58 protein-coding genes (1 of these 58 running past the window's edge) are annotated in these 55,628 nt (G+C 74.9%); 34 read left to right on the forward strand and 24 right to left on the reverse strand.

The genetic code is table 11. The features are described from left to right. Positions 1-85: 85 nt before the first annotated feature. A complete protein-coding gene (locus BMW62_RS05760; RefSeq protein WP_091929652.1) occupies positions 86-1,318 on the reverse strand; it encodes an IS110 family RNA-guided transposase in 1,233 nt (410 codons plus the stop codon). Positions 1,319-1,646: 328 nt separating this feature from the next. Here BMW62_RS05760 and BMW62_RS05765 point away from each other — a divergent pair, with 328 nt between their 5' ends. Next, positions 1,647-2,255, forward strand: a complete 609-nt coding sequence (locus tag BMW62_RS05765; RefSeq protein ID WP_091930079.1) for a sulfite oxidase-like oxidoreductase — start codon at positions 1,647-1,649, stop codon at positions 2,253-2,255. After that, a complete protein-coding gene (locus tag BMW62_RS05770) occupies positions 2,248-2,970 on the forward strand; it encodes an FAD-binding oxidoreductase (protein WP_244523862.1) in 723 nt (240 codons plus the stop codon). Before BMW62_RS05765 ends, BMW62_RS05770 begins: the two co-directional genes overlap by 8 nt. Before the next feature lie 33 nt (positions 2,971-3,003). Here BMW62_RS05770 and BMW62_RS05775 read toward each other — a convergent pair whose 3' ends face one another. Next, positions 3,004-4,452, reverse strand: a complete 1,449-nt coding sequence (locus BMW62_RS05775) for a M1 family metallopeptidase (protein ID WP_091929910.1) — start codon at positions 4,450-4,452, stop codon at positions 3,004-3,006. A 246-nt stretch (positions 4,453-4,698) separates the two neighbouring features. Here BMW62_RS05775 and BMW62_RS05780 point away from each other — a divergent pair, with 246 nt between their 5' ends. Genes BMW62_RS05780 through BMW62_RS05790 form a run of 3 tightly spaced genes read left to right on the forward strand, consistent with a single transcriptional unit; the run spans position 4,699 to position 7,227 of the window. Further along, positions 4,699-5,529, forward strand: coding sequence for a formate/nitrite transporter family protein (locus BMW62_RS05780; RefSeq protein ID WP_091929911.1), 831 nt, complete (start codon positions 4,699-4,701; stop codon positions 5,527-5,529). 49 nt (positions 5,530-5,578) lie between these two features. Further along, positions 5,579-6,481 carry an ATP-binding cassette domain-containing protein gene (locus BMW62_RS05785; protein ID WP_091929912.1) on the forward strand — a complete coding sequence of 301 codons (903 nt, stop codon included), beginning with the start codon at positions 5,579-5,581 and terminating at the stop codon, positions 6,479-6,481. An 8-nt stretch (positions 6,482-6,489) separates the two neighbouring features. Further along, positions 6,490-7,227, forward strand: coding sequence for an ABC transporter permease (locus tag BMW62_RS05790; RefSeq protein ID WP_091929913.1), 738 nt, complete (start codon positions 6,490-6,492; stop codon positions 7,225-7,227). Here the strand turns inward: BMW62_RS05790 and BMW62_RS05795 are convergent. After that, the gene (locus BMW62_RS05795; protein ID WP_091929914.1) at positions 7,224-7,769 is read right to left on the reverse strand and encodes a DUF1990 family protein; all 546 of its coding nucleotides are present in this window, start codon (positions 7,767-7,769) and stop codon (positions 7,224-7,226) included. The two genes, BMW62_RS05790 and BMW62_RS05795, sit on opposite strands and share 4 nt — an antisense overlap. Positions 7,770-7,806: 37 nt before the next feature. Next, on the reverse strand, positions 7,807-8,178 hold the full coding sequence (locus BMW62_RS05800) for a GGDEF domain-containing protein (protein WP_091929915.1): 372 nt from the start codon (positions 8,176-8,178) through the stop codon (positions 7,807-7,809). Positions 8,179-8,318: 140 nt separating this feature from the next. On the opposite strand from BMW62_RS05800, the gene BMW62_RS05805 reads away from it, so the two are divergent. From BMW62_RS05805 to BMW62_RS05815, 3 genes are all read left to right on the forward strand, one after another. Beyond that, positions 8,319-9,176, forward strand: coding sequence for a HipA family kinase (locus tag BMW62_RS05805; RefSeq protein ID WP_091929916.1), 858 nt, complete (start codon positions 8,319-8,321; stop codon positions 9,174-9,176). Then, entirely contained in the window at positions 9,173-9,577 is a 405-nt protein-coding gene (locus tag BMW62_RS05810; RefSeq protein WP_091929917.1) for a DUF3037 domain-containing protein, read from the forward strand. Before BMW62_RS05805 ends, BMW62_RS05810 begins: the two co-directional genes overlap by 4 nt. A gap of 110 nt (positions 9,578-9,687) precedes the next feature. Continuing rightward, complete coding sequence (locus tag BMW62_RS05815; RefSeq protein WP_091929918.1) at positions 9,688-11,961, forward strand: PhoX family protein; 2,274 nt, start codon at positions 9,688-9,690, stop codon at positions 11,959-11,961. A gap of 77 nt (positions 11,962-12,038) precedes the next feature. On the opposite strand, the gene BMW62_RS05820 is transcribed toward BMW62_RS05815, so the two are convergent. From BMW62_RS05820 to BMW62_RS05835, 5 genes are all read right to left on the reverse strand, one after another. Further along, complete coding sequence (locus BMW62_RS05820; protein WP_091929919.1) at positions 12,039-12,338, reverse strand: 4a-hydroxytetrahydrobiopterin dehydratase; 300 nt, start codon at positions 12,336-12,338, stop codon at positions 12,039-12,041. Between the two features lie 103 nt (positions 12,339-12,441). Beyond that, positions 12,442-13,152 carry a phosphoadenylyl-sulfate reductase gene (locus BMW62_RS05825; RefSeq protein ID WP_091929920.1) on the reverse strand — a complete coding sequence of 237 codons (711 nt, stop codon included), beginning with the start codon at positions 13,150-13,152 and terminating at the stop codon, positions 12,442-12,444. After that, positions 13,149-13,310 (reverse strand): Insertion element protein, encoded by a 162-nt coding sequence (locus BMW62_RS22100; RefSeq protein WP_139206208.1) that lies wholly within the window; start codon positions 13,308-13,310, stop codon positions 13,149-13,151. Before BMW62_RS22100 ends, BMW62_RS05825 begins: the two co-directional genes overlap by 4 nt. Continuing rightward, entirely contained in the window at positions 13,307-14,980 is a 1,674-nt protein-coding gene (locus BMW62_RS05830; protein WP_091929921.1) for a nitrite/sulfite reductase, read from the reverse strand. Before BMW62_RS05830 ends, BMW62_RS22100 begins: the two co-directional genes overlap by 4 nt. Before the next feature lie 260 nt (positions 14,981-15,240). Then, entirely contained in the window at positions 15,241-15,723 is a 483-nt protein-coding gene (locus tag BMW62_RS05835) for an RrF2 family transcriptional regulator (protein WP_244523863.1), read from the reverse strand. A 27-nt stretch (positions 15,724-15,750) separates the two neighbouring features. On the opposite strand from BMW62_RS05835, the gene BMW62_RS22475 reads away from it, so the two are divergent. Continuing rightward, a complete protein-coding gene (locus BMW62_RS22475) occupies positions 15,751-16,509 on the forward strand; it encodes a (deoxy)nucleoside triphosphate pyrophosphohydrolase (protein WP_170852228.1) in 759 nt (252 codons plus the stop codon). 114 nt (positions 16,510-16,623) lie between these two features. Here the strand turns inward: BMW62_RS22475 and BMW62_RS05845 are convergent, their stop codons facing one another. Next, the gene (locus BMW62_RS05845) at positions 16,624-16,797 is read right to left on the reverse strand and encodes a CsbD family protein (protein WP_091929922.1); all 174 of its coding nucleotides are present in this window, start codon (positions 16,795-16,797) and stop codon (positions 16,624-16,626) included. A gap of 360 nt (positions 16,798-17,157) precedes the next feature. Here BMW62_RS05845 and BMW62_RS05850 point away from each other — a divergent pair, with 360 nt between their 5' ends. From BMW62_RS05850 to BMW62_RS05880, 7 genes are all read left to right on the forward strand, one after another. Further along, complete coding sequence (locus BMW62_RS05850; RefSeq protein ID WP_211435001.1) at positions 17,158-18,813, forward strand: peptide ABC transporter substrate-binding protein; 1,656 nt, start codon at positions 17,158-17,160, stop codon at positions 18,811-18,813. A gap of 148 nt (positions 18,814-18,961) precedes the next feature. After that, positions 18,962-19,885, forward strand: a complete 924-nt coding sequence (locus BMW62_RS05855; protein WP_091929924.1) for an ABC transporter permease — start codon at positions 18,962-18,964, stop codon at positions 19,883-19,885. Next, positions 19,878-20,819: an ABC transporter permease gene (locus tag BMW62_RS05860; protein WP_091929925.1), complete on the forward strand. Its 942-nt coding sequence runs from the start codon at positions 19,878-19,880 to the stop codon at positions 20,817-20,819. The genes BMW62_RS05855 and BMW62_RS05860 overlap by 8 nt, the downstream gene beginning before the upstream one ends. After that, complete coding sequence (locus tag BMW62_RS05865; RefSeq protein ID WP_091929926.1) at positions 20,816-21,871, forward strand: ABC transporter ATP-binding protein; 1,056 nt, start codon at positions 20,816-20,818, stop codon at positions 21,869-21,871. Before BMW62_RS05860 ends, BMW62_RS05865 begins: the two co-directional genes overlap by 4 nt. A 79-nt stretch (positions 21,872-21,950) precedes the next feature. Continuing rightward, positions 21,951-22,964, forward strand: a complete 1,014-nt coding sequence (locus tag BMW62_RS05870; protein ID WP_348271453.1) for an ABC transporter ATP-binding protein — start codon at positions 21,951-21,953, stop codon at positions 22,962-22,964. Positions 22,965-23,126: 162 nt separating this feature from the next. Next, complete coding sequence (gene mshB / locus BMW62_RS05875) at positions 23,127-24,020, forward strand: N-acetyl-1-D-myo-inositol-2-amino-2-deoxy-alpha-D-glucopyranoside deacetylase (RefSeq protein ID WP_091929928.1); 894 nt, start codon at positions 23,127-23,129, stop codon at positions 24,018-24,020. Continuing rightward, positions 24,017-24,445, forward strand: coding sequence for a hypothetical protein (locus tag BMW62_RS05880; RefSeq protein ID WP_091929929.1), 429 nt, complete (start codon positions 24,017-24,019; stop codon positions 24,443-24,445). Before mshB ends, BMW62_RS05880 begins: the two co-directional genes overlap by 4 nt. Here BMW62_RS05880 and BMW62_RS05885 read toward each other — a convergent pair. Then, positions 24,399-25,151, reverse strand: a complete 753-nt coding sequence (locus tag BMW62_RS05885; protein WP_244523864.1) for a GNAT family N-acetyltransferase — start codon at positions 25,149-25,151, stop codon at positions 24,399-24,401. The two genes, BMW62_RS05880 and BMW62_RS05885, sit on opposite strands and share 47 nt — an antisense overlap. A gap of 47 nt (positions 25,152-25,198) precedes the next feature. Beyond that, the gene (locus BMW62_RS05890; RefSeq protein ID WP_170852230.1) at positions 25,199-28,045 is read right to left on the reverse strand and encodes a bifunctional diguanylate cyclase/phosphodiesterase; all 2,847 of its coding nucleotides are present in this window, start codon (positions 28,043-28,045) and stop codon (positions 25,199-25,201) included. A 230-nt stretch (positions 28,046-28,275) separates the two neighbouring features. On the opposite strand from BMW62_RS05890, the gene fdxA reads away from it, so the two are divergent. Then, positions 28,276-28,602, forward strand: coding sequence for a ferredoxin (fdxA, locus tag BMW62_RS05895; protein WP_091929931.1), 327 nt, complete (start codon positions 28,276-28,278; stop codon positions 28,600-28,602). 29 nt (positions 28,603-28,631) lie between these two features. Further along, entirely contained in the window at positions 28,632-29,720 is a 1,089-nt protein-coding gene (dapC, locus tag BMW62_RS05900) for a succinyldiaminopimelate transaminase (protein ID WP_280138622.1), read from the forward strand. 108 nt (positions 29,721-29,828) lie between these two features. Here dapC and BMW62_RS05905 read toward each other — a convergent pair whose 3' ends face one another. Next, complete coding sequence (locus BMW62_RS05905) at positions 29,829-30,347, reverse strand: hypothetical protein (protein ID WP_211435002.1); 519 nt, start codon at positions 30,345-30,347, stop codon at positions 29,829-29,831. A 275-nt stretch (positions 30,348-30,622) separates the two neighbouring features. Between BMW62_RS05905 and BMW62_RS05910 the strand changes: the two genes are divergently transcribed. Beyond that, positions 30,623-31,747, forward strand: a complete 1,125-nt coding sequence (locus BMW62_RS05910; protein ID WP_091929932.1) for an alpha/beta fold hydrolase — start codon at positions 30,623-30,625, stop codon at positions 31,745-31,747. 64 nt (positions 31,748-31,811) lie between these two features. Here the strand turns inward: BMW62_RS05910 and dapD are convergent, their stop codons facing one another. Beyond that, positions 31,812-32,792 (reverse strand): 2,3,4,5-tetrahydropyridine-2,6-dicarboxylate N-succinyltransferase, encoded by a 981-nt coding sequence (gene dapD / locus BMW62_RS05915; protein WP_091929933.1) that lies wholly within the window; start codon positions 32,790-32,792, stop codon positions 31,812-31,814. A gap of 152 nt (positions 32,793-32,944) precedes the next feature. Here dapD and dapE point away from each other — a divergent pair, with 152 nt between their 5' ends. Genes dapE through BMW62_RS05935 form a run of 4 tightly spaced genes read left to right on the forward strand, consistent with a single transcriptional unit; the run spans position 32,945 to position 35,708 of the window. Further along, positions 32,945-34,057 carry a succinyl-diaminopimelate desuccinylase gene (gene dapE, locus BMW62_RS05920; RefSeq protein WP_091929934.1) on the forward strand — a complete coding sequence of 371 codons (1,113 nt, stop codon included), beginning with the start codon at positions 32,945-32,947 and terminating at the stop codon, positions 34,055-34,057. After that, entirely contained in the window at positions 34,054-34,884 is an 831-nt protein-coding gene (locus tag BMW62_RS05925) for an LOG family protein (RefSeq protein ID WP_091929935.1), read from the forward strand. The genes dapE and BMW62_RS05925 overlap by 4 nt, the downstream gene beginning before the upstream one ends. A 1-nt stretch (position 34,885) precedes the next feature. Further along, the gene (locus BMW62_RS05930; RefSeq protein WP_091929936.1) at positions 34,886-35,254 is read left to right on the forward strand and encodes a DivIVA domain-containing protein; all 369 of its coding nucleotides are present in this window, start codon (positions 34,886-34,888) and stop codon (positions 35,252-35,254) included. Next, the gene (locus BMW62_RS05935; protein WP_091929937.1) at positions 35,247-35,708 is read left to right on the forward strand and encodes an SRPBCC family protein; all 462 of its coding nucleotides are present in this window, start codon (positions 35,247-35,249) and stop codon (positions 35,706-35,708) included. The genes BMW62_RS05930 and BMW62_RS05935 overlap by 8 nt, the downstream gene beginning before the upstream one ends. Here the strand turns inward: BMW62_RS05935 and BMW62_RS05940 are convergent, their stop codons facing one another. Both BMW62_RS05940 and BMW62_RS05945 read right to left on the reverse strand, forming a co-directional pair. Then, the gene (locus BMW62_RS05940) at positions 35,709-36,383 is read right to left on the reverse strand and encodes a TIGR04282 family arsenosugar biosynthesis glycosyltransferase (RefSeq protein ID WP_091929938.1); all 675 of its coding nucleotides are present in this window, start codon (positions 36,381-36,383) and stop codon (positions 35,709-35,711) included. Next, positions 36,380-37,033, reverse strand: a complete 654-nt coding sequence (locus tag BMW62_RS05945; protein WP_091930085.1) for a glycosyltransferase family 2 protein — start codon at positions 37,031-37,033, stop codon at positions 36,380-36,382. Before BMW62_RS05945 ends, BMW62_RS05940 begins: the two co-directional genes overlap by 4 nt. 106 nt (positions 37,034-37,139) lie before the next feature. On the opposite strand from BMW62_RS05945, the gene BMW62_RS05950 reads away from it, so the two are divergent. From BMW62_RS05950 to BMW62_RS22480, 4 genes are all read left to right on the forward strand, one after another. Continuing rightward, a complete protein-coding gene (locus BMW62_RS05950; RefSeq protein ID WP_091929939.1) occupies positions 37,140-38,498 on the forward strand; it encodes a hypothetical protein in 1,359 nt (452 codons plus the stop codon). A 75-nt stretch (positions 38,499-38,573) separates the two neighbouring features. After that, the gene (locus BMW62_RS05955) at positions 38,574-39,473 is read left to right on the forward strand and encodes a DMT family transporter (protein ID WP_091929940.1); all 900 of its coding nucleotides are present in this window, start codon (positions 38,574-38,576) and stop codon (positions 39,471-39,473) included. A 218-nt stretch (positions 39,474-39,691) separates the two neighbouring features. Beyond that, positions 39,692-40,966, forward strand: coding sequence for a molybdopterin-dependent oxidoreductase (locus BMW62_RS05960; RefSeq protein WP_211435004.1), 1,275 nt, complete (start codon positions 39,692-39,694; stop codon positions 40,964-40,966). Beyond that, positions 40,966-41,472, forward strand: a complete 507-nt coding sequence (locus tag BMW62_RS22480; protein WP_091929942.1) for a hypothetical protein — start codon at positions 40,966-40,968, stop codon at positions 41,470-41,472. The genes BMW62_RS05960 and BMW62_RS22480 overlap by 1 nt, the downstream gene beginning before the upstream one ends. 83 nt (positions 41,473-41,555) lie before the next feature. Here the strand turns inward: BMW62_RS22480 and BMW62_RS05970 are convergent, their stop codons facing one another. Beyond that, positions 41,556-42,620, reverse strand: a complete 1,065-nt coding sequence (locus tag BMW62_RS05970; protein ID WP_091929943.1) for an NAD-dependent epimerase/dehydratase family protein — start codon at positions 42,618-42,620, stop codon at positions 41,556-41,558. 77 nt (positions 42,621-42,697) lie between these two features. On the opposite strand from BMW62_RS05970, the gene BMW62_RS05975 reads away from it, so the two are divergent. Continuing rightward, positions 42,698-43,264, forward strand: a complete 567-nt coding sequence (locus tag BMW62_RS05975; RefSeq protein ID WP_244523865.1) for a DNA-3-methyladenine glycosylase I — start codon at positions 42,698-42,700, stop codon at positions 43,262-43,264. Positions 43,265-43,380: 116 nt separating this feature from the next. Further along, entirely contained in the window at positions 43,381-43,548 is a 168-nt protein-coding gene (locus BMW62_RS05980) for a DUF3117 domain-containing protein (RefSeq protein ID WP_012947303.1), read from the forward strand. Between the two features lie 100 nt (positions 43,549-43,648). Here BMW62_RS05980 and BMW62_RS05985 read toward each other — a convergent pair whose 3' ends face one another. After that, complete coding sequence (locus tag BMW62_RS05985) at positions 43,649-44,329, reverse strand: class I SAM-dependent methyltransferase (protein ID WP_211435005.1); 681 nt, start codon at positions 44,327-44,329, stop codon at positions 43,649-43,651. A 210-nt stretch (positions 44,330-44,539) separates the two neighbouring features. Between BMW62_RS05985 and BMW62_RS05990 the strand changes: the two genes are divergently transcribed. Then, a complete protein-coding gene (locus tag BMW62_RS05990) occupies positions 44,540-46,003 on the forward strand; it encodes a hypothetical protein (protein ID WP_091929946.1) in 1,464 nt (487 codons plus the stop codon). 71 nt (positions 46,004-46,074) lie between these two features. Then, on the forward strand, positions 46,075-47,091 hold the full coding sequence (locus tag BMW62_RS05995) for an SAM-dependent methyltransferase (protein WP_091929947.1): 1,017 nt from the start codon (positions 46,075-46,077) through the stop codon (positions 47,089-47,091). Positions 47,092-47,100: 9 nt separating this feature from the next. Here BMW62_RS05995 and crtI read toward each other — a convergent pair whose 3' ends face one another. From crtI to BMW62_RS06010, 3 genes are all read right to left on the reverse strand, one after another. Further along, positions 47,101-48,603 carry a phytoene desaturase family protein gene (gene crtI, locus BMW62_RS06000; RefSeq protein WP_091929948.1) on the reverse strand — a complete coding sequence of 501 codons (1,503 nt, stop codon included), beginning with the start codon at positions 48,601-48,603 and terminating at the stop codon, positions 47,101-47,103. Positions 48,604-48,640: 37 nt separating this feature from the next. Continuing rightward, the gene (locus BMW62_RS06005) at positions 48,641-50,299 is read right to left on the reverse strand and encodes a SpoIIE family protein phosphatase (RefSeq protein WP_091929949.1); all 1,659 of its coding nucleotides are present in this window, start codon (positions 50,297-50,299) and stop codon (positions 48,641-48,643) included. Between the two features lie 135 nt (positions 50,300-50,434). After that, the gene (locus BMW62_RS06010; protein ID WP_091929950.1) at positions 50,435-50,659 is read right to left on the reverse strand and encodes a hypothetical protein; all 225 of its coding nucleotides are present in this window, start codon (positions 50,657-50,659) and stop codon (positions 50,435-50,437) included. Positions 50,660-50,719: 60 nt separating this feature from the next. Between BMW62_RS06010 and BMW62_RS06015 the strand changes: the two genes are divergently transcribed. Next, positions 50,720-51,496, forward strand: coding sequence for a LamB/YcsF family protein (locus tag BMW62_RS06015; RefSeq protein ID WP_091929951.1), 777 nt, complete (start codon positions 50,720-50,722; stop codon positions 51,494-51,496). A gap of 4 nt (positions 51,497-51,500) precedes the next feature. Here the strand turns inward: BMW62_RS06015 and BMW62_RS06020 are convergent, their stop codons facing one another. Further along, complete coding sequence (locus BMW62_RS06020) at positions 51,501-52,229, reverse strand: ANTAR domain-containing protein (protein ID WP_244523866.1); 729 nt, start codon at positions 52,227-52,229, stop codon at positions 51,501-51,503. 108 nt (positions 52,230-52,337) lie between these two features. On the opposite strand from BMW62_RS06020, the gene BMW62_RS06025 reads away from it, so the two are divergent. Both BMW62_RS06025 and BMW62_RS06030 read left to right on the forward strand, forming a co-directional pair. Continuing rightward, positions 52,338-52,967: a 5-oxoprolinase subunit B family protein gene (locus BMW62_RS06025; RefSeq protein ID WP_091929952.1), complete on the forward strand. Its 630-nt coding sequence runs from the start codon at positions 52,338-52,340 to the stop codon at positions 52,965-52,967. Further along, complete coding sequence (locus tag BMW62_RS06030; RefSeq protein WP_091929953.1) at positions 52,968-53,819, forward strand: 5-oxoprolinase subunit C family protein; 852 nt, start codon at positions 52,968-52,970, stop codon at positions 53,817-53,819. 169 nt (positions 53,820-53,988) lie between these two features. On the opposite strand, the gene BMW62_RS06035 is transcribed toward BMW62_RS06030, so the two are convergent. Both BMW62_RS06035 and BMW62_RS06040 read right to left on the reverse strand, forming a co-directional pair. Beyond that, positions 53,989-54,798, reverse strand: a complete 810-nt coding sequence (locus BMW62_RS06035) for an ABC transporter ATP-binding protein (RefSeq protein WP_091930087.1) — start codon at positions 54,796-54,798, stop codon at positions 53,989-53,991. Continuing rightward, positions 54,795-55,628: the 3' portion of a FecCD family ABC transporter permease gene (locus BMW62_RS06040; protein WP_091929954.1), read on the reverse strand. The gene runs 264 nt beyond the window's last position; 834 of the gene's 1,098 nt are visible here — the last part of the coding sequence; the start codon falls outside the window, past its right edge — the gene reads right to left on this strand; its stop codon occupies positions 54,795-54,797. The genes BMW62_RS06035 and BMW62_RS06040 overlap by 4 nt, the downstream gene beginning before the upstream one ends.

Genomic DNA, 55,628 nt, shown 5'->3' on the forward strand with positions numbered 1-55,628 from the left:
GACACAGACCCGTGAATAGGTGAGTTGCAGGCGCGCGTCAGCGCGGGGCGGGCGAAGCCCGTCCTCCGGTACTTCTGCACTCGGGTCAGGCAGCCGGGTCGAGGACGACCGTGTGGCCGAGCTTCTCCAGCTGGGCGACCAGCCGGCGGGTGTGGGCCTCGGTGTTTCGCCGGGCCAGCCAGTCCGGTCCCAGGTCGCGGTAGGGCTCGTCGTTCTTGAGCATGTAGTAGGCCGAGACGAGGATGGAGTGGGCGACCGCGACCTGGGCGCGGCCCGTCCCGCGCCGGGCGGTGAGCCGTGCATGCTGGGTCGATAGGTAGTTGGTGCCCTTCATCCGGGCGGTTGCCGCGGCCGCTTCAACCAGCATGGTGGTCAGCCACTTGTTGCCGTGCCGGGCTCCCGTAGGACTGCGTTTGCCGGCCGACTCGTAGACCGCCGGCGCCACTCCGGCCCAGGCTGCCAGGTGCGCCGCGGAGGGGAAGCGAGACATGTCCCCGCCAGTCTCGGCGAGGATCACCTGGGCGACCTTGGGCCCCACGCCGGGAATGGTCTGCAGCAGCTCCAGGTGGTGCGCCCACGGCTGGCAGGCAGCGGCGATCACCGCGTCCAGCTCGGCGAGGTCGGCCTCGACCGCGTCCAGTCGGCCCAGGATGGAGCGGGCCAGCTGCGCGTGGCCGGCGTCGAAGTGCCCGATCAGCGCCTCGGTCAGCTCCGGGATCTTGGCGCGCATCTTGCCCTTGGCCAGGTCGGCAAGCACCCGAGGATCGCGTTCGCCGTCGATCAGCGCCGCGAGCATCGCCCGCGCCGAGACGGTGGTCAGGCTCGAGGCGACGACGGACAGCTTGATCGACGCGTCCTCCAGCATGCCCTCCAGTCGGGTCGCCTCCCGGGTGCGGTCGCCCATCAGCTGCACCCGGTAGCGGGTCAGCATCCGTAGCCGGCGGATGTCCGGGGGCGGCACGAACGACGGGCGCAGCAGCCCGTGCTCGAGCAGCTGGGCGATCCACTCGGCGTCCTTGACGTCGGTCTTGCGCCCCGGGACGGCCTTCATGTGCGCGGCGTTGAGCAACCACACCTCCATGAACTCCTCCAGGCAGTAGAACGACGCCTTCCAGTAGGTCGAGGTCGACTCCATCGCCGCGATCGTCACCCCGCGCTCGAGTAGCCAGTCCCGCATCACCCCCAGCGCCCGCGTCGTCGTCTTGAACGTCCGCGTCTCACTCACCCGCCGGCCGCCCGGGCCGGGGATGCGCACGCAGACGGTCACCGACGCCTTGCCGATGTCCAGCCCGGCGACCCGCTCGAACAGGACCTCCACCCTGATCACCTCCCATAGACAACAGGGGTCGGCGTCGCCCGGAGGGTTCTCTACCTGGACACAGACCCACGCGCTCTTCGGCAGCAATCAGAGGCACCCGAGAACCCCGCGCCATACACCTCAACGGGCTCGCCCGCACCAATGTGTCGCGACGTCGCCGGACGACAGGAGCATTCTCATCCCCAGGGCCAGCGATTCAAGATCGCAAGCCGTTACACCTCATGTAAGGGGACCCTCACCGGGCTCCCGCGGGTGGTCGGCCGCCGCCGCGCAGGTCACGCGCGCGGGCCGGTGGTCACGCCGCCCCCCGACGGGGCAGGCTGTGCACGTGCCCACCCCCACCCGCGGCTTCCTCGGCCGTCGCCGCGATCGCGACCCGCGGCTGCCCCCCGGCCAGTACGACGTCGGCGCCGACTGGCCCGTGCTCACCGCCGAGCCGACCCCGCGCATCACCCCGGAGACGTGGAGCATCACCGTCGACGGGCAGGTGGAGCAGCCCACGACCTGGTCGTGGGACGACGTCCACCGGCTGCCCCCCTCGGAGTACCGCGGCGACATCCACTGCGTCACGACGTGGTCGAAGTTCGACACCCGCTTCTCGGGAGTTTCCGTCGACACGCTGCTGGACGCCGCCCGGCCCACCGCCGAGGCGCAGTTCGTCATGGCGACGTCGAAGACCGGCTACACCACCAACCTGCCGCTGGCCGACGTCACCGGGGGTCGGGCCTGGCTGGTCTGGGACTTCGACGGCCGTCCGCTCACCCCGGAGCACGGTGGTCCGGTGCGGCTGCTCGTGCCGCACCTGTACTTCTGGAAGAGCGCCAAGTGGATCAGCAAGCTCACGCTGCTCCGGCGCGACCAGCCCGGCTTCTGGGAGCAGAACGGCTACCACGACCGGGGCGACCCGTGGCGCCAGCAGCGGTACCAGGGTGACTGAACCGCTGGGGCCCGGTGTCGCCGACGCGCCCACCGGCGGATGGCGCACGGCCACCGTCGCCGGCGTCCGCCGTCCGGTGGCCCGCTCGGTGCAGCTGCGGCTCGACGTCGCCGACCGGGTCGCCCACCTGCCCGGCCAGCACTACGTGGTGCGGCTGACCGCCCCCGACGGCTACACCGCGCAGCGCTCCTACTCGGTCGCCTCGGCACCCGGCGACCCGTTGCTGGAGCTGTTCGTGGAGCGGCTGGACGACGGCGAGGTCTCCACCCACCTCGCCGACGTGGTCGAGCCCGGCGACGTGCTGGAGGTGCGCGGCCCGATCGGCGGCTGGTTCGTCTGGGACACCGGGAGCCCGGCGCTGCTGGTCGCCGGTGGCAGCGGCGTCGTCCCGTTCGTGTCGATGCTGCGGACCGCGCGGGCGCTGGGGCGCACCGAGCTGCTCCGCACCGTCGTCTCGGTGCGGACCGTGGACCTGCTGCCCTACGCCGACGAGCTGCTCGCCGCCGGCGCCCTGGTGGTCACCACCCGGGAGCCGCGCGGCATCCGCCCCGCCGGCCGGCTCACCGCCGCGGACCTGGTGCCGCTGTGGGAGCCCGGTCAGACGGTGTACGTGTGCGGCTCGGCGTCCTTCGCCGGGGCGGCCACCCGGCTGCTCGAGACGCTCGGCATCCCGGCGGCCGGCATCCGGGTGGAGCAGTTCGGCCCGAGCGGCTGAGGACCCCGCGGAGCCCTCGGCCGCCCCGGACCGTCAACCGGCCGCGGTCGGGTTGCCCGGGGTGAACAGCCACCGCTGGAAGAGCTCGTCCAGCTGCTGCCCCGACACCTTCTCCGCGAGCGCGACGAACTCCTCGGTGGAGACGGTGCCGCCGGCCTGCGACGCCACCCACTGCTCGATGATCGCGAAGAAGGCCTCGTCGCCCACCTCGTTCCGCAGCGCCTGGAGGGTCATCGCGCCGCGGTAGTAGACCGCGATGTCGAACAGATCCTCGGTGGCCGGCCCCGGGTCGCCGATGGTGAGGTCCCAGAACTCCGGCGGGGCGTCGGCGGCGATGTTGTCGAACACCTCCTGCGGAGTCTGCAGCCCCTCCCGCTCGAGCCAGAGCCACTCGGCGTAGGTCGCGAAGCCCTCGTTGAGCCAGATGTGCCGCCACTCGTCGATGCGCAGCAGGTCGCCGATCCACTGGTGCGCCAGTTCGTGCACCACCACGAGGTCGCCGCTCACCGGGTCGGTGAAGAACACCGACGCGTAGATCGGCCTCGTCTGCGTCTCGAGCGCGAACTGGAACTCCGGGTGGTCGTCGACTATGCCGCCGGCGGCGCGGAACGGGTAGCGGCTGCCGAAGACGCCCGAGAGGAAGTCGATGATCTCCGGCTGCCGGGCCAGCGACGCCTCGGCCACCGCGCCGGCGGAGGGCCCTTCCGTCTCCGGGTCGAGGTCGAGGGTGAACAGGTCGGGGTCGAGCGCGTCCCAGAACCGGATGCCGCCGGCCCGGTACTCGCGCAGGTCGAACTCGCCGATCGCCAGCGTCACCAGGTAGGTGGCCATCGGCTCCCGTGCCCGCCATTCCCACGTGGTCCACCCGTCCGCGGTGCGGCTACCGCGGAGGACGCCGTTGGAGACGGCCTCCAGCCCCGCCGGCACGGTTGCCCGCACGTCCACCGAGGCGGCGTCGCGGGGGTGGTCGTTGGCCGGGAACCAGGTGGCCGCCCCGTCGGGTTGGCCGGCGACGATCGCGCCGTCGTCGGTGTGCATGAAGCCGGAGGTCCCCAGCGCGTCGGTGAGGGTCTGCGGGACGCCGTCGTAGGTGACCGTGGCGGCGAACCGCTGCCCGGCGCGCAGCGGCTTGGCCGGGGTGATCACCAGCTCGCCGCCCTCGCGCGCCCAGGTCGCCTCGGCGGAGCCCACCCGCACGGAGCGGACCTCCATCCCCTCCAGGTCGAGGTTGAAGCCGGAGAGGTCCTGCAGGGCTCGTGCGGTGATCGTCGCGACGCCGTCGAGCACGTCGGTGGCCGGGTCGTAGCGGACGTCCAGATCGTAGTGCAGGACGTCGTACCCGCCGTTGCCGTCGAGGGGGAAGTAGGGGTCCCCGATGCCGGGCGCGCCGGGTGCGGGCGGCTCCTCGGCCAGCGCCACCCCGGGGCTCAGGCCGAGCACCACCACCGTCGTCGCGGTCAGCAGCGAGAGTTTCCGGGACATGGCCGCTCCTCCGAACCGTCGCGCGATCTCCTGCGCGGGGACGGTGACGCTAACGGCCCGGAGCGGGCTCGTTCGTCCCGCGGGACCCGGTGCGGCGGCCGCCCCGCGTGGGGCCACCCGGAGGACATGCCCCGTCGCGGGCTGCGACCCGAACCCGGGCGGTGTGGCCCGTGGCAGTCCGGGTAGAGGGCGCCGGAGGACGTGCCGCCCGTTCCCCGGTCCCGGTGCCCCGGAGGTGGAGGTGCGGTGGAGGACCAGGACGCCGAACGCGCACGCACCGAGCTGGGGGACACCGACGCCCCGGCCGAGGACGAGGTCACCGAGGCGTTCGACAAGATCGTCAGCGAGGGTGCCCAGCGGCTGCACCGCAGCTGGCCGCAGGTGCTGGCCACCGGTCTGGCCGGCGGGTTCGAGGTGGCCACCGGGTTGATCGCGCTGCTCGCGGTGTACGCGGCCATGGGCAGCCACCTGCTCGCCGGCCTCGCCTTCAGCATCGGGTTCATCGCCCTGGTGCTGGGTCGCAGCGAGCTGTTCACCGAGGGGTTCCTCGTCCCGGTGACGGCGGTCGCGGCCGGGCGCTCCAGCGTCCGGCAGCTCGGCAAGCTGTGGGGCGGCACCCTGGTGGCCAACCTCGTCGGTGGCTGGCTGGTCACCTGGCTGGTCGTGCGCGCGCTGCCCGAACTCCGCTCCACGGCGACCGAGCAGGCGGTGCACTTCGTGGATTCCCCGCTGAACCTGCAGTCGATCTCGCTCGCCGTCCTCGCCGGCATGGTCATGACCCTGATGACGCGGATGCAGCACGGCACCACGTCCGATGTCGCGAAGGTGGTGGCGGCGGTCGTCGGTGGCTTCCTGATCGGTGGTCTGCAGCTGTTCCACTCCATCGTCGAGTCGCTGCTGGCCTTCGCCGCCCTCCACGCCGGCGCGCCCTTCGGCTACCTCGACTGGTTGGCGTGGTTCTGGTACACGGCGCTGTTCAACCTGATCGGCGGCCTCGCCGTCGTGACCCTGACGCGGCTGGTCCGGAGCAAGGAGCTCATCGAGCGCGAGCGCGCCGCGGCCCGGCGGGAGGAGTAGGGGCGCGCCGCCACCGGGTGCGCGGCGGGCGTCGGCCATCCTGGCGCGCGTGATCGAGCTCCGCGGCCTGACCAAGCGGTACCGCGCCCGGCTGGCCGTCGACCGGCTCACCGTCACCGTCGAGCCCGGCCGGGTCACCGGCTTCCTCGGCCCCAACGGTTCGGGCAAGACGACCACGATGCGCTGCATCCTCGGGCTGTCCCGGCCCACCGCGGGGACGGCGACGGTGCTCGGCCGCGCGTACCGCGACCTCGCCCACCCGGTGCGGGAGGTCGGCGCGCTGGTGGACCCGCGGGCCCGCCATCCCGGGCGCACCGCGCACGCCCACCTGCTGGCGCTGGCGCGCAGCAACGCGCTCCCGCCGCACCGGGTGGACGACGTCGTCGAGCTGGTCGGTCTCGCCCCGGTGGCCCACGAGCGGGTGCGCGGCTTCTCCCTGGGCATGGCGCAGCGGCTGGGGATCGCCGGGGCGCTGCTGGGCGACCCGGAGGTGCTGCTGCTCGACGAGCCGGTCAACGGGCTGGACCCGGAGGGCATCCGCTGGGTGCGCGAGCTGCTGCGCGACCTGGCCGACGAGGGGCGCACCGTGCTGGTGTCCAGCCACCTGATGAGCGAGATGCAGGACACCGCCGACCACCTCGTCGTCCTCGGCCGGGGCCGGCTGCTCGCCGACGTCCCGATGGCCGAGCTCCTCGGCGCGCACGCCGCGGTCCGGGTGCGCAGCCCGCAGGCGCCCCTGCTGGCGTCGGCCGTGCAGCGCGCCGGTGGGCACGTCGAGCTGGAGATCGACGGGGCGCTGCGCATCGACGGGATGGCCGCGGCCGACGTCGGCGACCTCGCGCACGAGATCGGCGTCCGGCTGCACGAGCTCAGCCCGGTCGCCGGCTCCCTGGAGGAGGCCTACCTGGCGCTGACCGGGGACGACGTGGAGTACCGGGCGGTGGCCCCGTGAGAGGTGGCGTGCCGTTCCGGGCGGTGCTGGTCAGCGAGTGGACGAAGCTGCGGGCGACGCGCTCCACGTGGTGGTGCTCGGTGATCTTCGTGCTGCTGGCCGGCGGCGCGGGCTGGCTCGCGGCGGCGACGACGCAGTCGGCCCCGCGGGCGGACCTCGCGGTCAGCTCCGCGCTCACCGGGTTCGGCTTCGGCCCGGTGCCGCTGGTGGTCCTGGCCGTGCTGGTGGTCAGCAGCGAGTTCCGCACCGGCCTGGCCCTGGCCACCTTCACCGCGGTCCCGCGGCGCGGCCGGCTGCTGCTGGCCAAGACCGTCGTCGTCGTCGGCTGGAGCGTGCTGCTCACCGCACTCGTGGCGGCCGGCTGCCTGCTGGCCGCCACCCGGCTCACCGCCGTGCCGGGTGGCATCCCGCCCACCGACCCCGACGTGCTGCGCCAGCTGTGGCTGCAGGTCGCCGGGGCGGCGCTGACCGGGGTGCTGGCGGTCGGCGCCGCGGCGCTGCTGCGCTCGACGGCCGGGGCGCTCGGCGCCGTCCTCGCCCTCGTGCTCGTGCTCCCGCCGGTGCTGGCGATCGCCGGCACCGAGCTCAGCCTGCGGATCTCGCGCTGGCTGCCGGCGTTCCGGGTGGGGGAGGACGCCTTCCTGTCGGTCGCCACCTCCTGGCAGACCGGGCTGCTGGTGGCCGGCTGCTGGGCGCTGGCGGCCTGGCTCCTCGGCGTCCTGGTGCTGGTGCGCCGGGACGTCTAACCCCGGGCGGCCCGGCGCACCGCCGCCACGTAGCGGGCGGTGGCCAGCCGCTGGAGGGCCAGGGAGAGCGGGCCCGCGAGCCGGGCGGCCGGTGACGCCAGCCGGAAGAACACGCGCAGGGTGAACACGACCTCGCCCGACGCGGTCAGCCGCACGGCGAACCGCTCCTCGCCGCTCTCGGGGTGACCCGGGAGGGTGCCGTAGGCGAAGCCCCGCTCGTCGCCCCCGGTGCTGGCCCAGACCACGCGGCAGGGGATGTCGTAGCCGAGCCGGGGCAGGCCCGCCGTCAGGACGACGACCGTGCCGGGGGTGCCGGCCGGACCCGTCGCCCGCACCCGCAGCCCCGCGGCGCGCTGCGCCCGCCAGTCCAGGACCGCACCGGCGGCGCGCTCGAACGCGGCCCGCCCGGTGCCCACCACCGCCGAGTGCTCGGCCCCGTGGTAGCCGGCGGGCAGCTCGGCATCCGCCGTCGCCCCCACCTCGGCGTACGTGAACGGGGCATCGGCGAGCCCGGCCGGATCGAGCGCGCGCAGCAGTCCCACGCGGCCAGTCTCCCGGCCGCGGGCGGTCGCGGCGCGGTCAGACCGCCGGGCCGCCGGCGCGCGCCTCCTCGACGGCCTGCTCGGCCGCCTCCGCCAGCGCCGCCCGGTTCAGCAGACCGGTCAGGGCGTCGTGCTGGGCCCGGTACCGCAGCTGCTGCTCGGCCTCGCGCCGGTTGACCGCCTCGGCCTTGAGCTCGTCGGAGCGGCGCTTGCCGAACACGACCATCAGCAGGTGGGAGAAGGCGAGGACGAGCACGATGTCGTCCACGGGGCCGCTCAGCAGCTCGGGCACGTCCCACCGCACGCCGGCGACGGCGAACGCCGCGGTGAGCAGGACGACGACCGCCGCCTCGCGCCGGACGCGGGCGCGCAGGGCACCGATGGCAGCCGGCGGTGCGGACGGGGCCACGCGCACCTCCTCCGGTCGGCGTCCTCGCGCGGGACGTCGACCGGCTCCGCCCCGTCCTCGAGCGGGGGTGGGCCGGGCCGTTCCCCCGTCGGGTGGCGCTGCCGCCGGCGGACGTGCCGTCGGGCTAGGTTGACCGCACTGTGCTGCCCTCGGTCACCGCCACCCGCTACGTCACCCCGCTGCGCGAGGGTGGCTCGCTGCCCGGGCTCATGGAGGCCGACGACCTGGGGACGTACGTGGTGAAGTGGCGGGGGGCCGGCCAGGGCGTGAAGGTGCTGGTGGCCGAGGTCGTCTGCGCCGAGCTCGCCCGCGCGCTGGGGCTACCGGTGCCCGCGCTGGTCACCGTCGACGTCGTCCCCGAGCTCGCCGTGGGGGAGCCCGACCACGAGGTGCAGGAGCTGCTGCAGCGCTCGGCCGGGCGCAACCTGGGGCTGGACTACCTGCCGGGGGCGCTGGACTTCGAGGCGGGCGCCGACGGGGTCGACCCCGAGCTCGCCGGCCGGGTGCTGTGGTTCGACGCGCTGATCGGCAACGTCGACCGCTCGTGGCGCAACCCGAACATGCTGTTCTGGCACGGGCGGCTGCAGCTCATCGACCACGGCGCGGCCCTGACCTTCCACCACCACTGGCCCGGGGCCGCGGCGGCCGTCGCCCGGCCCTACGACGCCTCGGCGCACGCCCTGGTCGAGTGCACCCCCGACGTGGCGGCGGCCGACGCGGCGCTGGCGCCCCGGGTCACCCGGGACCTCCTCGGCCGGGTGCTCGCCCAGGTGCCCGACGAGTGGCTCGACGACCCCGCGGCCGGCGCCGCGCCCGGTGCGGTCCGTGGCCGGTACGCCGACCAGCTGCTCGCCCGGCTCGGCGCCCGAGCGGCGTGGCTCCCCGGTGTGGTCGCCGCGGCCGCCGCCGGGGGAGCGGGCCGCCGGCGAGCGCCGCGCGGGGAGAACCGGCCCGCGTGGCTGGGCCCCCCGCCGCCCGAGGGGATCAGCCAACGGTGAAGACGACGACATCGAGGGACGTCTTCGAGTACGCGGTGCTGCGGGTGGTACCGCGCGTGGAGCGGGGCGAGCTGCTCAACGCGGGCGTGATCGTCTACTGCCGGCAGCGCGACTACCTGGGCTCCCGGCTGCACCTGGACGTCGACCGGCTGCGCGCGCTCGACCCCACCGCCGATCCGGCGGCCATCGGCCGGGCGCTGCAGGCGGCCGCGGACGTCTGCGCGGCCGACCCGGTCGCCGGCGCCGCGGGGCGGGAGGCGCTCGGATCGCGGTTCCGCTGGCTCACCGCGCCGCGGAGCACCGTCGTCCAGCCGGGGCCGGTGCACACCGGGCTCACGGCCGACCCCGACGCCGAGGCCGACCGCCTCCTGGAGCTGCTGGTGCTGCCCGTCGCCGGCTGACCGCGATCGGTGGCCGACTGGTCGCCGGTCGTTCACCGGGCTGCCACCGGTGCGTCGTCCCGGCCGGTTTGGGTGCGAGGGCCCCCACCTCCTCGCGACCAGAGGGACCGATGACCGACATCTCCACGCCACGCACCCGCGCGCTCCTGCCGCTGCTGACCGGCATCCGCCACGGCAGCCGCAGCCACGTCACCTGCTACTACAAGTGCGGCAACGCCTGCGACGCCGCCGTCCCGAACCAGACCGACAACCCGACGTTCGCCGAGGTCGTCGAGACCGCCTTCAGCCGCCGGAACGTGCTGAAGGCCGCCGGCGCGAGCGCGCTGCTGGTCGCCGCCGGGCCGGTCGCATCCGCGGCCGCCCGGGAGCAGCAGCCGGTGCCGACCGGTGGCGGCGTCACCCCCGCCCCGGGGAGCGACCTGACGTTCCAGCCGGTCGAGCAGAACTTCCTCGACGAGCTGGTCACCGCGAACGGCTACCGGTACTCCGTGGTCATGCGCTGGGGCGATCCGGTGCTGCCCGGCGCCCCGCCGTTCCGCATCGACCGGCAGACGCCCGAGGCGCAGGCCATGCAGTTCGGCTACAACTGCGACTACATCGGCTTCCTGCCGCTGGACGACCGCGACCGGCAGGCGCTGCTCGTGGTCAACCACGAGTACACCAACGAGCAGCTGATGTTCGCCGGGGTCGCCAGCGAGTCCGCGCCGACCACGCCGGAGCAGAAGCGCATCGCGATGATGGCCCACGGCATCTCCGTCGTGGAGGTGCAGCGGCACGGGCGGACCGGCGAGTGGCGCCCGGTGCGCAACGGCCGGCGCAACCGCCGGATCACCACCGACACCCCGATGGAGCTCACCGGCCCCGCCGCCGGGTCGCTCTACCTGCGCACCAGCGCCGACCCCCGGGGGAGCACCGTCCTCGGCACGCTGAACAACTGCGCGGGCGGGATGACCCCGTGGGGCACCACGCTGCACGGCGAGGAGAACTTCAACCAGTACTTCGGCACGACGACGCCGATCACCGAGAGCGCGAAGGAGCCCCGGCTGGCGCGCTACGGCGTCTCGACGACGCGGCCGCCGGGCCGGCGCTGGGACGAGGTCGACGCGCGCTTCGACCTGGCCCGGGAGCCCAACGAGGTCAACCGCTTCGGCTGGGTCGTCGAGGTGGACCCCTACGACCCGACCTCGACGCCGAAGAAGCGCACCGCGCTCGGCCGGTTCAAGCACGAGGGCGCGAACGTGCAGATCGCCGAGGACGGCCGCGTGGTGGCCTACTCCGGTGACGACGAGCGGTTCGACTACATCTACAAGTTCGTCTCGCGGAAGACCTACCGGCCGGGCACCGACAGCGCCTCGCGGGCGCACAACCTGACGCTGCTCGAGGACGGCGACCTCTACGTCGCCCGCTTCGTCGGCGACTCCCCGGCGGACGAGATGAACGGCAGCGGCGAGCTGCCCGCCGACGGCGAGTTCGACGGCTACGGCGCGTGGATCCCGCTGGTGGCGGACGGCCGGTCGATGATCCCGGGCAAGGACGTCGCCTGGGTGCTCACCTTCACCCGCCTGGCCGCCGACCGCCTCGGCAAGCAGCTCGACGGCAACGGCGACTTCCCCGACCCGGCGAACCCGGTCGTCGTCGACCAGGCGCGGGTGCCGACCAGGATGGACCGGCCGGAGGACATCCAGGTCAACCCGGTCAACGGGCGGGTCTACGCGGCCCTGACCAACAACTCCAACCGCACCGGGGTGGACGGCCGGCCGGGCGCCGACGAGGCCAACCCGATCACCCGCTCGTACGCCTTCGAGCCGGCGGACGAGGAGGCGGGCACGCCGGCGACCTTCGAGCAGCAGCCGGGCAACCGCAACGGGCACGTCATCGAGTGGGAGGAGACCGGGTCGGCCAGCGGCACGTCCTTCACCTGGCGGATCTTCCTGGTCTGCGGCGACCCGCAGTTCCCGGGCACGTACTTCGCCGGGTACGACCGGTCGAAGGTCAGCGCGATCTCCTGCCCGGACAACCTGGAGTTCGACCCCGCCGGCAACCTGTGGATCTCCACGGACGGGAACGTGCTGTCGGTCCGCAACCAGGCCGTCGGCACCCTCGGCGGGACCAACGACGGGCTGTTCGCCGTGCCGACCGAGGGCCCCGAGCGCGGGCACCTCAAGGCGTTCCTCACCGTGCCGCTGGGTGCCGAGTGCAGCGGGCCGCTGATCACCCGGGACGCCCGGTCGGTGTTCGTCGCCGTGCAGCACCCCGGGGAGACCACCGGTTCCACGGTGGAGAGCCCGTCGAGCAGGTGGCCGGACTTCCAGGCGTACCGGCCCTTCCCGCGGCCGAGCGTCGCCGTCGTGTACCGGACGGACGGCGGGCGCGTCGGCAGCTGAGGCCGCCCCCATCCGCCGATCATGGCGCGGTGACCACGGGATCGCCCCGATCCCCGGTCACCGCGCCGTGATCGCGGTCACGGGTGGGCGGGAAGCAGGGCGTCGATGCGGCGGGCGAGTTCGAGGTCCAGCTCGCTCACCCCGCCGGCGGAGTGGCTGACCAGGGTCAGGTGCAGCGTCCGCCAGCGCAGGTCGACGTCGGGGTGGTGGTCCATCTCCTCGGCGATGTCGGCGATCGCCACGATCGCGGCGACGGCGTCGCGGAAGCTCGGGAGCTGGACGGTCCGGCGCAGGCCGTCGCCGTCCCCCGACCACAGCGAGAGGGCAGGCAGCGCCGCGGCGAGCTCGTCGGGGGACAGGCGCGGTGGGCGAGGCATGCCCCCATGGTGACGTGCCGGAACGGCCGCTGGCGACATGCTGGAACGGCCCCGTCCAGAGGCTCGCCCTGAGCTTGCGAAGGGTGAGGAGGACGGGGTCCTTTCAGGTGTGGAGGCCGCACTCCGTCTTGGTGGAGCCCGCCCAGCGTCCGGCGCGCGGGTCCTCACCCGGGGCGACCGGCCGGGTGCACGGGGCGCAGCCGATCGAGCCGTACCCGATCTCGAACAACGGGTTGACCGGGATCGCGTGCTCGGCGATGTAGCGGTCGACGTCCTCCTGCGTCCAGGCGGCCATGGGGTTGATCTTGACCATCTCGCGCTTGGCGTCCCAGTCGACGATCTTCGTGCCCGCACGGGTGGGCGACTCGTCCCGCCGGACGCCCGACCCCCAGGCGACGTACCCCGACAGCGTCCGGGCCAGCGGCTGCACCTTGCGCAGCGAGCAGCACAGGTCGGGGTCGCGGTCGTGCAGCGCGGCGCCGAACTCGAGGTCCTGCTGCGCCACGGTCTGCTCGGGCCGGACGTTGACCAGTGTGATCGGCAGCACCGAGGAGATCCACTCGCGGGTGCCGATCGTCTCGGCGAAGTGGTAGCCGGTGTCCAGGAAGACGACGTGCACGCCGGGGATCGCCCGCGAGGCCAGGTGGGCCAGCAGCCCGTCGGCCATGGACGAGGTGATGGCGAACTCGTCGCCGAAGGTGTCGCCGGCCCACGTGAGCACGGCGAGCGCCTGCTCGACCGGGTCGGCGATGCCGTCGAACCAGGCGTCGGCGGCCTGGGCCAGCAGCGGCGTCGGCCGCAGCGCGATGGTCATTCCTGCACCCCCGTGGCGATCAGGCGGACCGAGAAGGCCCGCAGGCACGCGCCGCAGCGCCACCCGTCCTCGTGCGGCGTCAGCTCCTCGTCGCCGCAGTACGGGCAGTGGAACACCGGCAGCTGGCGGGCCCTTCCCGACGTCGGCTCCTCGATCACAGGAGCCAGTCCTCCTCGGCCCGCGAGACGTAGTGTGCGAAGGACTCGCCGGGCGTCCGGCGCTCCAGGAAGCCGCGCAGGACCCGCTCGCAGTAGTCCGCGGTCTCGGCCTTGGTCACCTTGTGACCGCGGAACTTGCGGCCGAAGGTGGCCTCCACGCCGAGGTGGCCGCCGAGGTGGACCTGGAAGCCCTCGACCATCTCGCCGCTCTCGTCGCGGACCATCGAGCCCTTGAAGCCGATGTCGGCGGTCTGGAACCGGGCGCAGCTGTTCGGGCAGCCGTTGACGTTGATGCCGATCGGCACGTCGAAGTCGGGCAGCCGCTTCTCGAGTTCCGCGTAGAGGTCCTGCGCGTGCTGCTTGGTCTCGACGATCGCCAGCTTGCAGAACTCCAGCCCGGTGCACGCCATGGTCCCCCGGCGGAAGGCGCTCGGGCGCACCTGCAGGTCGTGCTCGGCCAACGCCTCGACCAGGGCCTCGACCTTCTCGTCCGGGACGTCGAGGACGACCAGCTTCTGCTGCGTCGTCGTCCGGATGCGGCCCTGGCCGTACTCGTCGGCGAGGTCCGCGATCGTGGTGAGCAGCGAGCCGCTGATCCGGCCGGTGCGCAGCGCGAACCCGACGGCGTTGCGGCCGTCCTTCTGCCTGCTCACGCCGACGTGGTCGCGCTGGTCGTGCTTGGCGGGGGCGGGGGCCGGGCCGTCGGGCAGCTGCTCCTCGAGGTACTCGTCCTGGAGCACCTGACGGAACTTCTCCGGGCCCCAGTCGGCCATGAGGAACTTGATGCGGGCCCGGTTCCGCTGGCGGCGGTAGCCGTAGTCGCGGAAGACGGCGGTGCAGGCGGCCCAGACGTCGGTCACCTGGTCGGGCCGGACGAAGACGCCGATCCGCTGGGCGAACATCGGGTTGGTGGAGAGCCCGCCGCCGACCCACAGATCGTAGCCGGCCTCGCCGGCCTCGTTGACGACGCCGACGAACGAGACGTCGTCGATCTCGGGCTCCGTGCAGTGGTCGACGCAGCCGGACATCGACGTCTTCCACTTGCGCGGCAGGTTGCTGAACTCGGGGCTGCCCACGTACTTGGTGACGGTGCCGGCGATGACGTCGGTCGCGTCGATCACCTCGTCCTCGAGGATGCCGGCCAGCGGGCAGCCGAGCATGACGCGCGGCACGTCGCCGCAGGCTTCCATGGTGGAGAGGCCCACCGACTCCAGCCGGCGCCAGATCTCGGGCACGTCCTCGATGCGGATCCAGTGGTACTGGACGTTCTGCCGGTCGGTCACGTCGGCGACGTCGCGGCCGAACTCGGTGCTGATGCCGCCGAGCACGCGCAGCGCGTCGCTGGTCAGCTGCCCGCCGTCGATGCGGGCCCGCATCATGAAGTAGGAGTCCTCGAGCTCCTCGGGCTCCAGCACGGCGGTCTTTCCGCCGGGGATGCCCTGGGCCCGCTGGGTGTAGAGGCCCAGCCAGCGCATGCGACCGCGCAGGTCACCCGGGTCGATGCCGTCGAAGCCGGTCTTCGAGTAGATGTCGAGGATCCGCTGCTGGACCTCGAGCCCGTCGGAGTCCTTCTTCATCCGCTCGTTGGGGTTGAGCGGCTCGCGGTAGCCCAGCGCCCACTGGCCCTGACCGCGTTGCGGCCGGTTGCTGGTGCGGGTGGGGGTGCTCACGTGGCGTACTTCTTCCTGCGCTCGCCGACCGCCCGGCAGCCGGCCGGGGTGGGAGGCGCTGCTGGTTCGGGGCGCAGCGGGACAGCTGCGCGGAGGACCTGGGTCAGCGCGAGGCGCGACAGGCGGCGCTGGAGACGAGCGCCAGGTCGATGTGCAGGCGCGCGACGAGGAGGCTGCCGCGGTCCGTCATGCCGCCGATCCTCCCACATCCCGCGGGACCGGGTGCGGAGCTCACCCGACGGGGGCGGGCCCGGCGCGGCTCAGCGGGGCGCGGGCTCGCTGAAGGACCGCCACGCGGTGTCGATGGCGACCAGCTCGGCGGCGTGCGGGGGGAGCTGCCCGGCGACGACGTCGGCCACGGTGACCCCCTCGAGCACCCGGCGGTAGGCCTCCCGGGCGGCGACCCAGACCTCGGCCAGCCCAGCGGCGGCGCCCGGGTAGGTGACCTCCTCCGGCCGCTGGCCGTGCACCTCGGCCAGGAAGCCCTGCTCGACCCGCATCACGCGGGCGATGGAGATCTCCGACGCGGGCAGGGCCAGCCGGTACCCGCCGTCGCGGCCGCGCTGGCTGGTGACCAGCCGGGCGTGCTGCAGGTCGGCGAGGATCGCCTGCAGGAAGCGGTTCGGGATGCCCTGGGCGGTCGCGATGCGGTCGCACGTGAGCGCATCGGGCGCCGCCGCGGCGAGCTCCACGACGGCTCGGACGGCGTAGTCGACCCGGGCGTTGATGCGCACGCTGCCCATACTGCCGCCATCTGCGAGAGTGCCCCGGTGTTCCGGCTGCGTTTCACCGCGTTGGTGGAGGCGCCGCTGACCGTGGCGTTCGACGTCGCCCGGGCGCTGGGGCGCCCGTGGCCGTTCCCGCTGGAGGAGGTCGTCTCCGTGCGGCCGGAGCACGACGCCTTCGCCGCGCCGTTCGGCGCACGGGGCCGGGTCGCGCACTCGCGCCGCTTCACCCCCACCGGCGCCGGCACGCGAGTGGACGAGCAGGTCGAGTGGGAGAGCGGGCTGCCCGGTGCGGTGGGCGCCGTCGTCGACCGGGTGGTGCTGCGCCCGCGGGTGGCCCGCGCGATGCGGGCGCACCTGGACGCCCTCGCCGCCGGGGCCGCGCTGCGGGCGCGCGAGGTGGTCCAGGTCGTGGGTGCCGCGCTGGTCGAGGGGGACCGGGTGCTGGTGGCGCAGCGCACGGGCGGGCCGTACGACGGGTGCTGGGAGTTCCCCGGCGGCAAGGTCGACCCGGGGGAGAGCGATCTCGCCGCGCTGGTCCGCGAGTGCGCCGAGGAGCTCGGGGTCGCCGTCGCGCCGCAGTCCTTCCTCGGTGAGGTGCCGCTGGACGGGGTCGTCGCCGGCGGGGCCCCCGGGGCCTCGACCATGCGGGTCTGGTGGGCGCGGATCACCGAGGGCAGCCCGGTGGCGCGGGAGCACGCCGAACTGCGGTGGGTGGGCGCCGCCGACCTGGACGCGCTCGACTGGATCCCCGCCGACCGCCCGTTGCTGCCCGCCGTCCGGGCCGTCCTCGCCGCGCGCTGACGTCACGTCCCCGCAGAGGGCGCAGAGACGCGACGGGCGCCGCTCCCCGGCCGGGAGCGGCGCCCGTGCCGACGTCGTGGAACGGTCCCGCCGCGAGCCTGCGAGCAGCGGGCGCTACTTCTTGAAGGCGTCCTTGACCTTCTCGCCGGCCTGCTTGAGGTTGCCCTTGGACTCTTCCTTCCTGCCCTCGGCCCGGAGGTCGCGGTCGTCGGTGGCGTCACCCACCGCCTGTTTCCCCTTGCCGGACATCTCCTCGATCTTGTTCGTCAGCTTCTCCGTGCCGCTCATCGCGTGGTCCCTCCGGTCGTCGTCGGCTGCCTGGGGGCACCGGTACCCGGTCCGTGACCCGGCGACACGCCTGCCGGAAAGCCTCCGGCGCAGCCGACGAGAGGGCTGGAGGACGGCCCGCCGGACGGCCCGTGCGGCGTGGAAGTTACGGTTGCAACGCGGATCGTGAGCCCAGGTCACAAGTCGGTGACGTCCGTGGACACCCCCTCCGAGGCGTGCCTAGGGTCCACCCGTCGCAGTCTGCGGTCCTCCGTGGTCCGGCTGCGTCCGGCTCGAGACCAATCAGTCGTCCACTCGCCCGCGGGGCCTGGTCGACCTGTCCGTTCCCCCCGCAGACGCGGGACGAGGGAGGCATTGCACGTGAAGTTGAGCAAGCGCAGAGGTGGGCTCGTCGCCGCAGGCGTCGCCGCCGCGATGATGCTGTCCGCCTGTGGTGGCAGCGACGACAACGGCGGCGAGGGCGGCACCGCCGCCGAGGGTGGCGGCTCGTTCAGCGTCTACGTCGGTGAGCCGGAGAACGCCCTGATCCCGGGCAACACCACCGAGAGCGAGGGCCACCAGGTCATCTCCTCCCTGTGGACCGGCCTGATCGAGTACGCCGCCGACGGCGCCGTGGAGTACACCGGTGTCGCGGACTCGATCACCTCCGAGGACAACACCACCTGGACCATCGAGCTGAAGGACGGCTGGACCTTCCACGACGGCACCCCGGTGACCGCGCAGTCCTTCGTCGACGCGTGGAACTACACCGCCTACAGCCCGAACGCCCAGGGTGCGTCCTACTTCTTCTCGAACATCCTCGGGTACGACGACCTGCAGGCGCCGACCGACGAAGAGGGCAACGTCACGGGCGACCCCGCCGCCGAGGAGCTCGGCGGGCTGCGCGTCATCGACGAGAACACCTTCGAGGTGGAGCTCGCCGAGCCGTTCGCCCAGTTCCCGGTGACCGTCGGCTACAACGCCTTCTGGCCGCTCCCCGAGGCCTTCTTCGAGGACCCCGAGGGCTTCGGCGCCCAGCCGATCGGCAACGGCCCGTTCCAGGCCGAGGGTGAGTTCGTTCCCGGCCAGGGCATCACCGTCACCCGGTACGAGGACTACGCCGGCGAGGACCCGGCGAACGCCGAGACCGTGGAGTTCCGGGTCTACGCCGACCTGAACACCGGCTACAACGACCTGCAGGCCGGCAACCTCGACGTCCTGCCGGACCTCCCGCCGGACGCCATCGCCTCGGCCGAGGACGTGCTCGGTGACCGCTTCCTCGAGGCGCCGTCTTCCGGGTTCACCTACCTCGGGTACCCGACCTACGACGAGCGGTTCTCCGACCCGCGCGTGCGGCAGGCGCTGTCCATGGGCATCGACCGGCAGGCGATCTCGGACGCCATCTTCGCCGGTAGCCGCGAGCCCGCCGACGCATTCGTCGCGCCCGTCGTCGACGGTTACCGCGAGGGTGCCTGCGAGTACTGCGATCTGGACGTCGACGCCGCGAACGCACTCCTGGACGAGGCCGGTTTCGACCGCAGCCAGCCCGTCGAGCTGTGGTTCAACGCCGGCGCCGGCCACGACGCGTGGGTGCAGGCCGTCGGCAACCAGCTCCGCGAGAACCTCGGCATCGACTACGTCCTCCGGGGCGAGCTGGACTTCGCCGAGTACCTGCCGCTGCTCGACGAGCAGGGCGTGACCGGTCCGTTCCGCCTCGGCTGGGCGATGGACTACCCGAGCCCGCAGAACTACCTGGAGCCGCTGTACTCCACGGCGGCGCTGCCGCCGGCGGGTTCGAACGCCACGTTCTACTCGAACCCGGAGTTCGACGCGCTGATCCAGCAGGGCAACAGCGCCGAGAACAACGAGCAGGCGATCGAGTTCTACAACCAGGCGGAGGACATCCTGCTCGAGGACATGCCGAGCATCCCGATGTTCTTCGACGTGGAGCAGGCCGCTCACTCGGAGAACGTCAGCGACGTCGTGATCGACGTCTTCGGTGACATCGACATCGCCAACGTGGTTCCCGTCAGCTGACGCGACCGCACACCGCAGGCCGCCGCCGGGGACCCTCGCCCAGACCGGGCAGGGCTCCCCGGCGGTCGGCCGCTCGGGCTCGTCCCGCATCATGGACGACGCGTCCGCGCCCACGACAGGGGCCGGCGTGTCCTGACCGAGGAGCGACATGGGCCGCTACATCGCGCGCCGCCTTCTACTCACGATCCCGGTCATGCTCGGGGCCTCTTTCCTGATCTTCGCGCTGGTCTACGCGCTGCCGGGCGACCCGATCCGGGCCCTGGGTGGTGACCGACCGCTCGCGCCGGCCGTGGTGGCCCAGCTGACCGAGGAGTTCAACCTCAACGACCCGCTGTGGCTGCAGTACGTCAAGTACGTGGGCGACCTGCTGCAGGGTGACTTCGGCACCGACTTCCGCGGCCGCGAGGTGCTGGACACGATCACCCAGCGGATGCCGGTCACGGTGAGGCTGGCGCTGGTCGCCATCGCCTTCGAGATCGTCATCGGCATCGTCGCCGGCGTGATGGCCGGCATCCGCAAGAACGGCTTCTTCGACAACGTGGTGCTGGTGAGCACCACGCTGATCGTCTCCATCCCGATCCTGGTGCTCGCCTTCATCGCGCAGTTCACCTTCGGGCTCCAGTTGGGCCTGTTCCCGATCGCCGGCGTCAACGACGGGTGGTACAGCTTCCTGCTGCCGGGGCTGGTGCTGGCCGCCGGGTCGCTGGCCTACGTGGCCCGGCTGACCCGGACGAGCATCGCCGAGAACATGCGGGCCGACTACGTGCGGACCGCGCGCGCCAAGGGCCTGCCCCGCCGGGACGTGATCGTCCGGCACACGCTGCGCAACAGCCTGATCCCGGTCGTCACGTTCATCGGCGCCGACATCGGCACGCTGATGGGCGGCGCGATCGTCACCGAGACGGTGTTCAACCTGCCGGGCATCGGCCGGGCGGTCTTCGACGCCGTGCGGGCCCAGGAGGGCGCCGTCGTCGTCGGCATCGTGACGCTCCTGGTCTTCGTCTTCATCTTCTTCAACCTGGTCGTCGACGTGCTGTACGCCGTCCTCGACCCGAGGATCCGCTATGAGTGACCCGAAGCTGACGGCCGTCGGCCACGACGAGGTCGGCGCCGGCGGCGTGACCGGTACGCACGACGAGGAGGCAGGGGCCCGCCAGAACAGCCTCTGGAGCGACGCCTGGCGCCAGCTCCGGCGCAACGTCCTGTTCTGGATCGGCGCCGTGCTGGGCCTGCTGTTCGTCGGGATGGCGCTGCTGCCGGCGGTCTTCGCCCGCGGGGTCGACCCGCGGTCGTGCAACCTGTCCAACTCCAACGCGAAGCCGTCGGCGGAGCACTGGTTCGGCTTCGACCAGCAGGGCTGCGACTACCTGGCCAACGTCGTCTACGGCGCCCGGAACTCGCTGATCATCGGCCTGCTGGCCGTGATCGTGATCCTGGTTCTCGGGGTTTTGGTGGGCGCCATCTCCGGCTTCTACGGCGGCGTCACCGACAGCATCCTGAGCCGGATCGCCGACATCTTCTACGCGCTGCCGCTGATCCTGGGCGCGCTGGTGGTCCTGCGCAGCGGCATCCTCGGCCGCGGCGTCGTCGCGGTCGCGATCGCGCTCGCCCTGTTCGGCTGGATGACCGCCATGCGACTGGTCCGCTCGCAGGTGATCGCGATCAAGAGCTCGGACTACGTCGCCGCGGCCCGGGCCATGGGTGCGTCCGACGCGCGCATCCTCGTGCGGCACATCCTGCCCAACGCCGTGGCGCCGGTACTGGTCTACGCAACGATCACCATCGGCATCCTCATCGCCGCGGAGGCGACGCTGACCTTCCTCGGGGTGGGCCTGCAGCCGCCGGCGATCTCCTGGGGGCTCCAGATCGACACCGGGCAGTCGTTGCTGCGGACCGCGCCGCACGCCGTCCTCTTCCCGAGCCTCATCCTCACCCTGACGGTGATGGCCTTCGTCCTCATGGGTGACGCTCTGCGCGACGCCCTCGACCCGAAGCAGCGTTCATGAGCACCGCGTCCACGTCCCTCCCGTCCGGCCCCGCCCCGCGCGGCGCCGGGGCGCCCGTTCTCGAGGTCGACGACCTGCGGGTGCAGTTCCGCACCGACTCGGGGCTGGTGAACGCCGTCAACGGCGTGAGCTACACCGTCTCGGAGCGGGAGACCCTCGCCATCCTGGGCGAGTCCGGTTCGGGCAAGTCCGTCTCCGCACAGGCGATCATGGGCATCCTCGACTCGCCGCCGGCCGAGATCACGAGCGGACGCATCGTCTTCGAGGGGCGTGACCTGCTCACGCTGCCGGAGGAGGAGCAGCGCAAGGTCCGTGGCCCGGGGATCTCGATGATCTTCCAGGACGCGCTGTCCTCGCTGAACCCGGTGTACAGCGTCGGCTTCCAGATCGGCGAGATGTTCCGGGCGCACCGGGGCACGTCGCGCAAGGAGGCCAAGCAGAAGGCCGTCGAGCTCATGGACCGGGTCCGCATCCCGGCCGCCAAGCAGCGGGTGGACGACTACCCGCACCAGTTCTCCGGCGGCATGCGCCAGCGGGTCATGATCGCCATGGCGCTCGCGCTGGACCCGCGCATCCTCATCGCCGACGAGCCGACCACCGCGCTCGACGTCACCGTGCAGGCGCAGGTGATGGACCTGCTCAAGGACCTCCAGCGGGACACCGGGATGGGGCTCATCCTCATCACCCACGACCTCGGTGTGGTCAACGAGGTGGCCGACAACGTGGCCGTCATGTACGCCGGCCGCATCGTCGAGCGCGGAACGGTCGACGAGGTGTTCGGCAACCCCGCGCACCCCTACACCGACGGGCTGATGCGCTCCATCCCGCAGGTGGAGGTCAAGGGCGGCCGGCTCCAGCCGATCGGGGGGCAGCCGCCCAACCTCGCCGCCATCCCGTCGGGCTGCCCCTTCAACCCGCGCTGCCCCCGGCGCCGCACCGGCGCAGAGGCCGCCACCGGCCGCGACTGCGTCACCGACGTCCCGCCGCTGCGGCTGGTCGTCCCCGGGCGCGAGGCGGCCTGCCACTACAGCGAGGAGGTCTTCGGTGCCTGACGCCAGCTCCGGGAGCAGCGCAGCCGACCCGTCCGGGGAGGTGGACCGGGCGCTGTCCGAGGCGGCGGCGAGCCGCCCGGTGCACACGCCGGGTGACGTGCTGCTCGAGGTCAGGGACCTCAAGAAGCACTTCCCGCTCACCCAGGGGATCGTCCTCAGGCGCACGGTCGGCCACGTCCGCGCGGTCGACGGCGTCAACCTGACGCTGCGCCGGGGTGAGACCGTCGGTCTGGTCGGCGAGTCCGGGTGCGGCAAGTCGACGGTCACCAAGATGCTGGTGGCCCTCGAGAAGCCGACCAGCGGGCAGATCCTCTACAAGGGCGAGGACGTCACGAAGATGAGCGGCCGCGCGCTCAAGCAGTACCGGCGCGAGGTGCAGATCATCTTCCAGGACCCGTACGCCTCGCTGAACCCGCGCATGACCGTCGGCGACATCGTGGCCGAGGGCTGGTCGGTGCACGCCGACATCGCGCCGAAGAAGGGGCGGCTGCAGCGCACGCAGGAGCTGATGGAGCGGGTGGGCCTCAACCCCGACTTCGTCAACCGGTACCCGCACCAGTTCTCGGGCGGGCAGCGGCAGCGCATCGGCATCGCCCGGGCCCTCGCCCTGCAGCCGGAGGTCATCGTCTGCGACGAGCCGGTGAGCGCCCTGGACGTCTCCGTCCAGGCGCAGGTCGTCAACCTGCTCGAGGACCTGCAGAACGACTTCGGGCTCTCCTACCTGTTCATCGCCCACGACCTGTCGGTGGTGCGCCACATCTCCGACCGCGTCGCGGTGATGTACCTGGGCAGCATCGTGGAGGAGGGCACCGACGCGCAGGTCTACGGCTCTCCCGCCCACCCGTACACGCAGGCGCTGCTCTCGTCCGTGCCGGTGCACGAGCCGCACCTGCGCGGGCTCAAGGAGCGGATCCTGCTGCAGGGCGACGTCCCGAGCCCGGCCAACCCGCCGTCGGGGTGTCGCTTCCGCACCCGCTGCTGGAAGGCCCAGGACATCTGCGCCACCGAGCCGCCGGCCCTGGTCGACCGCGGGCAGGGCCACCCGTCGGCGTGCCACTTCGCCGAGGCGCGCGCCGTCGTCCCCACGGAATGATCTGTCGTCCTCCGGACGACACCGCGGTCAGGTGCCGTCCCGACCGGCGCTGAGCCGTTGCCCATGTCCCGGTCGGGAGGCCCTCCGGGCCCCCGCGACCGGTCCACTCCGGCTGCGCGCTGTCCGCGTCGGGCACCGACCGCCACCTGGGAGGATGCACGGGTGACCGCCGACCGACGCCTGCTGCTCGTCCACGCGCACCCCGACGACGAGACGATCAACAACGGGGCCACGATGGCCCGGTACGTCGCCGAGGGCGTCGGGGTCACCCTGCTCACCTGCACGCTGGGGGAGGAGGGCGAGATCCTGGTGCCCGAACTGGCCCAGCTCGCCGCCGACCAGGCCGACCAGCTCGGCGGCTACCGGATCTGGGAGCTGCGCGAGGCGATGGCCGCCCTCGGGGTCGAGGACGTCCGCTTCCTCGGCGGACCCGGGCGGTACCGCGACTCGGGGATGATGGGGACACCGGCCAACGAGCACCCGCGGGCCTTCTGGAACGCCGACCTCGACGAAGCGGTGGCGCACGCCGTCGCCGTGGTGCGCGAGGTGCGCCCGCAGGTCGTCGTCACCTACGACGAGTTCGGCGGGTACGGCCACCCTGACCACATCCAGGCGCACCGCGTGGCGATGGGGGCGGTCGAGGCCGCCGCGGACCCGGGCTACCGCCCCGACCTCGGCGCGGCGTGGGAGGTGGCGAAGGTGTACTGGAACGCCATGCCCCGCTCGGTGCTGCGCGAGGGCATCGAGGCCATGGCCGCCCTCGGCGAGGCCTCGCCCTTCGAGGGGCTGGGCGATCTCGACGACATCCCGTTCGTGGTGCCCGACGAGGTCGTCGCCTGCGCCGTGGACGCCCGGGCGTACGCCGGCCGCAAGGACGCCGCCATGCGCGCCCACCCCACCCAGATCACCGTCGACGGCCCCTTCTTCGCGCTGTCGAACAACCTCGGCCAGGAGGTGCTCGGCGTCGAGTACTACCGGCTGGTCGCGGGGCGGCGCGGCCCGGCCACCGGTCCCGACGGCCGGGAGGACGACCTCTTCGCCGGTCTCGAGGGGTGAGCGGCCGGGGGCCGGGCACGGTGGCCCTGGGCGTCGTCGCCGTCGTCGTCGCGGCCTGGCTGGCCGTCGTCGAGGTGCTCTGGCTGCCGCTGCGGGTCGGCGGCGTCCTGGTGCCGGTCTCGGTGGTGGCCGCGGTGGCGGGCAACCTGCTGCTGGTCGGCGCGGCGCTGCGGCTGAGCGGGTCCAAGGTGGTCGCTGCCCTCCCCGCCGTCACGTGGCTGGTGGTCGTGGTCGCGGCCATGGCGCGGCGGCCCGAGGGGGACCTGCTGCTGGTCTCCGGCGGCGCGCTCGGCCTGGTGAGTACCGCCTTCCTGCTGCTGGGCGTGCTCGCCGGCGCCCTCGCGCTGGGGCTCGCGCTGGGCACGCCCGCCCGCCGGATCAGCTCGGCGGGGCCCACCGGTAGTGGTAGCGGTGGTGCTCGGTGAACCCCAGCCGGGCGTAGAGGGCCAGCGCCGGGGTGTTCGACGCGGTCACCTGCAGCAGGCAGGACGTCGCCCCGCGGGTGCGGGCCTCGGTGGCCAGCGCCGCCATCACCGCCGTCGCCAGACCACGCCGCCGGTAGGGCTCGTCGACGGTCACGGCGCTGACCACGAGGCAGCCGTCGCTGACCACGCCTCGGGCGACCGCGGCCGGCCGGTCCGTCGCGGGGTCGGGCCGCACGGAGGCGAACAGCGGCCGCTCGGCGTGGCGCAGGACGGCCGCCGCGACGGCCGGGAGGGCCGCGCCGCGGTGCCGGTAGCCGGCCAGCCACACCTCGTCGGGGGCGTCGTCGAGCAGCACCGGGTCGTCGGCGCCGGGCCAGGGGTCGGCCGGCCCGACGAGCACCAGCGTGTCCTCGTCGCGGGTCCAGCCGGCGGCGGCGAAGGCGGCGTCGGCGGCCTCGCCCCCGGGGGTCGGGACGGCGGCGCAGGCGCGCAGCCCCCGGTCGGCGTACCAGGCGGTGACCGCGGCGACGGCGGCGCGCAGGCCCTCCGGCGGGTCCCCGGTCACGAGCACGGAGTTGGCCCGGCCGGTGAACCCGCCGCCGGCGCGGAGCAGCCAGTCGCCGTAGGGCTCCTCCTCCAGCCCCCGCCAGGTGCGGGCGGCCAGGCGTTCCAACTCGGCGACCCGGGTGGTGGCGGCGGCGGTCACGGCGACGATCATGGCGTCCGGCACCGCCGGGGTGGAGGCGCCCCTGCTCAGTCCCGCCGTGGTGCCGCGGCGGGCAGGGGGCGGGCGTTGAGCCAGCCCAGCACGCGCTCGGCCGGCATGGGCCGGGAGATGTGGTACCCCTGCGCGACGTCGCAACCCCACTCGCGCAGCGCGCCCAGCGCGTCGGCGTCCTCGACGCCCTCGACGACCATGCTCATCCCGAGGTCGCGGCTCAGCTGCAGGGTGCTGCGCACGATCGCCGCCGCCCGCGGGTCGGACGTCAGGTGGGTGACGAAGCTGCGGTCGAGCTTGAGCTCGTCCACCGGCAGCGCCCGCAGGTAGGAGAGCGACGAGTACCCCGTGCCGTAGTCGTCCACCGAGAGCCGCACGCCCAGCCGGCGCAACCCGGCCATGACCTGCTGGCTGCGGGCGGCGTCGGCCATCAGGACGTCCTCGGTGATCTCCAGGACCAGTGAGCTCGCCGGCACCGAGCACGTGTCGAGCAGCATCTCCACCTGCTCGGGCAGGGCGACGTCCTGCAGGTTGGACACCGAGAGGTTCACCGCGACCGACAGGTCGTGGCCCTGCGTGCGCCAGGTGTGCAGGTCCCGCAGCGAGCGCTCGAGCACCCGCAGCGCCAGCCGGCGCATGAGACCCGCCTGCTCGGCCAGAGGCAGGAAGACGTCGGGGTAGAGCAGGCCGCGGTCGGGGTGGTCCCAGCGGACCAGTGCCTCCACCCCGGCGACGGACCCGGTGCGCAGGTCCAGCTGGGGCTGGTAGTGGTTGACGAGCTCCTCGCCGTCGAGGGCCGATCGCAGCTGCTCCAGCGTCTGCAGCCGGTCGCGGGTGGCCGGGGTGCCGTCGGGAGCCCACACCTCGTAGCCCCGGCGCCCGCGCTTCGCCGCGTACATCGCGGAGTCCGCCCGGGCGAGGAGCAGCGAGCGGTCACGGCCGTGGTCGGGGCAGAGGGCGATGCCGATGCTGGCGTCCACGTGCAGCGACATGCCGGCCAGGACGAAGGCGTCGCGCAGCGCGGCGCCCAGCCCGTCGGCCACCTCGCGGGCCCGGTCGGCGTCGGCGTCGGGCAGCAGGACGGCGAACTCGTCACCGCCCATGCGGGCCAGCAGGTCGCCGGGGCGCAGCGTCCGCTCCAGGCGGGGGCCGACCAGGCACAGCAGGTCGTCGCCGACGCTGTGCCCGAAGCTGTCGTTGATCTCCTTGAACCGGTCGAGGTCGACCATGAGCAGGGCGCACCGCCGGGCGCGGTCGCCGTGGACGGTCGTCTCGACGGTGTCGATGAACTTGCGGCGGTTGGGCAGGCCGGTGAGCGGGTCGTGGTGGGCCTCGGTGGCCAGCTGGGCCAGGCGCTCCTGCTCGGTGGCGCGCAGCTCGGCGTTCTCCACGACCAGCGCGCCCTCGAGGGTGACCTGCCGGACGGCGTCGCGCACCGAGGGGCTCCAGGTGCGGCTGCTGCCGACCGATCCCGTGACGACCAGGCCAAGGAGCCGGTCGCCGGACATCAGCGGCACGCTGATCCAGGAGCTCACCCCGAGGGCCCGCACGAGCTCCGGGTCGAGCAGGTCGGTGCTGGTCGCGTCCTCGACGAAGACGGGGGCACGCTCCTCCGTCGCGAGCCGCCACAGGGCCACGCCGGACGCCGGCCGGCCGACCAGCCGGTCCTGCACGACCTGCTTGTGCTCCTCCGGCCAGTCGACGTGCCGGACCTCGCGGATGCGGTCGTCGGCGTCGACCAGGTAGGCGGCGCTGCGGTCGGTGCCGGCCAGCCGCTGGACGGCGCGGGCCAGCACCTCGGCGGCGGCCGCCGCCCCGGTGACCGCCGAGCCGTCGACGAGCAGCTGCCGGACGACCCGGGCGGTCGCGAGCGAGGCCGCGCGGGCCTGGCTGGTGCGGGCCTGCTCGATGACGCCTCCCAGGTGGGCACCGGCGGCGGCGGCCAGCCGGCGGACGTCCTCGGAGAACGGTCGCACCTGCGTGCTGTCCAGGGTGAGGACCCCGGCCAGCTCGGGGCTGCGGCCGAGGGGGACGGCGAGCGCGGAGGCGACCTGGAAGGAGTCGACCCACCACCCCGAGACCAGGTCGGAGTCGCGGTCGGCGGTGAGCGGGGTGCCGGTGCGCAGCACCGTCTCGGCCAGCTCCAGGGCCACGGGTGCGGCGCGGAACTGCTGCCAGGTGGCGAGGTCGCGCCGCCCGTCGGCGTAGGCCGCCATGCGGGGCACGAGGCGGCCGTCCTCGAGGAGGAAGACGCAGGCGCGCTCGACTCCGCCGAGTTCGGCGAGCTGGCGGCAGGCCGAGCCCAGCAGGTGGTCCATCGACTGGGCCTGCGCGGCGGACTCGATCAGCGTGAGCAGGACGCCGGCCTGGTCCAGCCGGCGCTGCTGGGTGCGGCGGGTCCAGGCCTCGGCCAGCGCGGCGGCGATCCGGGGTGCGACCTGGCGCAGCAGGTGCGGGGCCGCGGCGGCGGCCGGCTCGACGGTCAGGACGCCGACGACCTGCCCGTCGAGCAGCAGCGGTTCGCCGTGGCCCGAGCGGATGCCGACCTCGGCGAGCTGGCGGTCCTCGGCGCGGCGGCCGTCGGCGTGGGCGACGACGGCCCGGCGACCGGTGACGACGGCGGACAGGAAGGGGGAGTCGCACAGGTTCGCGGGGGTCCGCAGGGCCGGGTGCAGGGGCAGCGGTTCGCGGGTGGCGGCGGTGGACTGGCGGAACGGGACGACGAGCTCGGTGGTGGCCTCGTGCACCCACACCGACACCCGGGTCGCCCCGGAGGACGCGCGCAGCCGGGCGAGCAGGTGCAGCAGGGTGGCGTGGGCGTCGAAGGGCGACGCCGGCGGCTCGAACCGCGGCGCTGCCTCGTCCTGCGTCGTCCCGGGCACGAGGTCGAGATCGGCGTCCGGGCCCGGTGCTTGAGCGGCGGGCGGGGGCCCACCCCCCTTGGGGGGACACCTGGGGCAGCCGGTGCGCGGCCCGCCGCGGTGCCCCGGGCGGGGGACCCGTCGGGTGGCCCGTGGCACGGGAACCGGCGCCGGAGGTGATACTAGGTGCGCATCTGGCACGACCGGCTCCGGCCGGCGCGCCGCCCGAGCGTCCCCGGGAGGGAAACCCCGTGACCTACGTCATCACCCAGGCCTGCGTCGACGTTCTCGACAAGGCGTGCATCGACGAGTGTCCGGTGGACTGCATCTACGAGGGCGACCGGATGCTCTACATCCACCCCGACGAGTGCGTCGACTGCGGCGCGTGCGAGCCGGTGTGCCCGGTGGAGGCCATCTACTACGAGGATGACGTCCCGGACAAGTGGAAGGACTTCTACAACGCCAACGTGGAGTTCTTCTCCGACCTGGGCAGCCCGGGCGGTGCCGCGAAGACCGGGAAGATCAGCAAGGACCACCCGCTGGTGGCCGCGCTCCCGCCCCAGGGCGAAGGTCACTGACCGCTCCGGTCCCCGGCGCGCCGCGGGCGCTGCCGGACTTCCCCTGGGACTCCCTGGCGGGTGCGCGGGCGCGGGCCGCCCAGCACCCCGGTGGCGTGGTCGACCTGTCGATCGGCACGCCGGTCGACAGCACGCCCGCGGTGCTGCGCGAGGCGCTCGCCGGGGCGGCCGACGCCCCCGGTTACCCGACCGCGCTGGGCACCGTGCCGCTGCGCACGGCCGCCGCGGGCTGGCTGGCCCGGCGGCTGGGCGTGCACGTGGCCGACCCGCTCGGCGCGCAGCCCTCGCTGATCCCGACGGTCGGCTCCAAGGAGCTCGTCGCCCTCCTGCCCACCCTGCTGGGGCTGCAGGGTGGTGCAAGCACCGTGGTCGTCCCGGAGATCGCCTACCCGACCTACGAGGTCGGCGCGGTGCTGGCCGGCCTCGCGGTGCGCCGGAGCGACACCCCGCCGGCGGACGCGGCCGGCGCCTCGCTGGTCTGGCTGAACTCCCCGGGCAACCCCCACGGCCGGGTGCTGACGGTCGACCAGTTGCGCACGTGGGTCTCCTGGGGGCGGGCGCACTCCGTGCCCGTCGTGGCCGACGAGTGCTACATCACCCTGGGCTGGGACGTGGAGCCCCGCTCGATCCTGCACCCTGACGTCGCCGGTGGGGACCACACCGGGCTGCTGGCGGTGCACTCGCTGTCCAAGCAGTCGACGGCGGCCGGCTACCGGAGCGGCCTGCTCTCCGGGGACCCGGAGCTGGTGCGCCGCGTCTGGGAGGTGCGCCGCCACCTCGGGCTGCTGGTGCCGGGGCCGGTCCAGGCCGCCATGGCGGCCGCGCTGGACGACGACTCCCACGTCGACGCCCAGCGCGAGCGGTACCGCCGGCGGCGCGATCGGCTGGCCGCCGCGGTGCGCGCGGCCGGGATGCGCATCGACCACTCGGAGGCAGGCCTCTACCTCTGGGCCACGCGCGACGAGGACTGCTGGGCGACGATCGAGCGGCTGGCTGCCCTGGGCATCGTCGCCGCTCCGGGCAGCTTCTACGGCCCGGCCGGCGCCCGGCACGTCCGGATGGCGCTCACCGCGGCCGACGAGCGGATCGACGCCGCCGTGGAGCGCCTGACCAGCTGAGCTGCCCGGACCACAGCCGCCCACCTCACCGCACGGTCGCCGTCCTCCTGCTGCAGCACGAGGACGGCGACCCGTCGGTGAGGTCGGTGCCCGGGGGGAGTCTTTCGATCAGGAGCAGTTGAGGGTGCCGTCGGCCAGGGCTGTCGTCAGCTGCTGGGCCATGCCCTCCCACTGCTGGTACAGCTCGGGGAAACCTGAGCGCTGCACAGCTTGGGCCACCTCGGTGAGCCGGCCGGTCTCCCACCCGGGAACGGTCACGAGCCGGTCGTAGAACTGGCCGGCTGCGTAGACCGGGTCCTGCACCTGCTCCGGTGTGCCCCAGCCCTGGGAGGGGCGCTGCTGGAAGAGCCCGAGGGAGTCCCGGTCGCCGTGGTCGAGGTTGCGCAGCCGGGACTCCTGCTGCGCGGTGGCCAGCGCGATGACGACGGCCCGGTCCGGCAGCCCCCGCTCCCGGCCGACCCGGGCGATGGTCGCGGCGTTCCCCGCCTGCTCCGCGGTGACCTGCACCGAGCCGTCGGGCACGGCGCAGGACCCGGTCGCCGGAGCCACCCACTGCCGCTCGGTGCCCCAGGCGACGGCGGCGAAGAGGACGGCGCCCACCAGCAGGGCCGGCCACCACCGCAGCACCCCGGTGGCGCCCGACGGGCGGCGGGTCCTCCCGCGCGGGCGGCGACCGCTCGACCGGCGTGGGCCACGTCCGCCCGGCCGTCGGCGGGCCGCGGTGCGCGGCCGTGCCGCGGCACCGTGGGTCGCGGGTCGGACGCTGGTCATCGCCTGCCGACTGTAGGTGCCGGACCTGACGGTTCCCTGCACGCGGCCGCGCTGCCTCGAAGGGCGACGGCGGAACGGCCACCCTCCGGGGGCTCGCGCCGATAGCGTGTGCCCGCCGTCGAGGAGGAGCCATGGCCGACACCCTGCTGCCCGGGATCACCGCCACGCGGGTGACCACCCCGCGACTGACCCAGAACGTCGTCCACCCGTCCACCGTGGAACCGGGGGAGCTCGGCTCCGCCGGCGGCGAGGTCGTGCTCTTCGTGCACGGCAACGTCAGCTCCGCGCTCTTCTGGCAGCAGCCGCTGCTGGCCCTGGCGGAGGAGGCGCACCTGCGGCCGCTCGCGGTGGACCTGCGCGGCTACGGCGACACCGATCCGCTGCCCGTGGACGCGCGCCGGGGCGTGCGCGACTGGGCCGACGACGTCGCGGCGCTGGTGGAGACCCTCGGCGTCGGACGGGTGCACCTGGTCGGCTGGAGCATGGGCGCGGGCGTCGTCCTGCAGCACCTGCTCGACGCGCCCGCGCGGGTCGCCTCGGTGGCGCTGGTGGCCCCCGTCTCGCCGTACGGCTTCGGCGGCACGGCCGGGCCGGAGGGGCGCCGCCTCGCCGAGGACGGCGCGGGCTCCGGTGGCGGTGCGGCCAACCCCGAGTTCGTCGCTGCGCTCGCGGCCGGCGACACGGGCGACGGCAGCCCGACCAGCCCGCGGTCGATCCTGCGGGCGTTCTACGTGGCGCCGGGGTCGCTGCCGCTTGACCCCGCGATGGAGGACGTCTTCGTCGCCTCGATGCTGTCCACCCGCACCGGCGCCGACCACTACCCGGGCGACTCCGCGCCCAGCCCGACATGGCCGGGGGTCGCGCCGGGGCACCGCGGGGTGCTGAACACGATGGCGCCGACGGTCATGGACGTGTCGGGTGTCGAGGGGCTGGCCGGCAAGCCCCCGGTGCTGTGGATCCGCGGGGACGCCGACGCGATCGTGTCGGACACCTCGGTGTTCGACCTCGCCCGCCTGGGGCAGCTGGGGGCGGTGCCGGGCTGGCCGGGGGAGGCGGTCTGCCCACCGCAGCCGATGGTCGCCCAGACCCGCGCGGTGCTGGAGCGGTACGCCGCGGCCGGGGGCAGCTACCGCGAGGTCGTCCTGCCCGGGGTCGGGCACTCCCCGCACGTCGAGCGGCCGCAGGAGTTCCTGGTGGCCCTGCTGGAGCATCTCGATGTCGCTGCGGACGCCCCAACCCACCCTCACCCGAGGTGAGGCATAGGAAGCTTTACCTGCGTCTCGGGTCGGGAAGGCGCAGGTAAAGCTTCCTATGCCTGGGTCAGTTGGCGTGGAGTTCGGCGTTGAGCGCCCCCCAGTCGCCGTCGCGGGGCAGCGCCTCGAGGGCGCCGCTGACGCTGTTGCGGCGGAAGAGCAGGCCGTTCCGGCCGGAGAGCTCCGCGGCCTTCACCACCGAGCCGTCGGGCAGGGTCACGCGGGCGCCGGCGGTCACGTAGCACCCGGCCTCCACGACGCAGCCGTCGCCGAGGGAGATGCCGATGCCGGCGTTCGCGCCCAGCAGGCAGCCGCTCCCGATCGAGATGACCTGGGTGCCGCCGCCGGACAGGGTGCCCATGATCGAGGCGCTGCCGCCGATGTCGCTGTCGGCGCCCACGACGACGCCGGCGCTGATCCGGCCCTCCACCATCGACGGGCCCAGCGTGCCCGCGTTGAAGTTCACGAAGCCCTCGTGCATGACCGTCGTCCCTTCGGCCAGGTGGGCACCCAGCCGGACCCGGTCGGCGTCGGCGATCCGCACGCCCGAGGGGATGACGTAGTCGACCATCCGCGGGAACTTGTCGACGCTGAAGACGGTGACGTGGCCGACGGCGGCCCGCAGCCGGTGGGCGTTGAACGTCGCCGCCTCCACCGGGCCGGCGCTGGTCCAGGCCACGTTGGTGAGCAGGCCGAACACGCCGGTCATGTCCGCCCCGTGCGGCTGGATGAGCCGGTGCGAGAGCAGGTGCAGCCGCAGCCAGACGTCGTGGGTGTCCACCGGCGGCTGGGCGAGGTCGGCGATGACGGTGCGGACGGCGATGACCTCGACCCCGCGGGCCTCGTCGCGGCGCACCAGGCCGCCGTAGTCGGGGCCGAGCTCGCCGGAGAGCTCCAGCGCGCCGAGGCGGGTGGTCTTCGTGGCCGCGCCCGCGGGCGCGCCCAGCCGGGGCTCGGGGTACCAGGTGTCCAGCACGGTGCCCGAGGCGGTGACGGTCGCCAGACCGGCGGCGACGGCGGAGACGGGGGCGGGCGCTGCGTCAGTCACGCCCGGAACGCTACCGAGGCCGATCCGCGGCGGGGCGGGCCGGTCGGTGAGGTGCTGGAACGAGGTGCTGGAACGGCCTGGCTGCAGGGGCCCGGGGCGAGCGTCAGCGAGTTCCGGGGGGCAGCCAGGTCCTCTTACTAAGCTCGGCAGTCGTGAGCACCCCGCCGCAGCTCGACCTGTCCACCGACGTCCTCGCGCTGACCCGCGCCCTGGTCGACGCGCCCTCGGTCTCGGGCAGCGAGACGGCGCTGGCCGACGCGGTGGAGGCGGCGCTGCGGGCGCTGGGCGGGCTGGAGGTCGAGCGCGTCGGCGACGCCGTGCTCGCCCGCACCAACCTCGACCTGCCCACCCGGGTGGTCCTCGCGGGGCACCTGGACACCGTGCCGATCGCCGACAACGTGCCGAGCCGGCTCGACGAGGCCACCGGCCGCCTCTACGGCTGCGGCACCAGCGACATGAAGGCCGGCGACGCGGTGATGCTGCGGCTGGCGGCCACCTTCGGCGTCCCCGGCGCGGCGCCGGCGCACGACCTCACCTTCGTCTTCTACGACAACGAGGAGGTCGAGGCCGTGAAGAACGGCCTCGGCCGGGTGGCCCGGGAGCGGCGCGGCTGGCTGTACGGCGACCTCGCGATCCTGCTGGAGCCGACCGACGGCGAGATCGAGGCCGGCTGCCAGGGCACCCTGCGCGCGGTGCTGGCGACGACGGGCCGCCGCGCGCACAGCGCCCGCAGCTGGCTGGGGGAGAACGCCGTCCACGGGCTGGCCGGTGCGCTGGCCACGCTGGCGGCGTACCAGGCGCGCGAGGTGGAGATCGACGGCTGCACCTACCGCGAGGGGCTCAACGCGGTGGGCATCTCCGGCGGGGTCGCGGGCAACGTCATCCCCGACGAGGCCTCCCTCACCGTCAACTTCCGCTACGCGCCCGACCGCGACGAGGACGCCGCCGCGGCGCACGTCCGCGAGGTGTTCGCCGACGCGATTGTGGCCGGCGCGACGCTCACCGCCGTCGACAACTCCGGGGGAGCGCTGCCCGGGCTGTCCGAGCCGGCCGCCGCCGCCTTCATCGCGGCCGTGGGCCGCCCGGCCCGGGCCAAGCTGGGCTGGACCGACGTCGCCCGGTTCGCCGCCTTCGGCATCCCCGCGATCAACTACGGCCCGGGTGACCCGCAGCTGGCCCACACCCGCGAGGAGCACGTCCGGGTGGATCGGCTGCAGCCCGCCGTCGACGCCCTCACTGCCTACCTCTCCGGGAGGACCGCATGACCGCCACGCCACCGCCGGAGGGCCGGCGCCCGCGCCCGACCCGTCACCGCGGGCCGATCATGCTGCGCGGCGGGGAGCCGGACCCGCAGGCCCAGGGCAGCACGACCGACCAGCGGCTGCTGGACCGGCGGGGCCCCACCGACTGGGTCCACACGGACCCGTGGCGCGTCCTGCGCATCCAGAGCGAGTTCGTCGAGGGCTTCGGCCTGCTCGCCGAGCTGCCCCGCGCGGTCAGCGTGTTCGGCAGCGCCCGCACCCCGCGGGAGCACCCGCACTACGCCGCGGGCGTGGAGATCGGCGCCGCGCTCTCCCGCGCCGGGTACGCCGTGATCACCGGCGGCGGGCCGGGGGCCATGGAGGCGGCCAACCGGGGGGCCTCGGAGGCCGGCGGCCTGTCGGTCGGGCTGGGCATCGAGCTGCCGTTCGAGCAGGAGCTCAACGAGTGGGTCGACGTCGGCATCTCGTTCCGCTACTTCTTCGTGCGCAAGACGATGTTCGTCAAGTACGCGCAGGCCTTCGTGATCCTCCCGGGCGGCTTCGGCACGCTCGACGAGCTGTTCGAGGCGCTCACCCTGGTGCAGACCCGCAAGGTCACCCGCTTCCCGGTGATCCTCTACGGCACGGAGTACTGGGGCGGCCTCATCGACTGGGTGCGCGGCACCATGGCCGAGCACGGGGCGATCGGTCCCGCCGACGTGGACCTGCTGCACTGCACCGACGACGTCGAGGAGATCGTCGCGGTCGTCCAGGAGGCCGAGAAGGCGCGGGTGGCCGGCGACAACGGCGGCGGGATGCGCGCCGCGGCGAGCGGCCCGTCCGACGCCTGACGTGCTCTCCTTCGTCCTGTTCGTGGTCGCCGTCCTGCTGGTCGGCGGTGCGCTGTTCCTCGTGGCCTCGCTGCTGCTCGGTCGCGGTGAGACCCAGCTGCCGGCCGACCCCGACCGGTCGCCGGTCGAGCTGCCCGACGACCGGCGCGTGGTGGCCGACGACGTCCGGGGGCTGCGCATCGCGGTGACCGCGCGCGGCTACCGGATGGTCGAGGTCGACTGGCTGCTCGACCAGCTGGCGCAGACCCTGGACGAGCGGGACGCGGAGATCGCGGCGCTCCGCGGCGAGCTGGCCGCACGCAGCCGGCTGGAGACGCCGACCGACCCCGGCGCGGGGCCGGCCGACCGGGAGGGGACGCGGGATGCCTGAGCTGGTGGAGCGGGTGGAGATTGCGGCGCCGCCCGAGCGGGTGTGGGCCGCGCTCACGGACTGGACGCGGCAGGGCGAGTGGATGCTCGCCACCGACGTCGAGACGGTGGGCGGGCCGGCCCAGGGGGTCGGCGGACGGCTGGCCGCCCGCACCGGCCTGCCCGTGCCCGGTCGGCCCCGCCTCGGGATCCTCGACACGATGGTCATCACGGCGTGGGACCCGCCGCGCCGGGTCGAGGTGCAGCACACCGGGCGGCTGGTGCGCGGGCCGGGCATCTTCGAGATCGAGCCGCGCGGCGAGCAGAGCACCTTCGTCTGGACCGAGCGGCTCGACCTGCCCTACGGGCTCCTCGGCCGGCTCGGCTGGGTGCTGGTCAGGCCGTTCGCCCTGCTGGGGATCCGCTGGTCGCTGCGACGCTTCGCCGATTTCGCGCGGGGACAGCGGGCGGGCTGATCAGTCGGGCCGGCCGGCGATCGCGGCGGCGACCTCCGCGACCACCCGGTGGGTGCGGGTCCCGGGACGGCATTGCCGGGCCACCGCGATCGCGTCGGGGAAGTGGTCGATGTCGGTGAGCACCGGCAGGTCGAGCACCTCCAGGCCGACGTGCTCGAGGGCCGCTCGCGTCCGCTCGGCGGTGTCCTCCCGCGACATGGGCACCTCGGCCAGCACGGCGGCCGGTGCGGGCGCGCGCAGGCCCAGCGCCCACCAGCCGCCGTCCGGGGCGACTCCGAGGACGGCCGACCCCGGGTCGGCCGCGACGAGCCGGTCGAGGCAGCCGGCCAGCAGGTCGGCGGTCACCTGCGGGGTGTCCATGCCGATCAGCAGGGTCGGACGGGCGGCGTCCGCCCCGGTCATGGCGGCGTCGAAGGCGGCGGCCAGCCGCCGGCCGAGGTCGCCCTCGACCTGCGGGACGACGGTGCAGCCGGCGAGGTCCAGGTCGCCCGGGGCGCCGTCGAGGGCGACCACCCGGCGGGCGACGGGGGTGGCGCGTACCGCGTCGAGGGTGTCGCCGACCGCGGCCGCGGCGATCGCGGCCGCCTGCTCCGGGGTGCACGGTGGCGTGAGCCGGGTCTTGCTCCGGCCGGGCACCGGGGCCTTGGTGATGACCAGCAGTTGCGCGTCGCTCATCTGGCGAGCACCTCCCGCATGTCGCGGATCGTCCGGACCGTGCCCAGCACGGTCCCGGTGACCTTCGACCGCGTCCCCTCCGCACGTGGCGCATACGGGACGTCGACCTCGCGCACCCGCCACCCGGCGTCGGCAGCCCGCGTCACCATCTCCAGCGGGTAGCCGAACCGTCGGTCGGTGATCCCGAGGCCGAGCAGTGCGGTGCGCCGGGCGGCGCGCATCGGGCCGAGGTCGTGCAACGCCAGCCCGGTGCGGCGGCGCAGCATCACGCCCAGCGCGACGTTGGCCGCCCGGGCGTGCAGGGGCCAGGCGCCGCGGTCGGTGGGGCGTCGGCGTCCCAGCACCAGGTCGGCGTCCCCGGCCAGCACCGGGCCGGCGACGCTGGGCAGGTCCGCGGGATCCATGGAACCGTCGGCGTCGCAGAAGCAGACGACGTCGTCGGTGGCCGCCTCGAGGCCGGCGTGCGCAGCGGCGCCGAAGCCTCGCTGTGGCACGTGCACCACCGTCGCGCCGTGCCCGGCCGCGATCGCCGGCGAGCCGTCGGTCGAGCCGTTGTCGGCCACGATCGCCCGGTAGCCCTCGGGCAGCCGGGAAAGGACCCAGGGCAATGCCGCGGCCTCGTCGAGACAGGGCAGGACGACGTGCGGCACGTACGGACGGTAACGGCCGACGGCGATCACCGCCCCTCGTCCGGTCGGCGCCCCCGCCGGTGCGGCCCGGCGGCGAGGGCGCGACCGGCTGGCTAGGCTGCCGTCGATGACCAGGTCCGCCGCCGATGTCGAGTCCGCGGCGGACCCCCCGGACGAGCGCGACCGGGCGCCCGTCGTCGCCGTGCTGGTCGCCGCCGTCGTGATCGCGGTCACCGCGGCGGTGGGCGGCTGGCTGGCCGTCGGCGGGGTCGACCTGCACCTGCTCGGCGGCACCGTGCTGCGTGGGCGGTACGACGTGCACCTGGACCCGGCGGTGGCGTTCCCCGTCGCGGTCGGCCTCGCCGGGGTCCTGTGGGGGCCGGCGCTGGCCCGGTGGGCACCCTGGGGGGCGTTGCTGCCAGGTTCGGCCGGGGCCGCTGCGCTGTGGGCCGTGGCGTTGGCGGTCAGCGGTGGCTGGCACCGGCTGACCGAGCCGCTGGCGAGCCGCTACGAGTACCCCTACGACGTCGACCGGGTCGGTGCGCTCGGTCCGTTCCTCGCGACGTTCAACGACCACGTCCCGGCTGCCTCCGCCGATCCCTGGACGACGCACGTCTCGGGCCACCCGCCCGCGGCCCTGCTGGCGTTCGTGCTGCTGGACCGCACCGGCCTGGGTGGGCTGGGTTGGGCGGCGGCGCTGTGCATCGCGGTCGGCGCCCTCGCGGTGCCGGCGGTGCTGGTGGCCGTGCGCACGGTCGCCGACGAGCCCACCGCACGCACCGTGGCACCGTTCGCCGTCCTCGCGCCGACCGCGCTGTGGATCGCCACCAGCGCCGATGCGATCTTCGCCGGGGTCGCCGCCTGGGGGGTGGCGGCGCTCGCGGTCGCCGCGGCCAGGGAGCGACGTCGGGCACCGTGGGCGGTGGGCGGCGGGCTGCTGCTCGGGCTGGCGCTGTTCCTGTCGTTCGGTCTGACGTCGCTGGGGCTGCTGGCGCTGGCGGTCGTGGTCGTGCAGTGGCGGGCGATCGGCAGGGCCGGCGTGGTGCAGGTGCTGGTGCTGGGCGCGGTCGGCGTGCTGGTCGTCTTCGCCGCGTTCGCCGCCGGCGGTTACAACTGGTTCGACGGTCTGTCGGTCACCGCCGACCGGGTCCGTTCGGGGCCGTCGTACACCGACCGGCCGCTGGCGTTCTTCCTGGTCGCGAACCTCGCCGCCGCGGCGATCGCGGCCGGCCCGGCGGCCGTGGCGGGCCTGGGCGCCCTGCGACGGCGCGCCTTGGCGCTGCTCCCGGCGGCGGTGGTCGCCGGGATGCTGGTCAGCGACCTCACCGGCCTGGTCCGGGGCGAGACGGAGCGCATCTGGCTGCCGTTCACCGTCTGGCTGGCCGCGGCCACCGCATTCCTGCCCGCGCGGCAGCGTCGCGGCTGGCTGGCCGCCGCGGTCGTGGTCGCACTCGTCGTCGAGGTCACCGTTCGCACCGAGTGGTGACGGGGCGCCCGCGCGACCGCCGCAGGCGGCACGGCAGGATGTCGGCGTGACCGCCGCCGCTGGTGGAGCGTCGCGGTGAGCCGGCGCGGATGGACCCTCTTCCTGGCCATGTCGCTCATCTGGGGCCTCCCGTACCTGCTGATCAAGGTGGCGGTGGCGGACCTGGCACCGGTGGTGGTCGTCTTCGGCCGGTGCGCGGTGGGGGCCGCCCTGCTGCTGCCGTGGACCGTCGCGACCGGGCAGCTGCGCCCGGCGCTGCGCCGCTGGCGGCCGCTGCTGGCCTTCACCGTGCTCGAGATGACGGGGCCGTGGCTGCTGCTGGCCTACGCCGAGCAGTCGTTGTCCAGCTCGCTCACCGGGCTGCTGGTGGCCGCGGTGCCGTTCGTCGCAGCTCTGGCCGCCCGGCTCACCGGCGACGAGGACCGCCTCACCCGGGTGCGGGTCGCCGGCATGCTGCTCGGGCTGGCCGGCATCGTCGCGCTGCTGGGGTTGGACATCGAAGGCGCCCAGCTGCTCCCGCTGGCCGCGGTGGCGCTCACCGTGGTCGGCTACGCGACTGCGCCGCTCGTGATCAGCCACCGGTTGCCCGACGTCTCGGGTGTCGCGGCGAGCTCGATCGCGCTGTTCGTCACCGCCGTCGTCTACGCGCCGTTCGCCGTACCACGGCTCGACCGGCTGGACGACGCGAGCGGTACGGCGGTGCTGTCGGTCGTCGTCCTGGGCCTGGTGTGCACCGCGCTGGCGCTGGCGCTGTTCTTCGCGCTGATCCGCGAGGTCGGCCCGCAGCGGGCGCTGATCATCACGTTCCTCAACCCCGCCGTCGCCGTGCTGCTGGGTGTCGCACTGCTCGACGAGCCGTTCACCCTGGGGCTGGCGATCGGGCTGCCGGTCATCCTGCTCGGGTGCCTGCTGGCGACCTGGCGCAGCCGGCCGCGCGGGGCGATGCCGGTGCCGGCCATCGACGCAGCCGCCTGAGAGCGGCCCGGTCGAGCGCCGGGCCCGTCCGCCAGGCGGGGTCAGGTCGCACCGCTTAGGTTCGAGAGCGCACGTCCGGGTCGTCCCGCTGAGCACCGTCACGGGGGATGCCCGCGCCCACCCGACTCGAGGACGGAGCCGTGAGCCCGATGGCCGATCGCCCCGACGGCCAGGCAGCGGCCGGCGCATCGCAGCACGGAACGGCGGGAGGGCGGCGGGTGACCGGGCAGCATGCGCCGCCGGGCCCGTTCCGGCGCGAGAACTGGCGCAGCCCGGTGCGCGGGCCGTGGCTCACCGCGGTGCTCAACCTCGTGCTGCTCGTCGGGTTGCCGATCGTGTTCGTCACCGGACTGCTGTCCTACGCCGCCTACAACCCGGACCTACCCGGCAACGACATGACCCCGGGCAAGGGGGTCTTCGGGTTCTACCTGTTCGACTGGCCCACCGAGCCCTACTGGCTGTACCGGGTGACGCAGGGCATCCACGTCATCCTCGGGCTCGTCCTCATCCCGGTCCTGCTCGGCAAGCTCTGGTCGGTCATCCACAAGCTGTTCGAGTGGCCACCGGTCAGGTCGCCGGCTCAGTTCATCGAGCGGATCTCCATCGCGCTGCTCGTCGGCAGCGCGGTCTTCGAGTTCGTCACCGGGCTGCTGAACATCCAGTACTGGTACGTCTTCCCGGCGTCCTTCTACACGATGCACTTCTACGGGGCCTGGGTGTTCATCGCGGCGCTCGCCGTGCACATCGGCCTGAAGATCCGCGTCATGGTCGCCCCGCTGCGCTCGCGGCGGCTCCGTGACGAGTTGCGCACCGACACCGCCCACACCGCGCCCGAGTCCCCCGACCCGGACGAGCTGGTCAGCGCCGATCCGGCCCGGCCGACGATCTCGCGGCGCGGAGCCCTCGGCCTGGTCGGCGCCGGCTCGCTGGCGGTCCTGCTGCTCACGGCGGGGCAGAGCATCGGGGGTGCGCTGCGGTCCACCGCACTGCTGGCGCCGCGCGGCCAGGACCTGGGCTCCGGCCCCAACGGCTTCCAGGTCAACAAGACGGCGGAGTACCGCGGGATCAGCGAGTCGGACACCGGCAGCAGCTGGCGGTTGACCCTGCGCGGCGGAGGGTCGCCGACGACCCTCACCCGCGATGACCTCCTGGCGATGACCCAGCACACCTCGCACCTGCCGATCGCCTGCGTCGAGGGCTGGTCGACGACGAACCAGGCCTGGGTCGGTGTGCGGCTGCGTGACCTGGCCGAGCTGGCCGGTGTCCCCGAGCCGGCGTACGTGCGCGTCGAGTCACTGCAGCAGGGCGGCTCGTTCGGCGCCGCCAGCCTCCGGCGCAACCAGATCCTCGATCCCGACAGCCTGCTGGCCCTGGGGGTCAACGGCGCCGACCTCTCGCTCGACCACGGCTACCCGGCCCGGGTGATCGTGCCGAACAACCCGGGGGTCCACAACACCAAGTGGGTCAGCCGGATGACCTTCCACGTGTCGTGATGCGCGGCTTCCGGGCGCGCTACGGCGCGCATCCCCTCCACCTGTTGGCGCTGCTGGTCAGTCTGGCCGTGGCCGGCTACGCCGCGCTGAAACTGTTCCCGGCCAACCCGATCGGCATCGCCGTGTGGCTGGTCGGGTCCGCTGTCGTCCACGACTTCGTCCTGCTGCCGCTGTACACCGTCGTCGACCGTGGGCTGATCCGCGCCTGGCGGCGGTGGCGCGGTCCCGCCACGGAGCTGCCGCGCGCACCCTGGATCAACTTCGTGCGGGTGCCGTCGGCCGTCTCGGGGCTGCTGCTGGTGTTCTTCTTCCCGCTGATCTTCCGGCTCAGCCCGAACTACACGGGGATCACGGGCATGCCCATCGAGCCCTATCTGGAGCGCTGGCTGCTGGTCACGGCCGCGCTGTTCGGCCTGTCCGCCCTCTGCTACGCCGTCCGGTTGAGGCGGGCGCCGGCACCGCACCGGCCGCAGGCCGCTGGCAGCCCCAACGCCCCCGGCTCCTAGAGTGCTGCACCCTGGACGTCGCCTCGGTGTGGTCCGCCGTCGACGCGAACGTGTCGCCGGCGGTGCGGGGGTACGGGCCCGGCTCAGCCGCGCGGGGCGGGGCGCAGTTCCGCGGTGGCGAACTCGCGCATGCCGTCGAGGAAGTCGACCTGCGCGCGGAACCCCAGCTCGGCCTCCGCCCGGTCGGGGCCGGCCACCACGTGCCGCACGTCGCCGAGCCGGTACTCGCCGGTCACCACCGGCTCCGGGCCGCCCATGGCGTCGGCGAGGGCCCGGGCCATGTCGCCCACGGTGTGCGGCCGCCCCGATGCGACGTTGTAGGCCCGCAGCGAGGACTCCGCGGGCGGGTGCTCCAGGGCGCGGAGGTTGGCCGCGGCCACGTCGGAGACGTGCACGAAGTCCCGCTGCTGGCCGCCGTCCTCGAACACCGCCGGAGCCCGGCCGGACTCCAGCGCGCTGCGGAAGATGGACGCGACGCCGGCGTAGGGGGTGTCCCGGGGCATCCGCGGGCCGTACACGTTGTGGTACCGCAGCGCGACGACGCTGCCGCCGGTCGTGCCTGCCCACGCGGCCGAGAGGTGCTCCTGTGCGAGCTTGGTGGCGGCGTAGGTGTTGCGGGGGTCCGGGACGTCGTCCTCGGTGACGAGGTCCCAGCCCAGCTGCCGGCCGCAGCGGGGGCAGGGCGGCTCGAAGCGGCCGGCATCGAGGTCGGCGCGCCGGCGGGGGGCGGCCGGGACCGGCCCGTGCTCGGGGCAGGAGTAGCGCCCTTCGCCGTAGACGACCATCGAGCTGGCGAGGACCAGCCGGCCGGTGCCGGCGCGGGCCATCGCCGCGAGCAGCACCGCGGTGCCGAGGTCGTTGATGCCCGCGTAGGCGGGCATGTCCTGCACGTCCACGCCCAGGCCGACCATCGCGGCCTGGTGGCAGACCGCGTCGACGCCGTCCAGCGCGCGGTCGACCGCCGCCGCGTCGCGCACGTCGCCGACGAGCAGCTCCACCTCCTCGGGCACCGGGGGGCCGTCGGGGTAGTCGGGGTGGACGGCGGGCAGCAGGGCGTCGAGCACGCGCACCTCGTGGCCGGCGTCCCGGAAGGCGGGGACGACGGCCGATCCGATGAAGCCGGCACCGCCGGTGACGAGGACGCGCACGAGCCGGGACGCTACTGGCGCGGGGCCGGCGCCGCTGCCCGGCCGGGACGTCGGTGCCCGGCGCTAGCGTCCGGGGCGTGCTGCGCTGCGCCTGGGCCACGAGCGCCCCCGAGTACGTCGCCTACCACGACGAGGAGTGGGGGGTGCCGCTGCACGGCGACGACGCGTTGTTCGAGCGGCTGTGCCTCGAGGCGTTCCAGTCGGGGCTGTCCTGGATCACGATCCTGCGGAAGCGGCCGGCCTTCCGGGCCGCCTTCGCCGGGTTCGCGATCGACGCCGTGGCCGCGTTCACCGACGAGGACCGGGCCCGGCTGCTGGCCGACGCGGGCATCGTCCGCAACCGGGCCAAGATCGACGCGGCGATCGGCAACGCGCGGGCGGCGCAGCAACTCCCCGGGGGGCTGTCGGAGCTGCTCTGGTCCTTCGCGCCGCGGGGCCCGCGCGCCCGCCCGGCGACGCTCGCCGACGTCCCCGCGACGAGCCCCGGGTCGGTCGCCATGGCCAGGGAGCTCAAGCGGCGCGGCTTCGTCTTCGTCGGCCCGACCACGGCCTACGCGCTCATGCAGGCGACCGGGATGGTCGACGACCACGTCACCGGCTGCTTCCGCGCGTCGCTGCCGGAGGACGACGCGACGTCACCCTGACGGGCCTCGTGTTGGACGGAACGCACGCATGCGGGATCATTGCCGCGGAGCTCACAGCATCGGACACCGCACGCCTGCCAGAAGAGGCAGACGTGCGGCTGGCGAAGGAGGCACGCATGGCGGCCATGAAGCCGCGCACGGGTGAAGGTCCCCTCGAGGTCACCAAGGAAGGGCGCGGCCTGGTCATGCGGGTGCCGCTGGAAGGTGGCGGGCGTCTGGTCGTCGAGCTGTCGCCCGACGAGGCGGCCGCGCTCTCGGAGGCGCTGAAGGGCGCCACCAGCTGATCTCGGCGCGGGGCCGCCTCCGGGCGGCCGCGCGCAGGGCACGACCCGGCCCCGGTCGACGGCAGCTCGCCGTCGACCGGGGCCGGGTCGTCCCACGTGTTCAGGCGGCGCCGGGGACCGGCGGGCGGCGGAGCGCGGCGAACCAGCGGCCGCCGTCCTCCCAGGAGTCCACGAGCGCCAGCCCGGCCCCGGTGGCGATCCGTTCGATGGCGTCGCACCCCACGTGCGCCCAGTCGAACCAGGAGCTCACCTCGCCGGCCCGTTCCAGCCGCAGGCGGGTCGTGCGCTGGCCCGCACCAGGGCCCTCGGTCTCCACCAGCACCAGGCCGCCGGGGGCGACGATGACCCGGCAGCGGCGCAGCAGCGCGGTGGGGTTCCCACCGATGCCGATGTTCCCGTCGGCCAGCAGCGTCGTCCCCCACAGCCCTTCTGCGACGACGGGCTCGAAGACCGACCGCCGGATCACCGTGGCCCCCGAGCGGCGGGCCAGCTTCAGCGCCGTCGGCGAGATGTCGACGCCGAGGGCGTGCACCCCGCGGCGGGTCAGCTCCGCGGCCAGCCGCCCCGGGCCGCAGCCGACGTCGAGGACGGTGCCCCGGGCCCGCGCCAGGAAGCGGCGGTCGACCTCGTCCGCGTCACCGGTCCACCGCTCCAGGGCACCGGCGAGCGAGTAGGTGCGGCCGTCGGCGTCCCGCACCGACCACGGTTCGGGTGCGGGGGCGTCCGCGGTCCCCGCGGACTGCAGGGCCGCCGCGTAGAGGTCGGTGGCTGCAGGGGGCATGGCGGGCTCGCTTCCGTGGCGCGGTGGACGGGGCCGACCGCCCTCCCGGCGCGGGCGGGCGGCAGGAGGGCGGTGGGTGCGGGTGGGCATAGCCAGAATCGGACGTACTCAACCCAGTGGCGCTCCGGACGACCCGATCGGGTCCCCGGGGTGACCTGCGCTGGCCGCGCCCGGGGAGCCGGGAGAAGCTGGGCCGATGGAGCAGGGCGCATGAGCGAGGACCGGGGGGTCGTGTTCCCCGCGGGGACGGACGGCCGGCGGAGCACGGCGGCCCTGGGCCGGGCCGTCGTCGCGGACGCGCTGCGCCCCGTCGACGCCGCCGGCGCGCTGGCCGCCGAGCGCGAGACCAACTGGCGGGCGGGGTACCTGACGCACTTCCGCCGGCTGGTCGAGGCAGGCCTGCCCTCGCCCGCCGCGGCGCGGTCCATCGCGGGCGCCGGGCTGACCTCCCTGCACGCGCGCATGCGGGTGGCGGGACCCGAGGGGGAGACCGGGCTCGCGGAGCTGACCACCGCACCCGCCGGCCGCGCGCTGCGCACGGCGGAGATCACCGGCACCGCCGAGCCGGAGCGGGAGCTGTCGCTGCCGTTCCGCGGCGGGCGGCTGCGGGGAGATGCGCTGCTGCGCCGCCTGGACGACTGGGTCGCCGCCGGCGTCGTGGAGCCCTCGTGCGCGGAGGCGGTGCGCGCGGTCGCCGCGCACCCGGAATGGCTGTCGCTGCCGGGCCGCACCGTGGTGGTCCTGGGAGCCGGTGCCGAGATGGGGCCGCTCACCGCGCTGCTGCGCTGGGGAGCCCGCGTCGCCGGCGTGGACCTGCCCCGGGCGCCGCTCTGGGAGCGGGTACTCGACATCGCCCGCGGGGGCGCGGGCACCCTGCTGGTGCCGGTGGACGAGCCGGGAGCGGAGCCGGACCCGGCGCGCGCCGGCGCGGACCTGATCGCCGAGGTGCCGGCGGTCGCCGAGTGGGCGGCCGGGCTGACGGGCGACCTCGTGCTCGGCAACTACGTCTACGCCGACGGCGCCACCAACGTGCGGGTCTCGACGGCGGTGGACGCGCTCACCGTGCGCCTGGTGGGGGAGCGGCCGGAGCTCGCCCTGGCGTTCCTGGCCACGCCGACCGACGTCTTCGCCGTCCCCGCCGACGCGGTGGCCCGGTCGGTCGAGGCGTACGCCCGCCGCACGCGCACGGCGAAGCTGCTGGGCCGCCCGCTGCGGACGGTCTCGGGCGGCCGGCTGTTGCAACGCGCCTACGTGCCCGGCACCGACCCGGGCATCGCCGACAGCCTGGTGGCCCAGCAGGGGCCCAACTACGCGCTGGCCAAGCGGCTGCAGCGCTGGCGGGCGACCACCGCGCGCGCGGCGGGTGCCACCGTGTCGATGAACGTCGCCCCGCCCACGCGGACCCGTTCGGTGCTGAAGAACCGGGCGCTGGCCGCGGCCTACGCCGGCGCCCACCGGTTCGGCGTGGAGATCTTCGAGCCGGCCACCTCGAACGTGCTCATGGCCGCGCTGCTGGTGCACGACCTGCACACCGGCGGCGGTCCGGTCCAGGAGCACCCGTGGCAGGACGAGGCCCACGAGGCGGCGCACGGCGGGCTGTGGCGCACGGCCTACCAGCCGCGCAGTGCGCTCGGGCTGGCCGCGCTGCTCGGGTACGGCGCCGCCCGCGGCTGACCTGCGGGCGGGGCTGGTGCCGGCCGCGCCGGCGCGGCACAGTGGGGCCCGGCCCACCGGTGGGAGCGGACATGACCCGGCTGTTCGGCGCACGGACCCTGCTGACCGTCCTGCGGACCGGGAACGCCCGTGCCCGCCTGCGCGCCACGCGTGACGGGCAGGCCGCCGTCCGGTTGAACCTCGGGGCTGCCGGGCTGGCCACCGGGGTCCTCGACACGGTCGGGAGCGGGGCGTCGGCGGCTCCCGACCTCGCCCACCGGCTCGGGGTGCCCGACGAGGCGCTGCTGGGCGCCTTCCTGCAGGTGCTGGCCGCCGCCGGGCTGGTGCGGGAGGACGCCGGGCGCTGGTACCTGGCGGACGCCGGTCGGGCCGTGGTGGGCGACGATCTGGTCCGGGCCTCCTACGAGGCGTTCGCCGGGTTCCACACCGACCTCTACCGCCACCTCGGGGAGCTCCTGGCGGGCGGGCCCCGGCGGCGGGACGTCGCCGAGCAGGGAACGGTCATCGCGCGGATCTCGGCGGCCTTCGAGCCGTTCGTCGACGACCTCCTGCGGGAGGTGGTGGCCACGGTCGCGCCGCGGCGGGTGCTCGACGTCGGCTGCGGCGCGGGGTTGCAGCTGGCCACGATGCTGACCGCGGCGCCAGGGGTCGAGGGGGTCGGGGTGGACGCCGACGCCGACGCCGCGGCGCTCGCCCGGCGGACGCTGGAGCAGCGCGGCCTCGGTGCGCGGGCCACGGTCGTGCAGGACGACGTCCGGCGGCTGGCCGACGACCGTCCGTTCGATCTCGCGCTGCTGGCGAACGTCGTCTACTACGTCCCGGCCGGGGAGCGGGCCGCCCTGTTCGCCGACGTGGCCGCGCGGCTCGCTCCGGGGGGCACGCTGATGGTCGTCACGACGGTGGCGACGCCGCAGCTGTTCAGCCGGCACTTCGACCTGCTGCTGCGGGCGCAGGAGGGCGACATGTCGCTGCCGGCGGTCGACGACCTCACGACCGGGCTGCGCAGCGCCGGCCTGCGACCGCGGGAGCCCCGGCGGATCGCACCGGGTGCGCCCCTCGTCGCCGTGACGGCGGTCCGGCCCACCTGACCGCCGGCCTCAGGCAGGGCCGACGAGCCCGGCCACGATCTCGGCGGACAGCCCCACCAGCGGCAGCCCGCCGCCGGGGTGCGCCGAACCGCCCACCAGGAACAGCCCGGGGACGCGGGAGGCGTTGCCCGGGCGCAGGAACGCCGCGCGCGAGCCGTTGCTGGAGCTGCCGTAGATCGACCCGCCCACGCTGCCGGTGCCGCGCGCCAGGTCGGCAGGCGTGCGCACCACCCGCCAGCGCAGCCGGTCCCGGACGTCGAGCCCGCGCCGGGCCATGACGTCGAGCACCCGGTCGGCGTAGCCCTCGGCCAGCCCTGGGGTGTCCCAGTCCACTCCGTGCACCGGGTCGTGCCGCGGCGCGTTCACCAGCACGAACCACGACTCGCTGTCGCCGTCGGGCACCAGCGCGGGGTCGTCGGGCGCGCTGACGTAGACGGTCGGATCGGTGACGGGGCAGGGCCGGCCCGCGTGGCGTCCGGTACCGAAGACGGCGTCGAACTCCGCGTCGTAGTCCTCGGGGAAGAGGACGGTGTGGTGGTCCAGCCCCGGGGTCCGGCCGCGCAGCGCCAGCAGCAGCACGAACCCCGACAGCGAGGGCGTGGCGCGGGCCAGGTCCCGCCGGACGCGTCGCGTGCGGGGGTCCGGCGCGAGCAGACCGGCGTGCAGGGCCGTGGCGTCGACCCCCGAGACGACGACGTCGGCGGGCAGCCGTCCGCCGTCGGCGAGCTGGACGCCGGCGACCCGGCCACCGGCCACGAGGACCCGCCGCGCCGTGCACCCGGTGCGCAGCACGGCGCCGTGCGCGAGGGCCCGGTCGAGCACCGCCGGCCCGAGCCGGTGCAGCCCGCCCCGCACGTACCAGGAGCCGAAGGCCTGCTCGGCGTACGGGACGGTCGCCAGCACCGCCGGTGCGCGGCGCGGGTCGGAGCCGGAGTACGTGGCGTAGCGGTCCAGCAGCGTGCGCAGGTGGGGATGGGCCAGGTGGCGCCGGCCGAGACCGCGCAGCGTCTGCCAGGGCGCGATCGCGGCGACGTCGGCCGGGCGGCGGGCCAGCCGGGCCAGCGTCGTCGCACCGGCCAGCGGGGTGCGCAGGAACGGTTGCTCGCTGATCCGCCACATCGCGGCAGCCCGCTCCATGAGCGCGGTCCACTGCGCGCCGGCGCCGGGGCCCAGCGCCTCGTCGAGGGCCGCGGGCACGGCGTCCGCGCGCCCGGGCACGGTCAGCCGGGTGCCGTCGGCGAACCGGTAGCCGACCGCCGGGTCCAGGCGGACCAGGTCGACGGCGTCCTCGAGCCGGCCGCCGGTCGCGGCGAACAGGTCGCGGTAGACCTGCGGCAGGGTGACCAGGCTCGGCCCGGTGTCGAAGGCGTGCCCGTCGCGGGCGAACCGGCCGAGCTTCCCGCCGACGGTGGCGGCCTGCTCCACGAGGGTGACGGCGTGGCCGAGGGCCGCCAGCCGGGCCGCGGCGGACAGGCCGCCGAGCCCGGCTCCCACGACCACCACGCGCGCCACCGGCCCACCGTAGCCAGCGCCGCCGTGCGGACCAGGCTCAGCGCGGGACGGAGAGCGCCAGCACGGCGAGGTCGTCGGGCTCGTGGCGGGATCCGGAGAGCTGCCGCTCGACCGCGTCGGAGACCGCGGCGACGACGGCCTCCGCGTCGGCGACCGGGGCGCCGGCGACCACCCGGAGCAGCGCGTCCTCCCCGAACTGCCGGCCGGCGTCGTCCCGGGCTTCGGTGACCCCGTCGGTGTAGAGCACGAGCGTGGCCCCCGGCGGCAGGTCCAGCGAGGTCTCGCCCAGCTCCAGGTCGGCGTCGATGCCGAGGGGGCGCCCTGCGGTGCCCACCGCACACGCCCCGCCCTCGGACGTGGTGAGCAGCGGCAGCGGGTGGCCGGCGACGGTCAGGCGCAGCCGGAGGCCTTCCCTGGCCGGCTCCAGGACCAGGCAGCAGGCGGTGACGAACCGCAGCGGTCCGGCGCCTTGCTCGTGCAGGAGGGCGCCGTTCACCGCGCGCAGAATCTCCGCCGGGCTGCCCGTGGCCGCCGCGCGAGCGGTGTGCCGGGTGACCGCGGTGACCGCGGCCGCCTCCGCCCCGGTGCCGCACACGTCGGCGATGAGGACCATCCACCGGCCGTCGGGCAGGGGCGTGACGTCGTAGGTGTCACCGCCGACGAGGGCGGTCCCGCCGCCGGCCCGGTACGTGGCCGCGAGCTCCACCCCGGGGATCGTCGGCAGGTGGGAGGGGAGCAGGCTGCGCTGCAGGGTGTCGGCCAGCTCGCGCACCACCGACTCGGCGCGCAGCCGCGCGAGGAACTGGCCGATCTGCCGGCCGGCGTGGGAGAGCACCTCGGTCAGCTCGGGCGGCACCGGCCGGTGCGTGGTGGAGAACAGCTCGCAGACGGCGAGCAGCATGTTGCCGCTGAACACCGGGAACGCCACGCCGGTGCGCAGCCCGTCGTCCCGCGCGGCCTGCACGCGGACGACTGCGCGCTCATCGGAGAAGTCTTCGACGCTGACGGTCGCGCGCTGCTGCCAGGCCTCGCCGGGCAGCCCCTCGCCCCGCCGGAAGGTGCGTCCGGCGGCGTCGGCCTCCAGCGCGGGAACCGTTGCGCCCGGAGCGGTCCAGGTGCCGGCGTGCACCAGCCGGCTCCCATCGCCGTCCGGCTGCCACAGCTGGGCGGCGTCCCAGTCCAGCTCGGTGCAGAGCGTGGGCAGCAGCTCGGCGAAGGCGACGTCGGCGTCGGGGGCCTCCGTCAGCGCCGCCGTGATCCGCAGCGTCGCGGCCAGGTACCGGCTGACCTCGAACTGCCGCTCCAGCAGGATGGTGGTGCTGGCATCCCGGAGGACGGCGACCACGAGGGCATCCATCTCCTCGCCGGCGATCGGCGTCAGGCGGGACAGCGTCAGGTCGACCGGCACCTCGTGCCCGGCCGCGTGCAGGGCAGGCACCCGTGTGGTCGCACCGACGAGCTTCCCCTCGCCCGTCGCGCGGTACCGCGAGAAGCCCTCGGTGTGGCCGTGGCGCAGTCGTTCGGGCATCAGCACCTGCAGCGGGAGGCCCGTGACCGCGGCCGGGTCGTGCCCCAGCAAGCTCGTGACCGACGGGCTCACGTAGGCGATGCGTCCTTCGCCGTCGGCGACGACCACCGTGTCCGCCAGGGCGGCCAGGAGAGCGTCCGCAGGCAGCATCGGACCTGTCCCGGGCATGGTTCCCCCTTGAGCATGACGTCCCCCGACGGGTCGTCCGCGCTCCGCCTCGGGCAGCAGCTTCTCACACGCGCGGTGAGGGCGCCGGTACAGAACGTCGACATGTGATCATGTCGACACGGCGACATGTCGCCGTCACAAGGCGTAGCGGATGCCGAGCCACGGCGCCTCCCGGAAGACCAGCCCGCGCAGCCGCTCGACGGCCGCCGCTCGGCCCCCGGCGCGGTGGCGCACGTCATCCGCCCCGTCGGAGCTCCGCTCGGGTTCCGGCAGGTCGGGGCGCCGCAGCAGCTGCTCCGCGGTGGGGTGCCACCCGAGGTCCACCTCGTGCAGGGCCTCGTCGTGGGTCGGCAGGATCACCTCGGCGGCTCCCCTGCCGGTGCGGCGCCGGGGCGGCCGAACCGGTGCGAGACTGCGCGCGTGACCGCACCCGGCGCTCCCCGCATCGACCTCAACGCCGACCTGGGGGAGGGTTTCGGCGTCTGGCGCCTGGGCGACGACGACGCGCTGCTGGAGGTCGTGAGCAGCGCCAACGTGGCCTGCGGCTTCCACGCCGGGGACCCGGTCACGATGCGCCGCGTGTGCACCGCCGCCGTCGCCGCGGGGGTGGCGATCGGGGCCCAGGTGTCCTACCGGGACCTCGCCGGCTTCGGGCGGCGGTTCGTCGACGTGGCGCCGGGCGAGCTGGCCGCCGACGTGCTGTACCAGCTGGCCGCGCTGGACGGCGTGGCGCGGGCGTGCGGGGGTCGGGGCGCCTACGTCAAGCCGCACGGCGCCCTCTACAACGCCGTGGTGCACCACGCGGCGCAGGCGCGCGCCGTCGTCGAGGCGGTCACCGACTACGACCCCGGGCTGACCGTCCTCGGCCTGCCCGGCTCGCTCCTGCTGCGCGCCGCGGTGGACGCCGGCCTGCCGACCGTGGCGGAGGGGTTCGCCGACCGCGGCTACGCCCCTGACGGCACGCTCGTGCCGCGGGGATCGGAGGGGGCGCTGGTGCACGACCCGGCCGCGGTGGCCGAGCGAGCGGTGCGCATGGCCACCGAGGGCACCGTGGTCGCCGTGGACGGCAGCCCGGTGCGCGTGGAGGTGGGTTCGGTGTGCGTGCACGGGGACACCCCGGGTGCGGTGGACCTCGCGCGGTCGGTGCGGACGGCGCTGCAGGCGGCCGGGCTGCGGGTCGGGCCGTTCACGGGGTGACCGGTCAGTCGGCCGGGCGCAGGTCCTCCAGCGAGCGGCGGCCGTCGAGCAGGTCGGCGGCGACCGCGTCGACGGACCGCCCCGACGTGTAGGCGTCGGTGCGGAGCAGGGCCAGCCCCTCCGCCGGGTCGACGTCGAGGGCGACGCTGAGCTCGCCCACCGCCTCCCACACCGCTGCCCGCTGCCTCGGTGCCGGCCCGTGCAGCCAGTCCGGCCCCGCCGCGGGCGTCCAGGTCGACCACAGCGCGGCGTCGCTGAGCGCCGACGTCACCAGTTCCCCCACCGCGACCGCCTCGAAGACGTCGAGCGCGGCGACGTCGGCCGGCTGCGTGAAGAACAGGTCGAGCGCCCCCGGTCCGGCGGGTCCCGGGCGCAGCGGCAGGGCGACGACGGCGCGGAAGGGCGTGCTACCCAGCAGCAGGTCGGCGAACAGCGGCCAGCGGCGCCGGAGGTCCTCCTCGACGGCGAACACCGGCTGGCCGGTGGCCTCGGCGGTCGCGCACGGCCCCTCGCCGGCGGTGAACTGCATGCGTTCGGCACCGGCGGCTTCCGGATCGCTGGCGCCCAGCGGGACCCGCCGGCCGCTGCCGTCGACGAGGGTCAGACCGGCGCCGTCGACCCCGAGCAGGTCCGCGGAGGCCCGGCTGAGCCGCTGCGGCAGGGCCTCGGGCCCGGCCAGCGCGGGGTCGTGGTGCTGCGCGAGCGCCGCCTCGAACCGCCTCGCGATGGTCACACCCGATTGTCCGCCCGCACACCGGGATCCACATCCCGCGCCGCGTCGCCCCTCCGACCCGGACCATCCGCAGGGCCGGGGCGGTGACCGGTGCCCGATCATGGTGCGGTGACGGGCAGCGAGGGCCTCCGCCGCGCGACGGTCTACGGCGACCGCGCGGTGCTCGTCGAGGTCGCCGACCCCGCCGACGTGCCGGGCCTGCGCGCCGCGCTCCTCGCCGCACCGCTGTCCGGGCAGGTGGACCTGGTGCCCGCCGCGCGCACCGTCCTGGTCGTGCTCGACCGGCCGGTGACCGATCGCGACGTGGCCGTCCTGCGCCGGCTGGCCCCCGCCGTCCCGCACGGGGGACCGGCCCCCGACCCCGTGGTGCTGCCGGTGGTGTTCGACGGGCCGGACCTGGCCGAGGTCGCCCGGCGCACCGGCCGCACGGAGGAGGGCGTCGTCGCCGCGCTGACCGGCGCCGCGCTCACCGTGGCCTTCGGCGGGTTCGCGCCCGGCTTCGGCTACCTGACCGGGCTCCCGGCGGACCTGCACGTGCCGCGCCGGGCCACCCCGCGCACCCGGGTGCCGGCCGGTTCGGTGGCGCTGGCCGGCCCGTACGCCGGGGTCTACCCCCGGGCGTCCCCGGGTGGGTGGCAGCTGGTCGGGCGCACCGACGCGGTGCTCTTCGACGTCGACCGGGACCCCCCGGCGCTCCTCGCGCCCGGCACGGCGGTCCGCTTCCGGGAGGTGGGCTGAGTGCTCACCGTGCTCACGCCCGGCCCGTTCGCGACCGTGCAGGACGCCGGCCGGACCGGCTGGGCATCGATCGGCGTGCCGCGCTCCGGCGCGGCGGACCGGCCGGCGGCGGCGCTGGCCAACCGGCTGGTGGGGAACGAGCCCGCGGCCGCGGTGCTCGAGGCGACGGCCGGGGGGCTGCGGGTGCGCGCCGAGCGCACCCTGCTGGTGGCGGTCACCGGTGCGCCCGTCCCCGTCGTCGTCGACGGGCGGCCGGCGCCGTTCGCCGCGCCCACCACGCTGCGACCCGGTGCCGTGCTGGGGCTCGGGACCCCGAGGGCGGGGCTGCGCAGCTACCTCGCGGTGCGGGGTGGCATCGACGTCCCGCCGGTGCTGGGGTCGCGCAGCACCGACACGCTGTCCGGCCTCGGTCCGGCCGTGCTGACGGCGGGGACGCGGCTGCCGGTCGGCGGGCTGGCGGGGGAGGAGCCGTTCGTGGACGTCGCCCCCGTGGCCGCGCCGCCGCAGCGGCCGGTGCTGCGGGTGCTGCCCGGTCCGCGGCGGGACTGGTTCGACGAGGCCGCGTGGCCGGCCCTGCTCGCGGGGGCCTGGGAGGTGGGCGCCGACAGCGACCGGGTGGGCCTGCGGCTGGCCGGGCCCCGGCTCGTGCGGGCCCGGGACGACGAGCCGGCCAGCGAGGGGCTGGTGCCCGGCGCCCTGCAGGTGCCGCCGGACGGCGCCCCGGTGCTGTTCCTGGCCGACCACCCGGTCACCGGTGGCTACCCGGTGCTCGCCGTCGTCGTCACCGCGGACCAGCCGCCGGCCGCGCAGCTGCGGCCCGGGGACGTGGTCCGCTTCCGCGCGGCGCGCTGACCCGTGGAGCCGGTGGCGGTCCGGCCGAAGGGGTCCTGGCTCACCGGGCGGGGTCCTGGCTCACCGTCGACCGTGAGCCAGGACCCCGGACGACCAGGTGACCTGATCATCGAGGAACCGGCGGAGGGTGACCGGGAGCGCCCCGAAGCCGCGCAGGGTCCCGACCGCCTCAGGCGCCGCGCACGGGGAGGACGGCCGGGCCGTGCGGTCCCGGGACGATGCGCGCGCGGGCGCCGTAGTGCTCCGACAGCACCGCGGCGGTGAGCACCTCCTCCGGGCTCCCCTCGGCGACCACCCGCCCCTCGGCGAGCAGCGTGAGCCGTTCGGCGTACTGCCCGGCGAGGGTGAGGTCGTGCAGCGTGCTCACCACGGTGAGCCCGTCCTGCCGGCGCAACCGGTCGAGCAGGTCGAGCACCTGCTGGGCGTGGCCGAGGTCGAGGGCGGCGGTGGGCTCGTCGAGCAGGAGCACCCGCGGCTGCTGGGCCAGCGCCCGCGCGAGGACTGCGCGCTGCTGCTCCCCGCCGGAGAGGGTGACCACGGCCCGGTCGGCCAGGGCCTCGAGCTCCAGCCGGCCCATGACGTCGGCGACGACCTCCCGGTCGACCCGGCGGGGTGCGGCCAGCAGCGGGCGGTGCGGGGTGCGCCCCAGCAGGACGTAGTCCCGCGTGCTGACGCCCTCGGGCAGTACCGGGAGCTGCGGGGCGTAGGCGAGCAGGCGGGCGCGGTCGCGGCGCGGCATGGCGGTGAGGGGCAGCCCGTCGATGCGCACCTCCCCCTCGTGGGGGTGCAGGCCCAGCACCGAGCGCAGCAACGTGGACTTCCCCGACCCGTTCGGGCCGATGATGCCCAGCCAGCCGCCGGCGGCCACGGTGAACCGGACGGCGGAGAGCACCGGACGCCGTCCGTAGCCGGCATCCAGGCCGACCACCTCCACCCGCGCGCCGCCGCCGGGCTGCGGTGCCGGAGCCCGTCCGCTCACCGCCGCCGCGCCCCCGCCCACAGCAGGCCCGCGAAGAACGGGGCGCCGACGAACGCGGTCACCACCCCCAGCGGCAGCTCCGCGGGGGACAGGACGGTGCGGGCGAGCAGGTCGGCGAGCACCAGGAACGCCCCACCGGCCAGCAGGGACACCGGGAGCACCCGGGCGTTCGCGGCGCCGACCAGCCGCCGGACGACGTGCGGCACGACCAGCCCGACGAAGCCGATCAGCCCGCTGACCGCGACGGCGGACGCGGTGGCCAGCGAGGCGGCGACCACCACGAGCAGCCGCAGCCGGCCGGGGTGCACGCCCAGCGAGCGGGCTTCGTCGTCGCCCACGGCGAGCACGTCCAGCGGGCGGGCGCACAGCAGCAGCGTGCCCACCGCCACCCCGAGGTAGGGCAGCACCAGGCCGACGTCGGACCACTGGGCGCCGCCCAGGTGCCCGAGGAGCCAGCCGTAGATCTCCCGCAGGTCGTCGGTGTTCTGCTGCTGCACCAGCGTCTGCGCCGCCGCCAGGAACGCGGCGACGGCGATACCGGCCAGCAGCAGCGACGCGCTCTGCGACCCGCCGGCGACGTGCCCCAGGGCCAGGGCGCAGCCCACCCCGACGAGCGCCCCGACGAAGGCGGCCAGCGGGACGACCCCGACCGGGCCGACGTGCTGCCCGGGTGCGTAGGCGATCACCAGGGTGGCGCCGAGACCGGCACCGGCCGCGGCACCGAGCAGGTAGGGGTCGGCGAGCGGGTTGCGGAACACCCCCTGGTAGGCGGCGCCGGAGACGGCGAGCCCGGCGCCGACCAGCACCGCGAGCACCACGCGCGGCAGGCG

It is taken from the genome of Blastococcus sp. DSM 46786, assembly GCF_900109665.1.
GTDB classification, from domain to species: domain Bacteria; phylum Actinomycetota; class Actinomycetes; order Mycobacteriales; family Geodermatophilaceae; genus Blastococcus; species Blastococcus carthaginiensis.

What these genes read in the sequence shown, in the direction of transcription:
- BMW62_RS05935 (WP_091929937.1), top strand. Translation starts at nt 35,247, where the DNA reads ATGCCTGAGCTGGTGGAGCGGGTGGAGATTGCGGCGCCGCCCGAGCGG.
- BMW62_RS05820 (WP_091929919.1), bottom strand. Translation starts at nt 12,338, where the DNA reads ATGCCTCGCCCACCGCGCCTGTCCCCCGACGAGCTCGCCGCGGCGCTG.
- BMW62_RS05860 (WP_091929925.1), top strand. Translation starts at nt 19,878, where the DNA reads ATGAGTGACCCGAAGCTGACGGCCGTCGGCCACGACGAGGTCGGCGCC.
- BMW62_RS05865 (WP_091929926.1), top strand. Translation starts at nt 20,816, where the DNA reads ATGAGCACCGCGTCCACGTCCCTCCCGTCCGGCCCCGCCCCGCGCGGC.
- BMW62_RS05815 (WP_091929918.1), top strand. Translation starts at nt 9,688, where the DNA reads ATGACCGACATCTCCACGCCACGCACCCGCGCGCTCCTGCCGCTGCTG.
- BMW62_RS05985 (WP_211435005.1), bottom strand. Translation starts at nt 44,329, where the DNA reads ATGCCCCCTGCAGCCACCGACCTCTACGCGGCGGCCCTGCAGTCCGCG.
- BMW62_RS05845 (WP_091929922.1), bottom strand. Translation starts at nt 16,797, where the DNA reads ATGAGCGGCACGGAGAAGCTGACGAACAAGATCGAGGAGATGTCCGGC.
- BMW62_RS06005 (WP_091929949.1), bottom strand. Translation starts at nt 50,299, where the DNA reads ATGCCCGGGACAGGTCCGATGCTGCCTGCGGACGCTCTCCTGGCCGCC.
- BMW62_RS22480 (WP_091929942.1), top strand. Translation starts at nt 40,966, where the DNA reads ATGCGCGGCTTCCGGGCGCGCTACGGCGCGCATCCCCTCCACCTGTTG.
- BMW62_RS05775 (WP_091929910.1), bottom strand. Translation starts at nt 4,452, where the DNA reads ATGTCCCGGAAACTCTCGCTGCTGACCGCGACGACGGTGGTGGTGCTC.
- BMW62_RS05980 (WP_012947303.1), top strand. Translation starts at nt 43,381, where the DNA reads ATGGCGGCCATGAAGCCGCGCACGGGTGAAGGTCCCCTCGAGGTCACC.
- BMW62_RS05940 (WP_091929938.1), bottom strand. Translation starts at nt 36,383, where the DNA reads ATGAGCGACGCGCAACTGCTGGTCATCACCAAGGCCCCGGTGCCCGGC.
- BMW62_RS05855 (WP_091929924.1), top strand. Translation starts at nt 18,962, where the DNA reads ATGGGCCGCTACATCGCGCGCCGCCTTCTACTCACGATCCCGGTCATG.
- BMW62_RS05950 (WP_091929939.1), top strand. Translation starts at nt 37,140, where the DNA reads ATGACCAGGTCCGCCGCCGATGTCGAGTCCGCGGCGGACCCCCCGGAC.
- BMW62_RS05910 (WP_091929932.1), top strand. Translation starts at nt 30,623, where the DNA reads ATGGCCGACACCCTGCTGCCCGGGATCACCGCCACGCGGGTGACCACC.
- BMW62_RS05995 (WP_091929947.1), top strand. Translation starts at nt 46,075, where the DNA reads ATGACCCGGCTGTTCGGCGCACGGACCCTGCTGACCGTCCTGCGGACC.
- BMW62_RS05990 (WP_091929946.1), top strand. Translation starts at nt 44,540, where the DNA reads ATGAGCGAGGACCGGGGGGTCGTGTTCCCCGCGGGGACGGACGGCCGG.
- BMW62_RS05825 (WP_091929920.1), bottom strand. Translation starts at nt 13,152, where the DNA reads ATGACCATCGCGCTGCGGCCGACGCCGCTGCTGGCCCAGGCCGCCGAC.
- BMW62_RS05835 (WP_244523863.1), bottom strand. Translation starts at nt 15,723, where the DNA reads ATGGGCAGCGTGCGCATCAACGCCCGGGTCGACTACGCCGTCCGAGCC.
- BMW62_RS05925 (WP_091929935.1), top strand. Translation starts at nt 34,054, where the DNA reads ATGACCGCCACGCCACCGCCGGAGGGCCGGCGCCCGCGCCCGACCCGT.